General features: G+C 37.7%; 71 protein-coding genes and 47 tRNA genes (1 of these 118 running past the window's edge). 106 read left to right on the forward strand and 12 right to left on the reverse strand.

Going from position 1 to position 50,637, the window contains the following annotated elements; genetic code table 11:
* Positions 1–546, reverse strand: the 5' portion of a protein-coding gene (locus tag ACFVS2_RS26120; RefSeq protein ID WP_390239315.1) for an ATP-dependent DNA ligase. Its footprint begins 297 nt before the window's first position; 546 of the gene's 843 nt are visible here — the first part of the coding sequence; the start codon lies at positions 544–546; the stop codon falls past the left edge of the window.
* A 186-nt stretch (positions 547–732) separates the two neighbouring features.
* Here ACFVS2_RS26120 and ACFVS2_RS26125 point away from each other — a divergent pair, with 186 nt between their 5' ends.
* The 17 genes from ACFVS2_RS26125 (at position 733) to ACFVS2_RS26205 (ending at position 12,155) form a co-directional block, all read left to right on the forward strand.
* Complete coding sequence (locus ACFVS2_RS26125; RefSeq protein ID WP_390239317.1) at positions 733–1,263, forward strand: hypothetical protein; 531 nt, start codon at positions 733–735, stop codon at positions 1,261–1,263.
* Positions 1,264–1,316: 53 nt separating this feature from the next.
* On the forward strand, positions 1,317–1,814 hold the full coding sequence (locus ACFVS2_RS26130) for a hypothetical protein (protein WP_390239318.1): 498 nt from the start codon (positions 1,317–1,319) through the stop codon (positions 1,812–1,814).
* 224 nt (positions 1,815–2,038) lie between these two features.
* Complete coding sequence (locus ACFVS2_RS26135) at positions 2,039–2,305, forward strand: hypothetical protein (protein WP_390239320.1); 267 nt, start codon at positions 2,039–2,041, stop codon at positions 2,303–2,305.
* 36 nt (positions 2,306–2,341) lie between these two features.
* Positions 2,342–2,794: a hypothetical protein gene (locus ACFVS2_RS26140; RefSeq protein WP_390239323.1), complete on the forward strand. Its 453-nt coding sequence runs from the start codon at positions 2,342–2,344 to the stop codon at positions 2,792–2,794.
* 100 nt (positions 2,795–2,894) lie between these two features.
* Entirely contained in the window at positions 2,895–3,500 is a 606-nt protein-coding gene (locus tag ACFVS2_RS26145; protein ID WP_390239325.1) for a DUF5052 family protein, read from the forward strand.
* Positions 3,501–3,734: 234 nt separating this feature from the next.
* Complete coding sequence (locus tag ACFVS2_RS26150; protein WP_390239328.1) at positions 3,735–4,016, forward strand: hypothetical protein; 282 nt, start codon at positions 3,735–3,737, stop codon at positions 4,014–4,016.
* 37 nt (positions 4,017–4,053) lie between these two features.
* Entirely contained in the window at positions 4,054–6,612 is a 2,559-nt protein-coding gene (locus ACFVS2_RS26155) for a phosphoadenosine phosphosulfate reductase domain-containing protein (RefSeq protein WP_390239330.1), read from the forward strand.
* A gap of 20 nt (positions 6,613–6,632) precedes the next feature.
* Positions 6,633–6,797 carry a hypothetical protein gene (locus ACFVS2_RS26160; RefSeq protein WP_390239333.1) on the forward strand — a complete coding sequence of 55 codons (165 nt, stop codon included), beginning with the start codon at positions 6,633–6,635 and terminating at the stop codon, positions 6,795–6,797.
* Positions 6,798–6,820: 23 nt separating this feature from the next.
* The gene (locus ACFVS2_RS26165) at positions 6,821–7,234 is read left to right on the forward strand and encodes a hypothetical protein (RefSeq protein WP_390239335.1); all 414 of its coding nucleotides are present in this window, start codon (positions 6,821–6,823) and stop codon (positions 7,232–7,234) included.
* A 15-nt stretch (positions 7,235–7,249) separates the two neighbouring features.
* The gene (locus ACFVS2_RS26170; RefSeq protein WP_390239338.1) at positions 7,250–7,507 is read left to right on the forward strand and encodes a hypothetical protein; all 258 of its coding nucleotides are present in this window, start codon (positions 7,250–7,252) and stop codon (positions 7,505–7,507) included.
* A gap of 54 nt (positions 7,508–7,561) precedes the next feature.
* Positions 7,562–7,711, forward strand: coding sequence for a hypothetical protein (locus ACFVS2_RS26175; RefSeq protein WP_390239341.1), 150 nt, complete (start codon positions 7,562–7,564; stop codon positions 7,709–7,711).
* Positions 7,712–7,836: 125 nt separating this feature from the next.
* Positions 7,837–8,415 carry an AbrB/MazE/SpoVT family DNA-binding domain-containing protein gene (locus ACFVS2_RS26180; RefSeq protein WP_390239343.1) on the forward strand — a complete coding sequence of 193 codons (579 nt, stop codon included), beginning with the start codon at positions 7,837–7,839 and terminating at the stop codon, positions 8,413–8,415.
* Positions 8,416–8,772: 357 nt separating this feature from the next.
* Positions 8,773–9,315 carry a hypothetical protein gene (locus tag ACFVS2_RS26185; RefSeq protein ID WP_390239346.1) on the forward strand — a complete coding sequence of 181 codons (543 nt, stop codon included), beginning with the start codon at positions 8,773–8,775 and terminating at the stop codon, positions 9,313–9,315.
* A 257-nt stretch (positions 9,316–9,572) separates the two neighbouring features.
* Positions 9,573–9,797 (forward strand): hypothetical protein, encoded by a 225-nt coding sequence (locus ACFVS2_RS26190; RefSeq protein ID WP_390239348.1) that lies wholly within the window; start codon positions 9,573–9,575, stop codon positions 9,795–9,797.
* Positions 9,798–9,991: 194 nt separating this feature from the next.
* The gene (locus ACFVS2_RS26195; RefSeq protein WP_390239350.1) at positions 9,992–11,302 is read left to right on the forward strand and encodes a WGR domain-containing protein; all 1,311 of its coding nucleotides are present in this window, start codon (positions 9,992–9,994) and stop codon (positions 11,300–11,302) included.
* A gap of 59 nt (positions 11,303–11,361) precedes the next feature.
* Positions 11,362–11,661, forward strand: coding sequence for a hypothetical protein (locus ACFVS2_RS26200; RefSeq protein ID WP_390239352.1), 300 nt, complete (start codon positions 11,362–11,364; stop codon positions 11,659–11,661).
* A gap of 26 nt (positions 11,662–11,687) precedes the next feature.
* A complete protein-coding gene (locus ACFVS2_RS26205) occupies positions 11,688–12,155 on the forward strand; it encodes a hypothetical protein (RefSeq protein WP_390239354.1) in 468 nt (155 codons plus the stop codon).
* A gap of 314 nt (positions 12,156–12,469) precedes the next feature.
* Here ACFVS2_RS26205 and ACFVS2_RS26210 read toward each other — a convergent pair whose 3' ends face one another.
* The gene (locus ACFVS2_RS26210; protein ID WP_390239356.1) at positions 12,470–12,745 is read right to left on the reverse strand and encodes a hypothetical protein; all 276 of its coding nucleotides are present in this window, start codon (positions 12,743–12,745) and stop codon (positions 12,470–12,472) included.
* Positions 12,746–12,879: 134 nt separating this feature from the next.
* Here ACFVS2_RS26210 and ACFVS2_RS26215 point away from each other — a divergent pair, with 134 nt between their 5' ends.
* From ACFVS2_RS26215 to ACFVS2_RS26230, 4 genes are all read left to right on the forward strand, one after another.
* Positions 12,880–13,134 carry an acetyltransferase gene (locus ACFVS2_RS26215; protein WP_390239358.1) on the forward strand — a complete coding sequence of 85 codons (255 nt, stop codon included), beginning with the start codon at positions 12,880–12,882 and terminating at the stop codon, positions 13,132–13,134.
* A gap of 554 nt (positions 13,135–13,688) precedes the next feature.
* Entirely contained in the window at positions 13,689–13,949 is a 261-nt protein-coding gene (locus ACFVS2_RS26220) for a hypothetical protein (RefSeq protein WP_390239360.1), read from the forward strand.
* 28 nt (positions 13,950–13,977) lie between these two features.
* Positions 13,978–14,163, forward strand: coding sequence for a hypothetical protein (locus ACFVS2_RS26225; protein WP_390239363.1), 186 nt, complete (start codon positions 13,978–13,980; stop codon positions 14,161–14,163).
* Between the two features lie 24 nt (positions 14,164–14,187).
* Positions 14,188–14,337 carry a hypothetical protein gene (locus tag ACFVS2_RS26230; protein WP_390239366.1) on the forward strand — a complete coding sequence of 50 codons (150 nt, stop codon included), beginning with the start codon at positions 14,188–14,190 and terminating at the stop codon, positions 14,335–14,337.
* Positions 14,338–15,004: 667 nt separating this feature from the next.
* Here ACFVS2_RS26230 and ACFVS2_RS26235 read toward each other — a convergent pair.
* Positions 15,005–15,922, reverse strand: coding sequence for a hypothetical protein (locus ACFVS2_RS26235; RefSeq protein WP_390239368.1), 918 nt, complete (start codon positions 15,920–15,922; stop codon positions 15,005–15,007).
* A gap of 691 nt (positions 15,923–16,613) precedes the next feature.
* On the opposite strand from ACFVS2_RS26235, the gene ACFVS2_RS26240 reads away from it, so the two are divergent.
* From ACFVS2_RS26240 to ACFVS2_RS26325, 18 genes are all read left to right on the forward strand, one after another.
* Entirely contained in the window at positions 16,614–17,153 is a 540-nt protein-coding gene (locus tag ACFVS2_RS26240) for a hypothetical protein (RefSeq protein WP_390239371.1), read from the forward strand.
* 488 nt (positions 17,154–17,641) lie between these two features.
* The gene (locus tag ACFVS2_RS26245; protein WP_390239373.1) at positions 17,642–17,881 is read left to right on the forward strand and encodes a hypothetical protein; all 240 of its coding nucleotides are present in this window, start codon (positions 17,642–17,644) and stop codon (positions 17,879–17,881) included.
* Between the two features lie 156 nt (positions 17,882–18,037).
* Positions 18,038–18,331, forward strand: a complete 294-nt coding sequence (locus ACFVS2_RS26250; RefSeq protein ID WP_390239376.1) for a hypothetical protein — start codon at positions 18,038–18,040, stop codon at positions 18,329–18,331.
* A 77-nt stretch (positions 18,332–18,408) separates the two neighbouring features.
* Positions 18,409–18,502 (forward strand) — tRNA-Ser (locus ACFVS2_RS26255).
* 5 nt (positions 18,503–18,507) lie between these two features.
* Positions 18,508–18,581, forward strand: a tRNA-Cys gene (locus ACFVS2_RS26260).
* A 142-nt stretch (positions 18,582–18,723) separates the two neighbouring features.
* A tRNA-Leu gene (locus tag ACFVS2_RS26265) sits at positions 18,724–18,809 on the forward strand.
* 5 nt (positions 18,810–18,814) lie between these two features.
* A tRNA-Pro gene (locus tag ACFVS2_RS26270) sits at positions 18,815–18,893 on the forward strand.
* Between the two features lie 9 nt (positions 18,894–18,902).
* A tRNA-Tyr gene (locus tag ACFVS2_RS26275) sits at positions 18,903–18,988 on the forward strand.
* 8 nt (positions 18,989–18,996) lie between these two features.
* Positions 18,997–19,070: transfer RNA gene (locus tag ACFVS2_RS26280), tRNA-Gln, on the forward strand.
* Between the two features lie 5 nt (positions 19,071–19,075).
* Positions 19,076–19,154 (forward strand) — tRNA-Ile (locus ACFVS2_RS26285).
* 6 nt (positions 19,155–19,160) lie between these two features.
* A tRNA-Pro gene (locus ACFVS2_RS26290) sits at positions 19,161–19,238 on the forward strand.
* A gap of 4 nt (positions 19,239–19,242) precedes the next feature.
* A tRNA-Ala gene (locus ACFVS2_RS26295) sits at positions 19,243–19,319 on the forward strand.
* Positions 19,320–19,324: 5 nt separating this feature from the next.
* Positions 19,325–19,399 (forward strand) — tRNA-Asn (locus ACFVS2_RS26300).
* A 4-nt stretch (positions 19,400–19,403) separates the two neighbouring features.
* Positions 19,404–19,477: transfer RNA gene (locus ACFVS2_RS26305), tRNA-Trp, on the forward strand.
* A gap of 5 nt (positions 19,478–19,482) precedes the next feature.
* Positions 19,483–19,558 (forward strand) — tRNA-Asp (locus ACFVS2_RS26310).
* Between the two features lie 8 nt (positions 19,559–19,566).
* A tRNA-Tyr gene (locus ACFVS2_RS26315) sits at positions 19,567–19,653 on the forward strand.
* A 72-nt stretch (positions 19,654–19,725) separates the two neighbouring features.
* Positions 19,726–19,813 (forward strand) — tRNA-Glu (locus tag ACFVS2_RS26320).
* A 36-nt stretch (positions 19,814–19,849) separates the two neighbouring features.
* Positions 19,850–19,926 (forward strand) — tRNA-Glu (locus tag ACFVS2_RS26325).
* Positions 19,927–19,928: 2 nt separating this feature from the next.
* On the opposite strand, the gene ACFVS2_RS26330 is transcribed toward ACFVS2_RS26325, so the two are convergent.
* The gene (locus ACFVS2_RS26330) at positions 19,929–20,213 is read right to left on the reverse strand and encodes a hypothetical protein (RefSeq protein WP_390239378.1); all 285 of its coding nucleotides are present in this window, start codon (positions 20,211–20,213) and stop codon (positions 19,929–19,931) included.
* A 71-nt stretch (positions 20,214–20,284) separates the two neighbouring features.
* Between ACFVS2_RS26330 and ACFVS2_RS26335 the strand changes: the two genes are divergently transcribed.
* The 17 genes from ACFVS2_RS26335 (at position 20,285) to ACFVS2_RS26415 (ending at position 22,624) form a co-directional block, all read left to right on the forward strand.
* Positions 20,285–20,369 (forward strand) — tRNA-Leu (locus ACFVS2_RS26335).
* 4 nt (positions 20,370–20,373) lie between these two features.
* A tRNA-Leu gene (locus tag ACFVS2_RS26340) sits at positions 20,374–20,456 on the forward strand.
* A gap of 6 nt (positions 20,457–20,462) precedes the next feature.
* A tRNA-Lys gene (locus ACFVS2_RS26345) sits at positions 20,463–20,538 on the forward strand.
* A 6-nt stretch (positions 20,539–20,544) separates the two neighbouring features.
* A tRNA-Thr gene (locus ACFVS2_RS26350) sits at positions 20,545–20,619 on the forward strand.
* 71 nt (positions 20,620–20,690) lie between these two features.
* A tRNA-Lys gene (locus tag ACFVS2_RS26355) sits at positions 20,691–20,765 on the forward strand.
* Between the two features lie 5 nt (positions 20,766–20,770).
* Positions 20,771–20,846: transfer RNA gene (locus ACFVS2_RS26360), tRNA-Met, on the forward strand.
* Between the two features lie 4 nt (positions 20,847–20,850).
* Positions 20,851–20,926 (forward strand) — tRNA-Asn (locus ACFVS2_RS26365).
* A 4-nt stretch (positions 20,927–20,930) separates the two neighbouring features.
* Positions 20,931–21,001: transfer RNA gene (locus tag ACFVS2_RS26370), tRNA-Gly, on the forward strand.
* 41 nt (positions 21,002–21,042) lie between these two features.
* A complete protein-coding gene (locus ACFVS2_RS26375; RefSeq protein WP_390239380.1) occupies positions 21,043–21,390 on the forward strand; it encodes a toprim domain-containing protein in 348 nt (115 codons plus the stop codon).
* Positions 21,381–21,454 (forward strand) — tRNA-Tyr (locus ACFVS2_RS26380). Before ACFVS2_RS26375 ends, ACFVS2_RS26380 begins: the two co-directional genes overlap by 10 nt.
* 157 nt (positions 21,455–21,611) lie before the next feature.
* Positions 21,612–21,688: transfer RNA gene (locus ACFVS2_RS26385), tRNA-Val, on the forward strand.
* Between the two features lie 3 nt (positions 21,689–21,691).
* Positions 21,692–21,765 (forward strand) — tRNA-Gly (locus tag ACFVS2_RS26390).
* 3 nt (positions 21,766–21,768) lie between these two features.
* Positions 21,769–21,902 (forward strand) — tRNA-OTHER (locus tag ACFVS2_RS26395).
* Positions 21,903–21,908: 6 nt separating this feature from the next.
* Positions 21,909–21,985, forward strand: a tRNA-Arg gene (locus tag ACFVS2_RS26400).
* A gap of 103 nt (positions 21,986–22,088) precedes the next feature.
* Positions 22,089–22,400 carry a ribonuclease H family protein gene (locus ACFVS2_RS26405; protein ID WP_390239382.1) on the forward strand — a complete coding sequence of 104 codons (312 nt, stop codon included), beginning with the start codon at positions 22,089–22,091 and terminating at the stop codon, positions 22,398–22,400.
* A gap of 26 nt (positions 22,401–22,426) precedes the next feature.
* A complete protein-coding gene (locus ACFVS2_RS26410; protein WP_390239385.1) occupies positions 22,427–22,525 on the forward strand; it encodes a reverse transcriptase-like protein in 99 nt (32 codons plus the stop codon).
* Positions 22,526–22,548: 23 nt separating this feature from the next.
* Positions 22,549–22,624, forward strand: a tRNA-Phe gene (locus tag ACFVS2_RS26415).
* A 3-nt stretch (positions 22,625–22,627) separates the two neighbouring features.
* Here the strand turns inward: ACFVS2_RS26415 and ACFVS2_RS26420 are convergent.
* Positions 22,628–23,623 carry a helix-turn-helix domain-containing protein gene (locus ACFVS2_RS26420; protein WP_390239388.1) on the reverse strand — a complete coding sequence of 332 codons (996 nt, stop codon included), beginning with the start codon at positions 23,621–23,623 and terminating at the stop codon, positions 22,628–22,630.
* A 116-nt stretch (positions 23,624–23,739) separates the two neighbouring features.
* Between ACFVS2_RS26420 and ACFVS2_RS26425 the strand changes: the two genes are divergently transcribed.
* The 23 genes from ACFVS2_RS26425 to ACFVS2_RS26535 all read left to right on the forward strand — a co-directional run bounded on the left by ACFVS2_RS26425 (position 23,740) and on the right by ACFVS2_RS26535 (position 27,836).
* Positions 23,740–23,815, forward strand: a tRNA-Arg gene (locus tag ACFVS2_RS26425).
* A 6-nt stretch (positions 23,816–23,821) separates the two neighbouring features.
* A tRNA-Pro gene (locus ACFVS2_RS26430) sits at positions 23,822–23,898 on the forward strand.
* 5 nt (positions 23,899–23,903) lie between these two features.
* A tRNA-Leu gene (locus tag ACFVS2_RS26435) sits at positions 23,904–23,987 on the forward strand.
* 4 nt (positions 23,988–23,991) lie between these two features.
* Positions 23,992–24,068: transfer RNA gene (locus tag ACFVS2_RS26440), tRNA-Ile, on the forward strand.
* A 4-nt stretch (positions 24,069–24,072) separates the two neighbouring features.
* A tRNA-Thr gene (locus ACFVS2_RS26445) sits at positions 24,073–24,148 on the forward strand.
* Between the two features lie 384 nt (positions 24,149–24,532).
* A tRNA-Met gene (locus ACFVS2_RS26450) sits at positions 24,533–24,609 on the forward strand.
* Between the two features lie 5 nt (positions 24,610–24,614).
* Positions 24,615–24,691: transfer RNA gene (locus ACFVS2_RS26455), tRNA-Ala, on the forward strand.
* Between the two features lie 60 nt (positions 24,692–24,751).
* A tRNA-Pro gene (locus ACFVS2_RS26460) sits at positions 24,752–24,828 on the forward strand.
* 3 nt (positions 24,829–24,831) lie between these two features.
* Positions 24,832–24,919, forward strand: a tRNA-Ser gene (locus ACFVS2_RS26465).
* A gap of 35 nt (positions 24,920–24,954) precedes the next feature.
* Positions 24,955–25,041 (forward strand) — tRNA-Ser (locus ACFVS2_RS26470).
* A 29-nt stretch (positions 25,042–25,070) separates the two neighbouring features.
* Entirely contained in the window at positions 25,071–25,580 is a 510-nt protein-coding gene (locus ACFVS2_RS26475) for an AP2/ERF family transcription factor (RefSeq protein ID WP_390239390.1), read from the forward strand.
* 159 nt (positions 25,581–25,739) lie between these two features.
* Positions 25,740–25,949 (forward strand): hypothetical protein, encoded by a 210-nt coding sequence (locus tag ACFVS2_RS26480; protein ID WP_390239392.1) that lies wholly within the window; start codon positions 25,740–25,742, stop codon positions 25,947–25,949.
* Positions 25,950–25,994: 45 nt separating this feature from the next.
* Positions 25,995–26,070: transfer RNA gene (locus ACFVS2_RS26485), tRNA-Met, on the forward strand.
* A gap of 5 nt (positions 26,071–26,075) precedes the next feature.
* Positions 26,076–26,149 (forward strand) — tRNA-Gly (locus ACFVS2_RS26490).
* A 53-nt stretch (positions 26,150–26,202) separates the two neighbouring features.
* Positions 26,203–26,430 carry a hypothetical protein gene (locus ACFVS2_RS26495; RefSeq protein ID WP_390239395.1) on the forward strand — a complete coding sequence of 76 codons (228 nt, stop codon included), beginning with the start codon at positions 26,203–26,205 and terminating at the stop codon, positions 26,428–26,430.
* 112 nt (positions 26,431–26,542) lie between these two features.
* Positions 26,543–26,617 (forward strand) — tRNA-Asn (locus tag ACFVS2_RS26500).
* Between the two features lie 9 nt (positions 26,618–26,626).
* Positions 26,627–26,704: transfer RNA gene (locus ACFVS2_RS26505), tRNA-Met, on the forward strand.
* Between the two features lie 5 nt (positions 26,705–26,709).
* Positions 26,710–26,783: transfer RNA gene (locus tag ACFVS2_RS26510), tRNA-Gly, on the forward strand.
* 3 nt (positions 26,784–26,786) lie between these two features.
* Positions 26,787–26,862 (forward strand) — tRNA-Phe (locus ACFVS2_RS26515).
* A 6-nt stretch (positions 26,863–26,868) separates the two neighbouring features.
* A tRNA-Thr gene (locus ACFVS2_RS26520) sits at positions 26,869–26,945 on the forward strand.
* A gap of 99 nt (positions 26,946–27,044) precedes the next feature.
* Positions 27,045–27,117 (forward strand) — tRNA-His (locus ACFVS2_RS26525).
* A gap of 175 nt (positions 27,118–27,292) precedes the next feature.
* Positions 27,293–27,472: a hypothetical protein gene (locus ACFVS2_RS26530; protein WP_390239397.1), complete on the forward strand. Its 180-nt coding sequence runs from the start codon at positions 27,293–27,295 to the stop codon at positions 27,470–27,472.
* 19 nt (positions 27,473–27,491) lie between these two features.
* Positions 27,492–27,836, forward strand: a complete 345-nt coding sequence (locus tag ACFVS2_RS26535) for a hypothetical protein (RefSeq protein ID WP_390239400.1) — start codon at positions 27,492–27,494, stop codon at positions 27,834–27,836.
* Positions 27,837–28,030: 194 nt separating this feature from the next.
* Here ACFVS2_RS26535 and ACFVS2_RS26540 read toward each other — a convergent pair whose 3' ends face one another.
* Positions 28,031–28,495 carry a hypothetical protein gene (locus ACFVS2_RS26540; protein WP_390239402.1) on the reverse strand — a complete coding sequence of 155 codons (465 nt, stop codon included), beginning with the start codon at positions 28,493–28,495 and terminating at the stop codon, positions 28,031–28,033.
* Positions 28,496–28,510: 15 nt separating this feature from the next.
* Positions 28,511–28,930 (reverse strand): hypothetical protein, encoded by a 420-nt coding sequence (locus tag ACFVS2_RS26545; protein WP_390239404.1) that lies wholly within the window; start codon positions 28,928–28,930, stop codon positions 28,511–28,513.
* A gap of 534 nt (positions 28,931–29,464) precedes the next feature.
* Between ACFVS2_RS26545 and ACFVS2_RS26550 the strand changes: the two genes are divergently transcribed.
* The 8 genes from ACFVS2_RS26550 to ACFVS2_RS26585 all read left to right on the forward strand — a co-directional run bounded on the left by ACFVS2_RS26550 (position 29,465) and on the right by ACFVS2_RS26585 (position 34,470).
* Entirely contained in the window at positions 29,465–30,004 is a 540-nt protein-coding gene (locus ACFVS2_RS26550; RefSeq protein ID WP_390239406.1) for a hypothetical protein, read from the forward strand.
* 257 nt (positions 30,005–30,261) lie between these two features.
* Positions 30,262–30,714 carry a hypothetical protein gene (locus tag ACFVS2_RS26555; RefSeq protein WP_390239408.1) on the forward strand — a complete coding sequence of 151 codons (453 nt, stop codon included), beginning with the start codon at positions 30,262–30,264 and terminating at the stop codon, positions 30,712–30,714.
* Between the two features lie 212 nt (positions 30,715–30,926).
* Complete coding sequence (locus tag ACFVS2_RS26560; RefSeq protein WP_390239409.1) at positions 30,927–31,772, forward strand: DUF4121 family protein; 846 nt, start codon at positions 30,927–30,929, stop codon at positions 31,770–31,772.
* 134 nt (positions 31,773–31,906) lie between these two features.
* Positions 31,907–32,434 carry a hypothetical protein gene (locus ACFVS2_RS26565; RefSeq protein ID WP_390239410.1) on the forward strand — a complete coding sequence of 176 codons (528 nt, stop codon included), beginning with the start codon at positions 31,907–31,909 and terminating at the stop codon, positions 32,432–32,434.
* Entirely contained in the window at positions 32,422–32,673 is a 252-nt protein-coding gene (locus ACFVS2_RS26570) for a hypothetical protein (protein WP_390239411.1), read from the forward strand. Before ACFVS2_RS26565 ends, ACFVS2_RS26570 begins: the two co-directional genes overlap by 13 nt.
* 384 nt (positions 32,674–33,057) lie before the next feature.
* Positions 33,058–33,363 (forward strand): hypothetical protein, encoded by a 306-nt coding sequence (locus ACFVS2_RS26575; RefSeq protein ID WP_390239412.1) that lies wholly within the window; start codon positions 33,058–33,060, stop codon positions 33,361–33,363.
* 95 nt (positions 33,364–33,458) lie between these two features.
* Positions 33,459–33,938 (forward strand): hypothetical protein, encoded by a 480-nt coding sequence (locus tag ACFVS2_RS26580; RefSeq protein WP_390239413.1) that lies wholly within the window; start codon positions 33,459–33,461, stop codon positions 33,936–33,938.
* Between the two features lie 115 nt (positions 33,939–34,053).
* Positions 34,054–34,470, forward strand: a complete 417-nt coding sequence (locus tag ACFVS2_RS26585) for a hypothetical protein (protein ID WP_390239414.1) — start codon at positions 34,054–34,056, stop codon at positions 34,468–34,470.
* A gap of 260 nt (positions 34,471–34,730) precedes the next feature.
* On the opposite strand, the gene ACFVS2_RS26590 is transcribed toward ACFVS2_RS26585, so the two are convergent.
* Entirely contained in the window at positions 34,731–35,492 is a 762-nt protein-coding gene (locus ACFVS2_RS26590) for an SDR family NAD(P)-dependent oxidoreductase (protein WP_390239415.1), read from the reverse strand.
* Between the two features lie 237 nt (positions 35,493–35,729).
* On the opposite strand from ACFVS2_RS26590, the gene ACFVS2_RS26595 reads away from it, so the two are divergent.
* The 7 genes from ACFVS2_RS26595 (at position 35,730) to ACFVS2_RS26625 (ending at position 41,269) form a co-directional block, all read left to right on the forward strand.
* The gene (locus tag ACFVS2_RS26595) at positions 35,730–36,719 is read left to right on the forward strand and encodes an AAA family ATPase (RefSeq protein ID WP_390239416.1); all 990 of its coding nucleotides are present in this window, start codon (positions 35,730–35,732) and stop codon (positions 36,717–36,719) included.
* A gap of 260 nt (positions 36,720–36,979) precedes the next feature.
* Positions 36,980–37,297: a hypothetical protein gene (locus tag ACFVS2_RS26600; RefSeq protein ID WP_390239417.1), complete on the forward strand. Its 318-nt coding sequence runs from the start codon at positions 36,980–36,982 to the stop codon at positions 37,295–37,297.
* Positions 37,298–37,484: 187 nt separating this feature from the next.
* Positions 37,485–38,225 carry a SprT-like domain-containing protein gene (locus ACFVS2_RS26605; protein ID WP_390239418.1) on the forward strand — a complete coding sequence of 247 codons (741 nt, stop codon included), beginning with the start codon at positions 37,485–37,487 and terminating at the stop codon, positions 38,223–38,225.
* Between the two features lie 134 nt (positions 38,226–38,359).
* Positions 38,360–38,599 carry a hypothetical protein gene (locus ACFVS2_RS26610; protein WP_390239419.1) on the forward strand — a complete coding sequence of 80 codons (240 nt, stop codon included), beginning with the start codon at positions 38,360–38,362 and terminating at the stop codon, positions 38,597–38,599.
* A gap of 852 nt (positions 38,600–39,451) precedes the next feature.
* Positions 39,452–39,742 carry a hypothetical protein gene (locus ACFVS2_RS26615; RefSeq protein WP_390239420.1) on the forward strand — a complete coding sequence of 97 codons (291 nt, stop codon included), beginning with the start codon at positions 39,452–39,454 and terminating at the stop codon, positions 39,740–39,742.
* Positions 39,743–39,962: 220 nt separating this feature from the next.
* The gene (locus tag ACFVS2_RS26620) at positions 39,963–40,466 is read left to right on the forward strand and encodes a hypothetical protein (protein WP_390239421.1); all 504 of its coding nucleotides are present in this window, start codon (positions 39,963–39,965) and stop codon (positions 40,464–40,466) included.
* 89 nt (positions 40,467–40,555) lie between these two features.
* A complete protein-coding gene (locus tag ACFVS2_RS26625; protein ID WP_390239422.1) occupies positions 40,556–41,269 on the forward strand; it encodes a hypothetical protein in 714 nt (237 codons plus the stop codon).
* A gap of 87 nt (positions 41,270–41,356) precedes the next feature.
* Here ACFVS2_RS26625 and ACFVS2_RS26630 read toward each other — a convergent pair whose 3' ends face one another.
* The 3 genes from ACFVS2_RS26630 to ACFVS2_RS26640 all read right to left on the reverse strand — a co-directional run bounded on the left by ACFVS2_RS26630 (position 41,357) and on the right by ACFVS2_RS26640 (position 43,248).
* The gene (locus ACFVS2_RS26630; protein WP_390239423.1) at positions 41,357–41,563 is read right to left on the reverse strand and encodes a Spo0E family sporulation regulatory protein-aspartic acid phosphatase; all 207 of its coding nucleotides are present in this window, start codon (positions 41,561–41,563) and stop codon (positions 41,357–41,359) included.
* Between the two features lie 232 nt (positions 41,564–41,795).
* Positions 41,796–41,936: a hypothetical protein gene (locus tag ACFVS2_RS26635; RefSeq protein ID WP_390239424.1), complete on the reverse strand. Its 141-nt coding sequence runs from the start codon at positions 41,934–41,936 to the stop codon at positions 41,796–41,798.
* A 28-nt stretch (positions 41,937–41,964) separates the two neighbouring features.
* A complete protein-coding gene (locus tag ACFVS2_RS26640; RefSeq protein WP_390239425.1) occupies positions 41,965–43,248 on the reverse strand; it encodes a helix-turn-helix domain-containing protein in 1,284 nt (427 codons plus the stop codon).
* Between the two features lie 206 nt (positions 43,249–43,454).
* On the opposite strand from ACFVS2_RS26640, the gene ACFVS2_RS26645 reads away from it, so the two are divergent.
* From ACFVS2_RS26645 to ACFVS2_RS26670, 6 genes are all read left to right on the forward strand, one after another.
* Positions 43,455–44,198 carry a DUF1385 domain-containing protein gene (locus ACFVS2_RS26645; RefSeq protein WP_390239426.1) on the forward strand — a complete coding sequence of 248 codons (744 nt, stop codon included), beginning with the start codon at positions 43,455–43,457 and terminating at the stop codon, positions 44,196–44,198.
* A 729-nt stretch (positions 44,199–44,927) separates the two neighbouring features.
* Positions 44,928–45,353, forward strand: a complete 426-nt coding sequence (locus ACFVS2_RS26650) for a hypothetical protein (RefSeq protein ID WP_390239427.1) — start codon at positions 44,928–44,930, stop codon at positions 45,351–45,353.
* Positions 45,354–45,372: 19 nt separating this feature from the next.
* Positions 45,373–45,588 carry a hypothetical protein gene (locus tag ACFVS2_RS26655; RefSeq protein WP_390239428.1) on the forward strand — a complete coding sequence of 72 codons (216 nt, stop codon included), beginning with the start codon at positions 45,373–45,375 and terminating at the stop codon, positions 45,586–45,588.
* Between the two features lie 107 nt (positions 45,589–45,695).
* Entirely contained in the window at positions 45,696–45,929 is a 234-nt protein-coding gene (locus tag ACFVS2_RS26660; protein ID WP_390239429.1) for a hypothetical protein, read from the forward strand.
* 525 nt (positions 45,930–46,454) lie between these two features.
* Positions 46,455–46,754: a hypothetical protein gene (locus ACFVS2_RS26665; protein WP_390239430.1), complete on the forward strand. Its 300-nt coding sequence runs from the start codon at positions 46,455–46,457 to the stop codon at positions 46,752–46,754.
* Between the two features lie 170 nt (positions 46,755–46,924).
* Positions 46,925–47,368 (forward strand): LPD11 domain-containing protein, encoded by a 444-nt coding sequence (locus tag ACFVS2_RS26670; protein ID WP_390239431.1) that lies wholly within the window; start codon positions 46,925–46,927, stop codon positions 47,366–47,368.
* A gap of 164 nt (positions 47,369–47,532) precedes the next feature.
* On the opposite strand, the gene ACFVS2_RS26675 is transcribed toward ACFVS2_RS26670, so the two are convergent.
* The gene (locus tag ACFVS2_RS26675; protein ID WP_390239432.1) at positions 47,533–47,757 is read right to left on the reverse strand and encodes a helix-turn-helix domain-containing protein; all 225 of its coding nucleotides are present in this window, start codon (positions 47,755–47,757) and stop codon (positions 47,533–47,535) included.
* 744 nt (positions 47,758–48,501) lie between these two features.
* Between ACFVS2_RS26675 and ACFVS2_RS26680 the strand changes: the two genes are divergently transcribed.
* The 6 genes from ACFVS2_RS26680 (at position 48,502) to ACFVS2_RS26710 (ending at position 50,529) form a co-directional block, all read left to right on the forward strand.
* The gene (locus tag ACFVS2_RS26680) at positions 48,502–48,732 is read left to right on the forward strand and encodes a hypothetical protein (protein ID WP_390239433.1); all 231 of its coding nucleotides are present in this window, start codon (positions 48,502–48,504) and stop codon (positions 48,730–48,732) included.
* Between the two features lie 181 nt (positions 48,733–48,913).
* Complete coding sequence (locus ACFVS2_RS26690; protein WP_390239434.1) at positions 48,914–49,114, forward strand: hypothetical protein; 201 nt, start codon at positions 48,914–48,916, stop codon at positions 49,112–49,114.
* A 226-nt stretch (positions 49,115–49,340) separates the two neighbouring features.
* Positions 49,341–49,607 (forward strand): hypothetical protein, encoded by a 267-nt coding sequence (locus ACFVS2_RS26695; RefSeq protein WP_390239435.1) that lies wholly within the window; start codon positions 49,341–49,343, stop codon positions 49,605–49,607.
* 41 nt (positions 49,608–49,648) lie between these two features.
* On the forward strand, positions 49,649–49,810 hold the full coding sequence (locus ACFVS2_RS26700) for a hypothetical protein (protein ID WP_390239436.1): 162 nt from the start codon (positions 49,649–49,651) through the stop codon (positions 49,808–49,810).
* A gap of 56 nt (positions 49,811–49,866) precedes the next feature.
* Complete coding sequence (locus tag ACFVS2_RS26705; protein WP_390239437.1) at positions 49,867–50,160, forward strand: hypothetical protein; 294 nt, start codon at positions 49,867–49,869, stop codon at positions 50,158–50,160.
* Positions 50,161–50,193: 33 nt separating this feature from the next.
* Positions 50,194–50,529 carry a hypothetical protein gene (locus ACFVS2_RS26710; protein WP_390239438.1) on the forward strand — a complete coding sequence of 112 codons (336 nt, stop codon included), beginning with the start codon at positions 50,194–50,196 and terminating at the stop codon, positions 50,527–50,529.
* The last annotated feature ends 108 nt before the right edge of the window (positions 50,530–50,637 follow it).

Here is a 50,637-nt window from a genome sequence, read left to right on the forward strand (position 1 = left end):
CGTATCAAACAGATAAGGACTGTTAAGACGCTTTGAACAAATCCCCTCTAAACCTAACTCCTTGACACGTTCAAATAGTTGCTCTCCGTTTGATGAGAATGGGCAGATAGATATAGCGTTAGATGCTTCTACAATGGAGTCAAGCAAACTTAGGCGCTCAGATAAAGGCATCTTGCTTATGTCCTGATTGTTGAAATAAATGACGTCAAATGCTACAAAATGAGCGGGAAGATAATTGGCTAATTGTTTAATGTGCATGGGCTTGGTTGTCTGGAAACGTTTCATAACAGACTCCCAGCATGGTTTTATTCCATCCATGACAACCAATTCGCCATCCAGAATACAATTTTCAACCTGAATAGTAGGAACAATTTCAGGAAATTGATTGGTGCATTCATTCTGATGACGAGTGAACAGTCTTATCTTACCTTGATTATAATGAAGGATACAACGAAAACCATCAAATTTTAACTGATGAATATAGTCACCTATAGCTGGAAAATCGGATTTGTGAAGTAACATTGGGTAGATAGGGTGATTTAACATGAAAAACACTCCTTTGATCATAAATAATACCACTAATTTTAGAGAGTTTGATTGTAAAAATATTGGATATTTTTCTGTAGGTTAATAGATGATGACTGTAGGTAACGCTACTAAAATGTGCTCATCGAGGAAATAGATTGGTGTAAAGTTAGCCAATGTAAGACCAAGGTTTAAGGAGGAAAAGTGATGGATAAATATAGAGATTCCACTGAAAACAATGGAAATCTAAAAAATCATGATGAATTATTGCACGCCGCTTACGATAAATACGACCCTTTTTACGAAAAGTGTAAACAAGAAGGGATTCTGATCGGTTGGTATGTTAGATCCATGTGGTTAAAAACTCTTCCTGGATATGAAAGAGCTGCGGTACAGTTGGCTAATTTGAATCGCCAAATGGAAAATGGGGGATTAGGTGGCTGGTATCAAGATGGACAAATCTATGTACAAGATATCGATGACTTAATAGAGTTAGCGAAAATCGGTGTAGATCAAAAAATAGATGGGTTCGATTTCTTCCTTTGTTGGTTAACAGATGTGAAAGTGAACTATTTGCCAGCCATTAATCATTACATTTCGAATCTATATAAAGAAGAGAAAGTAGAACTTTTTAACGAGGAACCTCTGAATGAGGAATACTTCGCGTGGAGTAATCGTCTGAATCAATTCGAGAGATTACTAATCCATTTACAGAAAGTAGAGTTGAAAATCTATTAATTTCTTAGTACAGACCAATAAGATTAATTGAAAAAGGCAGGTAGGAGAGAGATATGAAACTGGCAAGCAAAAGTGATTTTGGAAGTGTTCACCATGAACACTTCCACGAATGCAAATTTCCTTGGCCTGACGATTGTTCCGTGCAATGTGGGGACACAGGCATCGTGTTTTCCTCTGAGGGAAACTATCAAACAGCGTTTTTCGAGGCTTTTCCTAAGTCTCCTGAAATGTTTATACGTGGGGAAGGAAGTACTGTTGAAATTGCAGAGGAAGATGCGTGGAACAAATTCCAACGCATGATAAATTGCAAGAACCATGAGTTTGAACGTAGAGGATATAAAAACGGTTCAGGCATTTGTAAGTATTGCGAAATTTTCTTGAATGATGTCTTTGAACCTACTGAACATTGTGAAGTTTGTAAGCAGCCGACCTATTGGACATCCGACAAAAATGGTGTTTATTACTGCAAGGAGCATGCAGATCAAATACCAGAAGAAAATAAGCGTCCGAAACAGAAGACAATTTTAGATTATTTGATTAATCAGGATTGAAGCTTCAGGCTTTTGCTTGATGTGCATATTATCCGACATGTTAATCCAGTTACCAACCCAACTTTATCATCGAGCAAGAAGAAATTTGACACATAGAAATGATTGCGTCAAGGACTGAATTTGAAAACTTGTACATTTTTTTTGTAAAGCAACCTTCGCTTGAATAACATATAAGGTCTTTAAGGAAACAGGAAACTTATTGTTTATTTGGAGGAGGTTTTTATATGCAATCAGGAGAGCAATTTTTTGTAACTTGGGTGGAAAGTGATAAAGCTGAAATCATCGAGGACATGCTTGATGAATGTGATGTTCCCATTGAAATGCTTCCCACGCCAGAAAACATTCGAAATCAAGTTGCGTATGTGATGGTGTGCAAGGATGCTTTTCGGATTGTAACAGATCGAGACGCAGCCATCGCTTTAGGGACGCTTTCTTTCCCAGAGGAAACACGTTGTTTTAACGAAGTAGGTACTTTGGTTTGGGAGAAGTAAAGAACGAGAAATCCAAATAGTAGGGAGATTGACCGTATGTCAGTAGAAGCACATCGTTGTAACGTAAAGGAATGCAAGGGGTTTGTCCTTTTTGAAAATGCAGACTTTGATTTTACTAACAAGCCTTTAGATGAAAAGATAGGCTGTTATGTATTTGCGAAGCCTACATGTAGTGAATGTGGTAAGGAATATTTGGTCGTGCCCCATTACGTCGTGATTGATGTGAAAGACAACGATGTAGGAAGCTTCGATCAACTGGAATCAGCATGTATGACGGATTGGGAAAGACGGGAAAGAGAGCGTAAATTTGAGTCAGAGACTGATCCGCATACAAGAATTCAAATGTTCCTAATACAACGTGGATATACGTATACAGTTGCCGAAGTTACTTCGGAATATCTAAAGTACCAAAAAGAAAAGTGTTATTTAAGTCATTCTATGAAGGAGTGTATCAGCAACTTAGAGAGTGAAATTAAGTCTTTACTCTAATTTTGATTGTTGTTTCTAAAAATGTTTCGATTAAATGTAGAGGCATGAAAAGTTCAATACCTTCCATTCAATTATTGGTAACGAAAAGGAGCTATCACACATGAAAACATTTACTTCTATTCTTGTATCCATTGCACTCTTGGCATCTTTAAGTGCTTGCAATTTTTTAAGTAATGAATTTGGAAACATTAAAAGTGCGTTCAATGGGCGGGAAGCGGTTGTACAAACGTATGATGAAGAAAGTAACATCGTAGATCGTATTGAAGGAAAATCGATTGATATTGGTTCCGAAGATGAGTTTGCAACAAAAGATAAAGAAGGTAATGTAACGAAGAAATCAGGTGTTATCAGTTATACCGTTGGTGGAAAAAGTGCTGTACACGTAGGCAGTTCTCTGATTATGCGTGAAAAAGGGATTGTTGATGTTTTTGATGAGTATACAAAGACAGTTGATATTCATAACCAGGATCGTTCGGTTCCGTTTATTAATCAAATGGTAAACTCTGTGAAAAACCTTACAACTGGTCAAAAATTCCTCGTTTTGATTCGTTCTCAATCAGGAAAACCACTGGCTACGTTTGCGGGGAATGACATTTCGTATTTCGCAACAGATGTGGATAAGAGCACGATGTTCCTTATTGATGGAAAGGCATTGTTTATCTACCGCTGTGACTTCTCCGTGTATGACCTGTCATTGCTGAAATAATTACTTTTGATACCGTCGTGTGAAGGGGGACTTGTTTTGAACAGGTTCCCTTTTTCTTTTGAGTCAATACTCCATCTAAACTCGACTTGATCAGATATCATCTCGTGGGCTATTAAATCCACAAAATGAAACATAAAATACAGGGTTTAGAAGAAAAAAGGTAACATCTGTTTATTTCAGAAAGGATTCATTTTTTCGAGTGGAATCTTAATCAATTTGAAGGAGTGTATTTTCATGATTCTAACCAAGGGGAAAGCAAGGAGTATCTTGTTTTTTGTAGGGATTAGTTGGCAGTTATTTATTGCGGTTAATCATAAAGTAAATATAACCCAAGTCTTAGGATTCAATGAAGAGGTTTATGAGATTGCTGTGATAGCGATTGCTTGTATTCTTTGCCTCGTCGTATACTTGGCGACTTGTAAATGGTCGAAAAGGTTTCAATCTCCATTTACTGATTTTGGCTACACATTCTTGCTTGGATCTTTGATTGGAATGATTGCAGGATCTGTACTTTGATTAAGTTAAAAACGAAGCGGCTAAGGGAGATGTTTAAATGACGATTGCAATGGAAAAACCTGAACTTGATTTTATTGAACCAATTATCGAACAGTTGGTAGAAGCCTATTTGGATACATCGAATAAATTTCCATGGTTTATTGGTTTTAGTAACGGAAAAGACTCTTCCACACTTGGTTATTGTGTATGGAAAGCTGTAGAGAGAATTCCTACTAATCTTCGTGAGCGAAAAGTCTACTTTGCTACTTCGGATACTCTTTTGGAACATCCGCATATGAGAGAGTTAATGGAGTTCAGTTACCAAAACATGAATGAAGTTGCAAAGGAAACGGGATTGCCAATCGAGGCATTCTTGGTAAAACCCAAAATGACAGCAGTAATGAAGATGATCGCTCATGGCAACCCACTTCCAACGCCAAAATCAAGTTTAAATCGGTGGTGTACCGATTTATTGAAACTTCGACCAATGGAAGAATTACAAGATAAGATCATTAAAGAACACGGATCTCTTATTCTTATGGTTGGCGTTCGTTCGGATGAATCGAAAAAACGTGCTTCCAGTATCAAGAGACACTCTATTATGGGTGAATTCATCTTTCCAAAAATAGGAGCAAAAGAAACATCAGGCGGTTTTTATGAGAGATATATGAGCCATCCCATTGTAGATCTGAATGATGAAGAGGTCTGGAGGAGCATCACATACGCTCGAATTTTACCATGGAAAACAAAGGCTACTACTATACGTAAAATGTATGAGGGAGCTGGTGAGTGTCCGATTCAAGTGGACAAACAATCCAGTAAACCATGCGGAGGTTCCTCTCGCAACGGTTGCATGATTTGCATGATGACCACCGCTCAAGATGATAAAATGCTACAAGCCTTTATGGATAAAGGTGAAGAATGGGCTGTACACATGAATCGCTTGAGAAGGTTCATCCGCGAGTCTCTCTTTGATGCGCGTTTCCGTAGACCAATCAATTCCTGGCGTAAGAAGAAGTTAGATTGGGCAAATCCATTCATTCATAACTACGCTCAGAAAGTTATCGAATGGAAGGAAGCTAAGGGTAGAAAAGCAAGCAGAGAAGCGTTTGAAAACACATTTTTATCGGAACAAGGAGAATTTGAAAAGATGAGTGAGGGTTTGTGTCACGATTCGAAACCTGTGTATCCGAATTTGTCGTTAGCAGGATACACATTACAAGCGCGAATTCTTCTATTGAAAGCCTTTTTGTATACACAAGAAGTATCAGGCGTAAAACTTGTCTCTGAAGAAGAACTTTCATATGTAAAGAAAGTATGGACAGAAGAATGTGGTTGGATAGAGAATGAGCAGGATCTTATGCCTGAATTTCCTGATTACCGAGGGAGTTTAGTCTTAAATCCTGATTACACTGTCAATGTTGAAGACACTACCATTCCGAACCTGACACTCTACGGTGCAATTGTGGATGATAAAACAGGATATGGAATGATTATCCCGCCGATTGAAAACAAAAAGCTTACACCCCCTCCTCGCAAGCGTAGCAAGATGACAAAAGCAGAAGAATTAGCAATGATGACAATACCCACTCCTAAAACGATTAATCTAAACCCTGACATAAAAGAACGTCAAGAGGCGTTCTACATTATGACCGATTGGGGTTATGATGAAGCAACAATTGTCGCTCAATTGGAGCAAGCAGCGTTGAAAACGGGGATACATCTGCCGTATTACTGGCTGCCAGCATGGAACGTTGAGAAGCGATTTGATTGGAGTCAGTTAGAAGATAGGGATTATGTCGTTTATTGGAATACCGTTGTTTTTATCGTTTGTGATCCAGATATTCATACAAGAGAAGAAGCTTTAAAACTTGTCGATTGGTATATGGAACAAGCGGTAGAGACGCAAGTTCTCAAAGAAGCAAATTGGGATGACTACTATGTAAAAACATATGGTCACTATCCACCAATGATAGCGAAACGAGAAATGTTGAAAAACGGTGAAGATCCCGAAATGATTCCATCTGCGTTAAAGCTTTATGCTCATGTTTCTGACAAGGAATTGATGACAGCAAGAGTGATGAGATACTACGGAGGAAATCCGTTACTTGTAAGCGAGTATCTCTCGGGAGAACTTTGGGAAACCGTGAGTGAACTGCTCGTTCATGAAATGAAACCACATGAAGCGAAATTGTTTCTCTTGAATCGTGCTTATTTGCCTCATGTACTACCAAAGCATGTAAAGGAATATGCGGAAATCGGGGATAACAATTTGGAGAAGGCAAATACACTTCGCTACCGAGATGGCTTAACGGGAAGAGATTTTTGGTATAATTTCCACCTTGCGTATTTGGTGAAGGGGATGTCCCCAGAGGAAGTGGCACTATTCCTGGTTAAACACGATTATGACCTTACGAGCATTCCAAAAGTAGTTCAACGCTTAGTTTGTCTTGATTTAAGTTTGCTTTCACTTGCTCAATCGTTAAAAACATTGGGGATGCCAATCGAGCAAATAGAAACTGCACTTGGACGAATAAAAAATCGTGTTGAACCAAAAGAAGAAGATCTTAAAGAAGAATCTCGCTATATACAATTGGAACTGGAGGTTGGGGCTTAATTTTGAATGGGAGGGATACGATGAGAGCCATTGAAGGAAAGGTGTTTGTAACAGATGTAGATGGTTCTGATATTGGAGATGTGGATGCTGGAGCGGGTCAAGATTCGCTCTGCAATACCCTTGCGTTGGAAGAATACAAAGGAACATGGGTGCGCGTGACAATTGAAGTTATAGAGAAACCCTAACATCGAAAAGAGGCGATCTGTTCTTGGGAATGAATGTAACTGGACATGTTTGCACGAAAGGTAAGTTTTGGGTTGATTATAATCTTGACCATGTTAGTTGGTGGGCAGACGACCTGTGGTTAGAGCTATTAAAAACATATGGCACAATTCTGAGTCAAGAAGAACAGGTAGAAATTGAAGTAGTGAGAGACGACGACGTTCTTCAATGTTTGGTCGATATCGTTTTCAACCAAACACAATTACACCAGATAGAAGAAGATATCCAAAATGTTGTAAATTCTTTCGCAACTTCAAAACCTGATTATTCGTATAAATACTCAAACGAAACAGATATGGAATGCATAAGCCGCTGGACATCCATTTTGAGATCCTTGCATATGTTCGATGCTAAAATTGATTGGAAAAACGAATACCTTGCGATTTATACATCTTATTAAAGGAGTTGTACATTAATGAATCATGTATGTTGCCCAGGGTGCAATGGAACAAATCTCAGAATATTAGTCGTAGAAATTTGGCAAAGAGATCGTTCATTCCTTGTACAAAATGGTAACCTCTTTGAAGAAAAGAAAGAAGAAGCTTATTTCAAGGAGGAATCCTACGATAGCAGAAGTCTTCAATGTCTGGATTGTCAACAGGAATTCCCCACTTCTCACTTGAATGAAGTTGAGACTCTTATTGATGATCAATATGAAACCGAAAATGAATAATACGTAAGTTGTAAGTCAATACACGATAGATGAGATAACAAGGAGGATAAAGTGATGAAAACAGGGATATGTGATTATAAAAATTGTGAAGAAGTAGCATCTACAACAGGTTTTGTTCTTGCAAGAAATCCAGAAGGAGGAAAAGATATACCTACTCCTGTTCAGGCATGCGAGAAACACAAAAAGAAAGCTGGATTTTTTTGAAGACAAATAATTGAAGAGAAGGGGCATCCAATAGTGGAGAGCCTCTTTTCTATTTAGAAAGCTTGTCCTCATTTTCCCAATATGTGATAATGATGCCAATAGATAATGTGAATTGGAGGAAAAAGATGAATAGTACGGGTATTACTCGTTTACTTGATCCGCTCGGTCGAATAGTTCTTCCTGCCGAGTTAAGAAGAACTATGAATATCCGCGAGCGTGATTCGCTGGCTTTCTATGTAGACGAGGAAAAAAAGCAAATCATTTTAAAAAAGTATAATGGAGACGCTTGCATTTTTTGTGGTAAAGTTAAAGAGAATATTACATATTTTAAGAATAAGTTAATTTGCTTCGATTGCATTAAAGATATGCCCCAAGAATTACAGCAAGAAAAAGACGGTTTCATAACAAATGAACTTAAAATGGATATAAGAGAAAATGAAGAAAAGAACGTAATATTTCCAATATCTATGTCTCTTGAAACCTCTGAAATTAAACGTAGAAAAAATCGCAAAGGTGAAGAGAGTTTGATGCGACTTGTTGACGTTCTCCGAAGAAATCCATCTTTAAAACAGGTTCAAATGGCGAAGTTGGTAGGCGTGAGCACTCCTTATGTGAATATCATGATTAAAGAGTTAAAAGCAAGAGGGGTATGGCAATCCATTCAAGCAGCATCGGGAGATTCAGAAAATAATGAGAAAGGCTAACCCACGAAGAGGTTAGCCTTTTGTTTTTCTATACTTCGTATTCCGTTTGAGCGTATCTTCTTTATGGGTATCTTTGTATTTTGTCCATTATAAATTTTTGTTGTATTGTGTGATATAACTCCTTCTCTCTTCTTTGGTGCTTCATGATTAAATATAAGTGATTTCAAGAAAATGTAGAGGAAGGTGAAGTTGATTAGGAAAGTCTCTTAGATAAGGACGAAGAGAATGGCTTTGATTTCAAGGTTCCCTTATGAAAGGGAATCTTTTTTGCAATGATATCGAACAAGGTTCGACGTGTTTGTCCATGATAGAAAGCAAATCGTCTACTACAATAAGCAGATAAAGGAGGTGTCATTCTTGAAATTCATTCAAAGGCTTGATAAAAGTGTCTTTTTTATATTCACTATCGTATGGTTAATGCTTATTTCAGGTATTGTTAATTTGATCGATACCCCGTTTAACGCTTGGTCAGGAACGCTAATGGGTGTTTTATCGATCCTTTTCTCGATTGGTTCTGCTGTATTTTTCCGAAGGCAGGTCATTCTTAATCGAACTCATATCAACTTTGGAATGAAGAAGTATCGATGGGAAGAAATTCAACGCATTTCCTATGAGCAATTTGTAAGAACCCACGAAGGAGGAGTAAGCGCGGATCAATACCTGGTATTTGAAATGAAACATCGCCAAAAAAGACTCGCCTTGAATGGTTTGGAGGATTCTGTTGTTTCCCTTTTGTTAGGAATAAGAAGCTTTTATCCAACTGTCCAGCTCTGCGATGATCTTCAAAAAGTAACATGTAGCAATCATCTACATTTACAAGAACTTGCGAAGATAGCGAAACTTAAAGCAGAGCAAGAACTTGAGGCATTTTATAACGAAAAAAATAAGGCTTCCCAATAATGGGGAGCTTAAAGGTTTATATTAGAAAAAGAAGGGAGGTTATACCCCTTCTTTGCTTTTTTAGTTTATTGCATATTATCCGACATGTTATTCCTTATATATTCACATGCATTCAAATAGGAAACAAAAAGTTTAGCCGATTCCTCACTTCGAAATCAATGATTCATCGATAATTTATTCCTGAAAATCTACAATAAAACATCTTTACAAATCAGGATATCCATTGGTGATAATCATTGATCAGGAGGGAAATGAGGATGCTGGTAAATGTGGTTGGAATGGATGGTGTGTCTGTCGCAAATATCATGATAGGACTCTTAGGTGATCATCTCATAGGCGGTTCGATTGAATTAGATGAACGTGATGGGAGAGGAGGAAAGCGTACTTTCGTTATCAATCAGATCGAAGTAGACACAAAGACAATTCACGTTTCTCCATTAACCGTCTATAAAGCATATCCAACAAGGAATACAGTCGTGTGAACAAAAAGCCAGGATGTGCAAAGGTAATTTATACATCAGACGAAACAAAAAACCAAAATTAAGATGGACTCCGATAGGGAGTCTTTTTTATTTGCCGTCTCACTTGCATATAACATAAAGATTTCTATTCAAACAGGCTGTTTTCTGTAAACAACCTTATCAGATTACATTTTATTTCAAAGGAGAGATGTTTTATGGCAAGTGCAGTAGCGGCAGATTTGTATCCTTTTACGGTGACGAAAGTTCATGAAAAAATGCTTCTGAACAGTGCAAGCATTGGGAAGAACGCTAATAAGTTTTATGTCATTGAATTGCAAGAGGGGACAGGAGGACCAACAGCATACCGAATTTATACAGAGAATGGTCGAATCGGGGCGAAAACGCCTCAAAGACGGGCAAGATGGTATTCTTCTTATCTTTCGGCGATCAACGAGTACAACAGCATCATTAATGATAAAAAGAACGGCTCCAGTCGGTATAAAGAGGTTGAAGTTGATCAAGCTCAGGCTTCATCTCCTGTTCAACTGACGGTCAAGTCGACTACAAAGAAGGAAGACTTGTCCCAAGTGAAGGATAAAGTGCTTCGTTTAATCGGGAAACTCTATCAAAGTGCAACAAGTTACTTGATCAAATCCATTGACACACCACTTGGAAAACTCTCTGCAAATCAAGTGGCGAAAGGTTTGCAAGTGTTGAATCGAATTGAAAGTTTACTCGATAGAGGAGTAACGAGTGGTTGGGACATTGAGAATCTTTCTGATGAATTTTACTCTGAAATTCCTGTTACTTTTGGAAGTAGAGTAGATGCCCGTAAGTTTTTGATTGATGATTATGTAAAGCTCAATGATCGAAAAGATCTTCTCGGTGTCATGAGTTCCGTTGTCCAAGCACAAAATACCTTGGAGAAAAACTTGGAAGAGAAATATGCATCACTCAATATTCAACTAAAGGCATTATCTTCCCGCTCCAAAGAGTATAAGCGCCTCTCTGATTATGTTCAGAATAGTAGAGGACATAATCATCACTTCGGATTTGAAATTAAGGAAATTTTCGAAGTAGTAAACATGGTCAATCACGATCAGTTCAATCCATACAAGGTTGAAACCATGGAGCTGTTCCACGGATCTCGAAATGAAAACATCTTGAGCATCATGCAGAGTGGTTTGAAAATCAAGCCGAAATCAGCCGTGCATACCGGATCGATGTTTGGAGCTGGTGTATATTTGGCAGATTCTTCCAGTAAAAGCGCTCAATATTGCTGGGGGTGGGGAAGTAACAGCGGTGTAGCCTCGGAGGAAAACTATCTATTTGTATGTGAAGCGGCAACGGGGAAAATAAAAGAATACACCTCTGCTCAACCACATTTAGTGTCAGCACCACGTCCGTACAATTCCGTCAAAGGGGCAAAAAGCCCTGGTGGATTGGTTCACAACGAATACATTGTCTATCGTGATAATCAGGTAAAAATCAAATACATTATCGAGTTTAAGAAAACAAATCGATAAATGAGTTAGCAAAGGGTGGTTTATTGCCACCCTTCTTACTTCACAAAGGAGGAAAACATGTGAGTTTTTACGATGATCATTATGCGGATATGGTTATGGAAGAAACAGCATCAAAGGAGGCTTTTGAAATTGGACTTAACGAGAATGAACCGCAAGCTATAATTGACGCGATAATGAGCATGTTTCAAACGAAAACTCATTTTAAGGGGGATGCTGAAAAGGCTCAAGCAATACTAAAGACGATTGCTCGAACAGGGCGGGTTTCAGATAAACAAAAGCGTTTTTTATTTGTTTTTCTTCTTAAAAATGATAAAGCATTTGGGGACAGACACGATTTACTTGTTCAAAAATGTAGATAAGAGAATCAAAAAATAGGATGGCAAAGATGCCATTCTTTTTATTGACTATTGGCAATTTGGGACTTAATATTGACTGTACAAGTGATAGGTTGACAACCAATACGAATATGTTGGGAGGAAGAAGCCGGGGCATAAAGTTGCTCCAGCTTCGATACATCATGAATGAATCGATACTAAGCCGTAAAAACATCAAACAAAGTATTGTTGAAGGATTTCTTGATTTAATTAGAAAGATTCCAGATGATAATGATAGGAAGTCCATCATGAAGTTGGTGAATTATTTAAATGGTTTGCTCCGTATCAAAGAGGTTACGCCACCAGTTAGTGAAATCATGAGTTTGATTAAAGACCAGAAACCAAATTTGTACTATGCAACAAAAATGAACATACATCGCAATAGTCATCTTACTATGCTGTTTGGGATTGAAATGAATCCAGAGATTGCAACAGAACGTCTCCAGGCTTTCTCTAAAGAGGTAAATTTGCAGAGATAAGCATAATCAACATACTACAAGGTGGCATTCGAATTTGAATACTACTGTTTACATAATTGTTACGGTGTAACGAGTGTTACGGATGAATCGAACCTGGATAATCACTACTTATTTTGAAAGAGGGAATTTAGATGAACCTACTGGATGCAACTGTTGGAAAGGTTTTAAGTGATCCAAGATCAATCAGTATGGACTCTTGGGAAGTTAACGTTGAATAAGATTGCTGGGGCGTTGTGAGTAAAGGTACTCACACAACTAAATCAGAGGAGGAAGCAAACGCAAGAAAAGTGGGTTATGAGCTTTTTACTTAATGCTCATTTAGTTAATTGATGAATAAACCACTTCATTGCTACGTCATTGTAAGTTATTTTCGTTTCTTGGATGTATCTACTCAATTCAATTGATTTTTCGGAAATAACGTTACTCCTTGTTTCTAAATCATCCAATTTCTTTTCGATGGTTTCTAATGGATTCATTACTTCCAGGAGCATTCGAAGCAATAAATCTTTTTCATAGCCAGATAGTGTACGTACAAAAGAGCACACGGATTTATTGTATAACTGCCCATGAAATTCAGTGACTTCTTGCATGGCAACTATCCTTTCGAAATTAATGTCAATTCTATTATTGACAGAATGGAGGTTGTCTACACGAAGAAGAGCAAGATCATTGGATATGACAGATTAACTTTTTAATTCTAAATATATTTGGGAGGGATTTGGTTGTGATTAAGGCAATTCTTACAAGCAATATTTCACACCGTGTAATTGAATCATCGTATACACCTCGGCAATTATTAGACTTCTTTGACGAAGAAGAACTTGTTCAAAAAATGACTAAGTGCTATTGCCAACCAATAGGTGAAACCAATGTTATCGAATGCAATTGTGATGAAGAGTGGGAGGATTATACGTTAAAACTTGAAGAGATGTGTTATCACAATAGTCAGGAAGTGAAGATGGGTGAAAAGTCTACTTGATAGGGCTATTCAAAACGGTTTCGGATGTTGGTATTGCGGAGGCAAGGACGGTGACGCCCAGATAACCGTGAGGTTCTATATGATGTACCACATTATAGAAAAAGCCAGTCGTAGCATGGTTTTACCACATGTTTTGGTAATTTAATTATTCTTTTCATTATGTGAAATGGGGTTGGTTTATGAGTGTTTTTATGTTGGTGTTTCAGGCTTATTGTGCTGGTTATGTTAGTTTTGCTATTATTCATTTTTCTATTACTGGATATCGATTGTTTGCTTTGATTTTTGCCGCGATTGCTCTCTTTCTGATAGTTTCGGTTGTTTCTCATTTGTATTAATTCAATGCTCATTATCAAAGGAGCGATATCTATTATGACTGTAATTTTTCCTCTTTTGGCCCTGTTTTCGATCTTATCTTTTTATCATGGTATAGACGAATATGTAGGCATTTTTTTAATAATGTCGTCTATGTTTCTTGGCTTGCATTTTGATCTGCGTTTACGTGCGGCATTTAAAGGTTAACAAGTTGTTTACTTTGTAAAGGAGTGTGAAGATGAATGAGGTATTTCTTTGAACTTGAACATAACGAAAGCATAGAATCGGAGCGTTTTGGTTCTGGGGAGTTTGAGTGGACTAAGGGCACGCCTATTATCGAAGCCGATTCTTTTGAGCAAGCTGTTCAATTATTCTTTGAAATGTATCGAGAGCAATTAAATGAAATTCTTGATTGGGAAACAGATGGGGAAGATGCGGAAAGTGGATATGTAAGTTACTCGAATAGTGTAGATGGATGCACCTTGGGTTTCAGAGTAACTTAATGCTTATCGAGCGAAACGAGGTGATCTGATGCCGAAATTAGGATTGCTCAAAAGATTGCACCAGCTCGTATGTCCACATAAACACCAAACGAAAATTTTCATTGGGTATGGAATAAACGATGCAGAGGGCAAGGAAATTTTTGCTTATGATTGCATCTACTGCGGTCACGCATTGTTTGCTTGGGAGGATAAAAAAGACGAGGATACACAATAGTTAGGGTGATAGGGAGGCTTAACGATGAGTAAACAATTGGACGCGAATGAAATACTGATCATGCTGAACGCTCTTGATTTCGCAAAGGATGAATTAAAAACACTATACCAAGAGAAGTGGTTAAATGAACAACTAATCAGTATCAAAAACAAACTCAACAAGCAATTTGGTTAATTTCAAGAACCATAAGGGGGGCGGGCTTCGTTGTTTAGTAAATGTCGATGCGGAAATATTGTTCACCTGAAATTGAAAGACGAAAGTAAGCCACCCGAATTTGTTATATATTATCGTTGTTGGTCAACTATGCCCGAGGAAGAAAAACAAGCATTAGAAAAGCAAAAGAACTTATCACTTAATATGTAAACAAACCAGAACTGGTAAAAAATCAGTTCTGGTTTGTTTAAGTCAATGGAATTACTGTATATACTTCTTATACAATGATAATCCTTTGAACGTTAACTGAAACGCTTGAGGGGTAACAACATCGAAAGGTTTCTCTTCGTCACCACCTTCAATGAAATTGCCATGGTATGTCGTGATAAGGTTATGTTTATAGAGCAGATATGCTCCAGAAACAAAAGAGTTACCATCTCGCGAATACATCTGTTTCAATTCATGGCTGTTAGCTTCACAGATTTTGAGGAATAGAGAAGTTGCATACGTTTTTGATACCATATAAACACATCCTTATTGTGATTTGGAGCCATGTAGATGACTCTCATATCCAATATAAGTGGGTGTAGGACGTGTTTAACACGACGCTGTACGTATGTTAATTACGATCTAAAAGAGAAAACCACTCTAAACTGAGAGTGGTTTTATTTGTTTATGAAGTTGCAAACTAAACGATATCCCAAGATCCACTTTGAACCCAATCGTCGATAATTGCCGCTGTTAATTCCGCCTTGCTCGAATCAAGAAGGAACAAGCGACACTGACGAATGTATGAATCAGTGATTGTAGGAACAAAAGACTGTGAAACGATGATGCCTCCCGTTAGCATCGAGCAGAGGAGTTTGAACAAGTCATCAATGTTGTGAGAAGACCCATGTAAGGAAAATTGAATGGAGTAGTGAGAAGGGTGCATCGGATGGCGCTCTTCTTTCACTTGGACATTTGATACAGCAGAACAAGTTGATAAAGAGCTTTTAATCAGATCCATGGTTGCTTTTCTTCTAATTTCTGGTGTTGTTGCAGGGATGATTCTCGATTGAATAAGACGGTTAATAACAGATAAACTGTGGTTACACTTGCTAACAACTTGGGCTTCGACTTCACTTACGTCTGAGGGAATAAAAAATTGCCGTTCTGAAAATCGTTTTAATACATTTTCGAGATCGGCGATTCCACGTTTATTTTTCAAAAATATCGTTAGGAACTTATGAAAACGGGGGACGTTTGTTCCGGTTTTTTTGTCTCTATTAATTGCCTGAACTTCATAATCAAATGAAATCGTTTGTGTTTTCTTCCTCATTTCCGACCAAATAAATGATAGTAACTCATCAAGTAAATGATAAGCTTCATATAACACACCAATTGTAATATAGGGAACTGGCATGTGCTTTGAGAAGGGATTTCCTTCATTCTCTCCTTCACATGAGCTTTGCGTGAGGAAATAGCGCATACCATTTACAATATCAACTACCATTTGAATACCAGGATCAATTTTCACTTTTTGTGGAAGTGTTTTCAAAAATACCTCTTTGTCATGAGCTGTGACAACCAGCGAGTTTTTGGGGTAGAAGTTGTCATTTATCATCTCGGTATCCTCTCCGAATCATTCTATGTATGCTTATTGTAGCACTTTTGTTCGATAGGTAAAATTGATCAAAAGCTGCAAAGTATTGAATTCTGTTGTTCCCGTATAGATGACACTACGTAAAATCGTCAGCAAAACATTTTCCCATTCGGAAAGATTGTGTCTATCTCGTTCTGTAAAAAGGCAGCCTTTCCGATATGAGACTCTGAGGATTGGAAAGTCGACGATCTTTTTTTGAGTGTCCGGAAAAACTGTGTAATGACCTGGATATAGAACAACTCATCCCGCATCAATCTATTGTTCGATTTGGTGCAAGTAAAAATGTGTGGATTTGTTTGTGAAGATGGGCTGGTTCTCTGGAGACAGGAAGAAGAGGGATGGAGAATTAGGACGCTTTACAAAAAGAAAAAAGGCTTGCCATTAAGACAAACCATTTAAAGAGATTAGCACTTTATTTAGCATTAATGATAGGCAGGATTCGCGGTCTTGCCTATCTGAAACACATTATATTGAAGTATAGAATGAATTGTCAAGCCATCATTTCCACTTTAATAGGCATGAGCACAGTCAAGGTTATTTTGATAAACTAACACTCAGACATTATATTGAATATAGTCAACGTCATGGTATAATTTGATTAAAAAGCACGTAAAAGAAATAACAACAAACTTATATAAAAGGAGAGTTGGAAATGTCAGCTTATTACTGCGTAGAAAAGGACAGCACTTTGCATAGCGACTTAGAAATTACTATGAGCGTAAAGGGAAATTTCTTGAAAGAAATGAATGAGGAAATCAGTGAAGCTATTAAAATTAAGAATGCGCTTCAAAAAATTGCTTATATTGCTTCCAGTCAAAACTCTGATTTGCTAATCGAAGAGGCTTATAAGAATGAAATACCGGACAAATATTTAAAAAAGAGTACACAGGAAAGTGAAGGAAAGACCTATTATGCATTTAAACAAAACTCGCCTTATCAAAAAGCCTTCACCAAATTCATCAAAGATCATAATTTAGGCTATATCATTAAAAGACAGAGCCTTTTCTATGTATGTCGTATTCTTCACAATTTCAATGGTTCGATAAGTGTAGAAATTTTTAATGGTACTTTCTATATTGAATCCTCTAAAAAGGAAGCAGCTGAAGGAATCAAAGAAATTACAGAAAGCGAATTCTTCAAGGTAAAAATGATGATTGCAGAACAGAACGAAGTCGAACAACAAGCTTCATAAATAAACAAAGCCGACTCTATTTGGAGCGGCTTTGTTTATTGTATAGGATAGAAGGTTAACACTCGGAATTTAGTGATAACAATTAGATTTGAGCATAAGTCATCTATAATCCTCACCCGTTGTTGTTATTTACACAACGTAATGTTCTTAAAAGTAATGACCAATTTCAAATGTAGCGCATACATTGGAGATATCGATACTGACTTTTTTCATGCATTTATCCCTCGGAAAAATATTGTCTGACTCTCTGAAATTCTTCTGAAAATTGGGATGTTAAACACTGGAAAAAACCAGCAACCATGCGGGTTTGAGGGGTGCGACAAAATTTTACCAAAAAGGGTGTTGACTATATTCAATGGTGGTGATATTATTAGTTCATCGAATAACAAAACTAACCTCGAACACAGGTTAAGACAATTCGATGGAATAATATCAAAACAACCTGTATAACATGAATCATAAAATACAAAAAAGCGGAGGTGAAAGACATGTTAAACAAGATCAAGGGACATAATGAATTGAATGAAACAGCAGCAGTGGATAGCAATCGTCCTCTTGGCTCAACATGCCTAAAGCCAGAAGCTTTTATTGATAGCAAACATGAGGAAAGAAGTATCTATACAAAGCAAACGCAATTTCCGGGGTGGTATCGCCCAAAAGGATTGGGTTTTTTAAGGGAAAGTATATCTATAGGATCATTGTATTCAAAAATCGTTTCGGTTTTTTGAATATCAATGGCATAGGAGTACCTTCCAACGTAACCATAGGGCTACGCTTAAAACACCCAATCGGAGAAATCTTATCGGGTGTTTTTTGTTGTAGCCTTTTCGGTTTCCAATAAACACCAATCATGAAGACAAAACTAATAAATGGAGGTGAAAGACATGATGAGAAAGATGAATATCGGTGGCAATCGCCAGTTTAATAAATTTGATATTCAGCCAGTGGGCAGATTTAGCTCGCTTATTCAAACATGCCTTTTACCGAAAACCAACCACGAGATTAGTAAGCATGATGATAACAATCTGTATTCAGCAACAGAAGAAGTGGCGTTTTGGGGAGGATTGCACCCAAAACAACAGGGTCGTCTTATCGAAAAAATACCTATATACTCGTTTTTCTTGGAGTGGTGTACCCATTTACAAGAGAGTCGTGATATAAGTGCATTTTCAGTGTAGCGTGTAAGCTACTGATAAGACACCCATCGTAAAGATCGGGTGTTTTTTTGTACCCAATTTCAGAAAATAAACAACGTGGATAGGTACTCAAGTGGTTATAAGAGGATCCCCTGCTAAGGGATTAGGCGATGTAATAGTCGTGCAAGGGTTCGAATCCCTTTCTATCCGCCAGATGTGGGCAAGTAGCCAAGTGGCAAGGCTGTAGACTGCAAATCTACGAGCGAGGGTTCGATTCCCTCCTTGTCTTCCAATCAAAATAAAGGAGGTATGCAATTCTGGAACCTGGTGAGGAACACACTCAACTAAATATCGCCTGTTCGACAATGGGTTAAGTCACCAAGCTTTCACCTTGGAGTAACGAGTTCGAGTCTCGTACAGGCGATCAATAGGATGTGGATATGGTGGAATGGCAGACACGTCAGAATGAGATTCTGATATCCGAAAGGTTGTGGGGGTTCAAGTCCCTCTATCCACACCAATTAACGGGATGTAGCTCAGTTTGGCTTAGAGCACTCGCTTTGGGAGCGAGGGGTCGCAGGTTCGAGTCCTGTCATCCCGACCAAAAATAGATGGGAGTATAGAGCGTAATGGTAGCGTCCTCGGCTGTAAACCGAGTACCTTCGGGTCTTGGAGGTTCAAGTCCTTCTGCTCCCACCATGTACTATCGGGGATTCGTTTAGTGGTAGGACATAGCACTTTGACTGCTATTGCGTAGGTTCGATTCCTGCATCCCCTGCCAAATATGTTGATGTAGCTCAGTCTGGTTTAGAGCATTCGGCTGATAACCGAAAGGTCGATGGTTCGAATCCATCCATCAACACCACATTATCTGGATGTAGTTCAGCTTGGTTAGAACGCTTGCCTTGGGAGCAAGAGGTCGTAGGTTCGAATCCTACCATCCAGACCATCATGGGGTCGTAGCTCCAATTGGTAGAGCAACTGTTTTGCACGCAGAGGGTTGAGGGTTCAAGTCCCTCCGATTCCACCAAATATTGACGTATAGCTCAGAGGTAGAGCAACCCGCTGTTAACGGGAAGGTCGTAGGTTCGACACCTACTACGTCAGCCATTGTAGGGCAATAGTTCAACGGTAGAACAGCGGCTTCCAACCCCGCTGGTGTGGGTTCAATTCCTACTTGCCCTGCCAAATCTGGTTCTTTAGTTCAATCGGGAGAACGCTCCGTTGTCAGCGGAGAGGTAACGGGATCGAAACCCGTAGGAACCGCCACATATTATGGGCAGATATGCAAGATGGATAAAGCAGGCTGACTGTAAATCAGTCCCCGAAAGGGTTCGGGAGTTCGAATCTCTCTCTGCCCACCATACCAAAAAAAGAAAGGATGTGTTCTCAATGCGAGAGAGCGATGAAGTGCGTGAGGAAACGGAAGTGAATATGGCGTGGTAGACAAACGGTAAAGTCCCCTGACTTTCAATCAGGAGTTCATTATGGGCATTGCGGGTTCAAGTCCCGTCCACGTCACCAACTTTATTATTCAAGCGAGTAGTAGGAAAGTGATGTGGCTCTGTTGACAAATTGGCTAAGTCACCAGACTTTCAATCTGGTCAGTTCGGGTTCGAGTCCCGTCAGAGTCACCAAATTATTCAGCAAACATAATCGACAATATTTCCTCAGAGGTATACTCGGTTCCATGAATATAACGCTCAATAACTTTTGCCAGGATAGCTTTTCCGTTAATACGGCTTTGCTTGGCATCAAGAATGTTTAGGACGATTCGATCCATTTCCTTTTGAATCTCCTCATGGATAGCTTTAACAAAGGCAGTGTTTGTTGGGTAATCAGGCATCCCTTTTGGAAAGCCGTTAGAAATATCATGTTTAGACCACTTTTCAAGCATAATTTTTGCTTTACTGTATTCGATCACTGTATCACCAAATTCATGAGTTTTAATTCTATGCTATTACGTGGAGAACAAGATTTCAACATAATATTTATGCGGGTATGGTTGGAATGGCAGACACGGGGAGCTTAAAATTCTCTACCGAAAGGTGTACAGGTTCAAGTCCTGTTACCCGCACCATTAGGCGGATGTGGTGGAATTGGCAGACACGGTAGATTCAAAACCTACTGCTTCGGCGTGAGGGTTCGACTCCCTTCTTCCGCACCAAACAATGGGCGTTTAGCTTAGCTGGTAGAGCAATCGACTTTTAATCGAGAGGTCGTAGGTTCAAATCCTACAACGCCCACCATCATATGCTGGCTTAGTTCAGAGGAAGAACGCTTGCCTTGTAAGCAAGATGTCGGGGGTTCGATTCCCTCAGCCAGCACCATATTAACAAAACTATGAAAGGATGTGACTTGGAATGAAGAGTGACAAGGGAAGTAAATCAGATAAATAAATGTCCTCGTGGCTCAATGGTAGAGCAAGGAGCTTTTAACTCCGAGGTTACAGGTTCAAGTCCTGTCGGGGACACCAATTATTGCGGAGTAGAGCAGTGGTTAGCTTGCTTGGCTCATACCCAAGAGATCAAGGGTTCGAATCCCTTCTCCGCAACCAATATTGTCTCGTAGCTCAGTGGTAGTAGCAACCGCCTGTTAAGCGGAATGTCGTAGGTTCGATCCCTACCGAGACAGCCAGTGTGCGGGTGTAATTTAACGGTAGAATATCAGCTTGCCATGCTGAAGGCAGGGGTTCGATTCCCCTTATCCGCTTCCATTAACTTAACTAACGAAAGGAATGATTTTGATGACTTATGGGATTTGTTATTGAGGGATTTAATGATGAAAAGAAAGTGAAAGAAGTAATGCCAAATGCTCATTGCGTTGTAACAAAAGGAACCAGAATGAATGGCCGAGTAAAAATGGATCTTAAAAAAGCTTTGACAACATGTGAGGAGTTGTTCTTGTTGACTGATCCTGATGAAGCGGGAGATAAATTAGCAGAAATGGTCTTACGTCAGTATCCTTCGTTACAACGTGTAGTTTTAGATAGAAACGCTTGTTTATGCTACCGAAATCAAAAAGTGAAAGTAGGGGTTGAGCATTGTGAAACAAGTTATTTGAAACGTGTATTAAGCGAATATGTAACTACGGGGGTATAGCGCGTAATGGTAGCGTCCCTGACTGTAACTCAGGTGTCTTCGGATCTTGGTTCTGCCCCCACCATAAATCAAAATTGAAAGAAGAGGTGAACAAAATGAAAAGTGACAAGTCTGACAAACGAGACAAAACCTAAAGAAGTCATGGTGTAATGGTTAGCACAGTAGTCTTTTAAACTATCAGCCAGGGTTCGAATCCCTGCGACCCCACCATTTAAAAATATGCTCGTTTAGCTCAGTAGAGGAGAGCGTTCGGTTTACACCCGAAAGGTCACTGGTTCGAATCCAGTAGCGAGTACCATATGCGGTCTTGGTATATAGGTTGTGCCGCAGGCTTCCAACCTGCTAAAACGGGTTCGAGTCCCGTAGACCGCTCCACATGCAGGAATCGTCTAATGGTTTAGGACACCCCCCTCCAGGGGCGTGAGATGTGGGTAGCTCCCACAGGATAGATCGCTACTATCCACGACACGATATTCAATGAGATTGAGGTTCGAATCCTCATTCCTGCTCCAAATTATGTCCTCGTAGCTCAGATGGATAGAGCAACCGCCTTCTAAGCGGTAAGTCGTAGGTTCGAGTCCTACCGAGGATGCCATATCAATGCTGTGACAGGCGTGTATTTCCCTTCATCAGGCAAAATACGTGGGTTCAAGTCCCGCCACTGCAACCTATTAAGAAACAAAGGAGGATAAAAGGTTGTGACTACTACTTTCAAAGTCTACACAGATGCTTCATCCAGATACAAAGCAGTGATGGCAAAAGGAGAAAAGAAAGGCAAAAGAGTTCATCCTTCCTCCATCGGTGCAGTCATCAAAGATGGTTGTGAAATCATCGGTTCGATCTCTAAAAAAGTTGGTTATCAAGACTCAAACTACGCGGAATTCTTGGCAATGTACACAGCTTGTCGATACCTGATCGATCATGACATCAAGAAAGTAGATTTCTATGCAGATTGTATTAACTTGGTTCTCATGGTCAATCAAGGTGTGATTAGCGAATTCCTAAGCTGAGAAAGCTATCATATGCCATTTTGGAAATGCTACAACAATTTGAAAGCTACACAATTACCTGGATTCCACGAAGTAGCAATAAAGAAGCACACAACATGGCTTCGAAAGCCTTTAAGGTCAGCTAAGTTATCTTGGCTGACTGACATATCGGATCGTAGCTCAGATGGTAGAGCGGTGGAGTGAAGTCCCACAGGTCGGCGGATCGAAACCGCCCGATCCGACCATGATTATCCATTCAAATCTCGATAGAATTGTCCTTTTGAGATGAAAGAAGTTGATTTCTTTAAGCATTCTCGATAGCCGTTTGATTTGAAAAATCTTTTGATGGCCTTATTGTTAGGTAACTGAACGACAATAATTTTAGTATCACACTCCAAACAGCTATGCAACGAATGTAACATGGATTCAATTATGTCAGATTCAATGATCATTTCAGGAAAATATAGATAGTTGACGTAGAGATAATGTTCTTTTTGTTCGGTTTTTATATCGACGTTACAATTTAAATTTCTTTTCTTGAAATCCGCAAAAGATTTACAAGGTGAAATGAATTGTAATCGAACATAGCTCAAATGGATTCGCCACAATTTGATGAAACGACTTTGTTGTCGAGTAATCACATTGATATCTAATAGGACTTCAGGAATCGTGAGTATGGTTTTAATCACGTTTATCCAATTGATTCCATATCGACTTCTACCATTTTCGTAATTCTGGTAGGTTTTTAACAAACAACCAATGGCATCAGCGACTTCTTTTTGGGATAAACCTTGTTTCTTCCGAATGTGAGAAATCCGATGACACAAGATATTTTTACTATTTACAAGCATGTTCTTGTAGGAAACAAAACATTCAGGAGGAAAATCTGTCATGAGTTTATAGGATTCTTGTAGTTCATAATCCATCTCGATTTGTTTTTCAAGTTGAATTCGTTTCGTTTGTAAGATGGTTATTTCGGATTCGACGCCAATATCAATCATTTTTTCTTCTTGAATGATATCGATATCCTGTTTACCTTCTGGCGTAGGTTTGATTGTTATTTGTTTCTCTAATCGTTTGCTCATCCAATCCAACAAACCTTGTTGCTGTTGTTCGCTTGGGAATTTTATACCCTGTTCCCATTCGATGAGCATTGTTCGAGAAATATTCAATTGAGCAGACATTTGTTTTTGGTTCCAGTTCATCTTATTCCGAAATGAAACGAGTTCTTTTCCAAAATGCAAGAGAACACATCCTTTGATTCATAACGTTCCGTAGCCATTATAACAAAGAAAGGTGTCATAGGTATCGAACGACAACAAATCCAATTATGCATATCGTACTAAAGAGTATCACGTATACTCCATTAGCTCAGTGGAAAGAGCGCTTGGCTACGAACCAAGAGGTCGGGAGTTCAAATCTCTCATGGAGTGCCATTATTTCTGGATTTAGCTCAGTTTGGTAGAGTACCTGTTTTGGATACAGGGAGTCGTTGGTTCGAATCCAACAGTCCAGACCAAATATGCCTGTATGGTGGAATGGCAGACACGATTGACTTAGGATCAGTTGTCGAAAGGCGTGGGGGTTCAAGTCCCTCTACAGGCACCAATTTGCTGTTATAGCTCAGTTGGTTAGAGCACTCGGCTGATAACCGAGAGGTCAATGGTTCAAGTCCATTTAACAGCACCAAAATGCTGGATTAGCTTAGGAGGAAGAGCACCCCCTTGGTATGGGGAAGGTCAGCGGTTCAAATCCGTTATTCAGCACCAAATATATTGATGTAGCTCAGTTTGAAAGAGGAGTAATGCAACTAAAAATCCCGATGAAGTTCACAAAGGAACGACATAAGGCGTATAGAGAGCAATGCTGAAGAATGTCTAATGAAATTCTGTGCAATAAAAGCCGATATCAAGTCGCCAAAGCTATAAACACCGTGAGCCGAGGAAGGGTCGGACAGGTCGGTAATAAAGACAGCGTAGTAATGAGTCATGATAATGCATGGTCATCTAAACAAGAGATGCCCAGTACGTTGTAAAAAGATTCGGAGGAGTATGGTTGTGTGAAAGTTGAGTATTAGGCAGAGCGCCCGTAAAGCTTGGCGGCTATTTGGAACGGGAGGTCGTTGGTTCAAGTCCAACCATCAATGCCATTATTGCGGAGTAGTAGCAGAGGTTAGCTCGCTTGGCTCATAACCAAGAGGTCGTGGGTTCGAATCCCACCTCCGCAACCATATGTGGGGTCGTAGCTCTAATTGGCAGAGCGTCTGTTTTGCAATCAGAAGGTTGAGGGTTCAAATCCCTCCGATTCCACCAAGTTTGATATAGAGTCATTGTTTTGTAGTTTCAAATCCTATAAGATCCACCACAAATTATCTGGATATAGCTCAGTTTGGTAGAGCACTTGGCTTGGGACCAAGGGGTCGTAGGTTCGAATCCTACTATTCAGACCATATGGAGAGTTGGCAGAGAGGCTTAATGCATCAGTTTCGAAAACTGACGGGTGTAACAGCTCCAAGGGTTCAAATCCCTTACTCTCCTCCACTATAATTCGTATAATGGATTTTTTTATTAGATATGGAAGGCTACCGAAATGGTTATAACGGCGTTGCTTTGAAAGCTTCTGTGATGTAAAAGTCCTGGGGGTTCGAATCCCCCGCCTTCCTTAAAATCAAAATATACGAAGGAGTATTTAATGAGCACATATACAGAATACAACAAGATTAAGTCGAATCAGCTTGGAATGTCCTTTGGCAAAGCAAATCAAATATTACGCAAAAAACTAATGTTTAGCTTGATTCAAAAATGTACCCTCGACATATGTTTCCGTTGTAATAAAAAAATTGAGACTGTCGATGAATTGAGCCTTGATCATAAGGAAGAGTGGTTACATTCAACTGATCCAGTAGAATTGTTTTTCAATTTGGACAACGTTGTATTCAGTCATTTGAAATTTAATATAAGCTCAAACAATAGGAACATTCCCAAAATCAGAAGAACACTAAAAGGATCAAATGGCTATAAGGGAGTTTATTTTCACAAAAACAGGAAAAAGCCGTATCAGGGAAGGATCGCCTACAATGGGAGATGTTTATCATGTGGATATTTTGACAATCCCAAGGAAGCCGCAAAAGCTTATGATGCAAAAGCCATTGAATTATATGGAGAAAGAGCTGTAACTAACGCAATGTTAGGACTTATTTGACTGTATAAGGTTTGAAAAAGATTCGATAATCTTATTGTTTGACTGTCTAAAAATAACGAAAGAGGTGATACCCTTGAACGAAATAGCAGAAGACGCATGGTGCAGAGGTGTCACCGTAATGATACACCTCACAATTTAACAATGAGAGGTGGAATATATATGTTTTATGTGCAATGCAAATTGGTAAGTGGAAATTCGTTTGATACGATATGGATTCCCGAAAAGCTTGCAAAGGTGGGTAAGTCGATCATCGTAAAAGAAACGGGGCGAGAGTGGTTTGTCAAAGAAACGTATGGTAAAGCCCATGAAAGTAAAGTTCTTGAAATGCGAGATTTGCACAAACACCACAGAAAAGGTACGGACATTTAAGTTACGGTGGTTGGAGAATTACTACCTTCAACCACATGGCTTTCTGGATACTTAGCTCAGGTGGGAGAGCGTTCGGCTCATAACCGATTGGTCACAGGTTCGATCCCTGTAGGATCCACCAATTATGCGGATATAGTTTAATGGTAGAACGCCAGCTTGCCATGCTCGTAGTGCGGGTTCGATTCTCGCTATCCGCTCCATCAAATAATTTATAAGTGTAACGCCTCTTACTATTAAAGTAGGAGGGGATAACATGGATAAACGTCAGGCACCATTGCGAAACATACTTTTTCAGAAATACTTCGACAACATCAACAACAAATACCAGGCAATCGGAATGTTTGATTTTTTGGAGTGTGGTCACATGTTGCGTGAAGCACACGATTTTTACGGAGCATATCATCCGATTAGAAGAAGATGCTGGAAATGTGCAAAAGGTTATCCAAATGAACACGAGTGTTCAATAGAGAGTAAAAGTTGATGAGGAGGGAGTTTTCTCCCCTTCTACTATTGCGGGTGGTAGGACTGGATGTTCTAACTTGGCTCATACCCAAGTAAACAGGGTTCGATTCCCTGGCACCGCAACCAATTATTCCGCAGTAGCTCAGAGGTAGAGCAACCCACTGTTAATGGGAAGGTCACAGGTTCGATCCCTGTCTGCGGAGCCAAATCATCGTCGCGGGGTGGTAGTAGTCTGGTAGCTCAGCGGGTTCATTACCCGAAGGTCGTGGGTTCAAATCCCACCTCCGCAACCAAATGTGCGGGTATAGTTTAATGGTAGAACGCAAGCTTGCCAAGTTCGTAGTACGGGTTCGACTCCCGTTCCCCGCTCCATATGGACAGATAGCTCAGCAGGTAGAGCATCGGACTGAAAATCCGAGTGTCGGCGGTTCAATTCCGCCTCTGTCGACCATTATTTGCCGTTATAGCTCAATTAGGTAGAGCAATCGCATCGTAAGCGAAAGGTTGGGGGTTCGATTCCTCTTAACGGCTCCAAAAATATATGATGGTGGTAGCTCAAATGGTTAAGAGCGTTGGATTGTGGCTCCAAAGGTTGCGGGTTCAAGTCCCGTCCATCACCCCAAACTGAATATGGTGGCATTGGTGAAGAGGTTAACACGATGCACTGTGAATGCATTATACGAGGGTTCGAGTCCCTCATGTCACCCTGAGAAATATGATATGAAATGTCGATTCAAAGATCGGCATTTTTTGCTTGTATGGTGATAAAATGCTTTGTAAATTTTATAAATCATAGATCGAAACCATATGATAATTAGACTTACTATTTATATACAAGGCTTTCTATGTTAAAAGAAAACGACAAGCAGGAGGAGATTCATGTGGAGCAACTCAGTGACAATGCAGCTAATTGGCGCGAGGTGTGGAGGAAACGTATCATGATCACATGTGGTTCTGAAAAAAGAATGGAAAAATGGATAGAAAAACATCAAAGAGAGTTTAAACAACCTCTTTTACTTGATCGGCATCCGAAAGATGGTTTCGTTGTTTTCCACAACTAAAGGAAAGGATGAATTCATAATGAAACCCTGGATAAAAACGGATAGCATTCAATGGGTGAGAGAGATTACAGAAGATAAGTATTGTGTTCTTGATGGAGTAAAGTTCAAAGACCACTATTATTTAAAAGAAGTGGATGTCGATTTATCGTTCTTCTCAGAGAGAGAGATCGAAGATGAGATTAAAGGATTTTATGACTCCTTTGAAAGTATTAAGGACATATATGGTGAGGCTTGGAAACAAATCGTTGCAGAAATTATAGCGGAAAATAGAGCGCTGGAAGATGATGATCTCACGTTTGATTCTCTACAGCAACTCAATGATTATGTCGTGGTGGAGTTTGGAATCGATGAAGAGAATGATTAAATTTGTGTGGATTGTCATGCATCAATGTAAAGGTGAGTCTGAAAAATAGCTGATCATTAGATCGGCTATTTTCTTATGTTGTTGCAATGTAAACCATGTTCTTGCATATTATCCGATATAGAACATATGCTTGTAGATTTAGTCAATAAAGAGGCACCCGAAAGGGTGCCTTACACTATGATATGTCGTAGTGATTATTCTTTTTCGTAATCCCATTTTCCATTCTTTTCATTATATTTTAGTTTGAAGATCAGCGCCTCACCGTCTTCTCTGTTAAACGAGAAGGAGCCTTCTTTTAACTCCTCATCCAGAAGAATAACCGGGATGGTATCCCCCACTTTTGCGTGCTTCTGCATGATCTCGTCCTGTACTTCAATAAATGCATCCTTCGCGCCTACAGAACGCTCGGTTTCTATTTTGTTCATCATTGGCGATCTTTTGGTGAAGTCGGTATAAATCCACTCTTTTCCCTTTTCGTCAGTCAAAGTTTGCATAGGTGCCACTTCGTCGGACTTCGCTTCGATCCCCAATGCGCTAAGGGTTTTCATTTGATTTCCTTGTTCGAGCTGCTCTACGTCTTCACTTGCGTATAGGCTGCTACCTGCGAAAATAGCGCCAGCTAAAACAACACCCGAAATTATTAGGTTGCGTTTTTTCATAACCTCAAATACCCCCTACCATTTTGGATACACGTCTTCAGACGTTTCTGTGACCTTATCCCCTATCTTGTTGTAGGCATAATGGGACGATGTGATTCTGGCTTTGCTTAATGCTGCAACATTAGCATCATAACCAACATTTGCATAATCTGTGCCATTTTCGTAGTCTTGATGCTTTAAAGAGCCGTTGATATAAAAGTATGAGTAAACCCTTACTTTAGCGAGGTCGCTTCCTTCTCCTTCAGTGTAAGCCCACAAATAAGCAGATTTGCTGGTCACATCATGAATGTTGGATGCATACAGGGCAACCTCGTAGTCGTCACCGCTGCCTAATGGAGCGATGCTACTCTCGTCCGTAGCCATTGCTATTGATGTGGATAAAGCGAGGACACCTAATACAGTTGAAAGAACAGCAGTTTTAAGAATCCGTTTCATACTAACCCCCATAAGTTGATTTCCTAATACATACCAATTTTATTAAATTTAGCAAAAAATCCATATAGGTATAATATACCATTTATTAGCTTTTTCATAGATTTACTCCAAATTTTTACTGTATAAAATCAATAAAAAAAGCACCCTTTCGGGTGCGAAATAAACTATTTATGTACTTGATGAAGAGACACATTATCGATTTGAGTATGGGGAGTACGATCACTCCCAGAAACTTGCAAACGATGGGATAGGCTGGCATGAGTTAGCGGGTGGAAAATGGAATATAGAACATTAGACAGACAGAACAAGAGCGAGTCTCCACTTAGGGGGCTTTTTTCATAACTACAGATGCATTTCACGTTAAACCAGGCGAAGTAAGAATAACTGATATGAACAAAAAAGCTGGTCTTCGGATCGGCTTTTTATATTTCTGTACCTCAATGAATATTATTTAGAAGATAACAGTAATCAGGTGAATCATTGTTTCTTGTTTCGAATAGCAAGGAGAACATTTTAATCGGGGAGGAATTTTAGATGAATCCATTTCTTCAAACAGGTGATGTAGTAGAAATTCAAAAAGGAATGAGTGTATCTGTATCCATTCCGCAGAAATTCGTTTATTCCAATAAAAGAGGTTCAAGCGAAAATGTAAACCATGTAATCAAGATTGGGACAATTTTTGATAATTCTGTTGATGTAGAAGAGGTTAAAAAACAAATAATCAAAGGAATCCAAGAAAAATTTGATTTCCGAGTTGGAATACAGGTTAAAAGCGAAGAAGCTGAAACATTTGTATCATCGATTCTTGAGAAATACAAAGAGGAACGGTTTGATTCAAGTATCTTTCTTGGCGAATACGTTGTGGTGCATACAGAGCTTAGTGGGGGAGGCTTTGGGCATGGTATTCATGATGAGTACCCTGATGGTCATGAGGTAAGATGTAAAAAAATGAAAGACGGTCTTTACGATCCAAATGGTATTGAAATAACTTTTTATCAATCTGGATTCTTTTTGAATAAGATTACGCCTGAACAAATACAACCTATTAGAAAAATGATACAAACTTTTCTATAAAGGTGTAAAGTTAATTCATTTTTGAAACTAAGTTTGGAGGAAGTCCACGGAAAGCAATAAGTTAAGGGTTTAACGGTTTGAGAGATTCTATTGAAGGATGGTAACGCAAGGGGAAATTTCTCTCTGAGTGTTGCTCATCCTTTTTTACATGACATAATACTGGGGCGCATTCTCTTAAACCGATTAGAGGAGCAAGTTATTGTTCAGAAATTTTGTGGTATAATTTGCTTAATTATATTTATTAAGGGGTGGACAAAATGAGAAATTATCAAGATGACTTTATTGATGGGGAATACGTTTCTCCTCTTATTATTACAGAAGATTACATACTATTTGGAGAACATAGAGGAAGTGTACATATAGAAAGTGGAGAGTTTGTTTTGAGTGGAACTCTAAATGGAAGCTTGAATGTCCAAGGTGGCGCAAGTGCAAGGATTCTTGGGAAACAGAGGGGGAGCGTTTCTATACATTCACAAGCATTAGTTATTGTAGAAGGGAGTATTGAAGGTAGTACATCTTTGCAACCAGATGGAACGCTAATCGTCGAAACAAATGCAAAATTAGCGGGTTCGTTAAATAATTTTGGGAGAGTAATTTTGAAAGGTGTTTTTGGCGGAACATCTACAGGTCGTGGAGAAATCATCGTGGAAGACTCAGGATATATTAAGCAACCAATAATAAAAGATGGAGTATCCTATTATAATTGGTGATATTGTCGAAATCAGATAAATTATAGAAATAATAAGATGGGATTATCTACACTCATTAGATAAAAGCAGGGATTCTACAGGATCTCTGTTTTTTGTTTGGATTTACCGAAAATAAAATTCTATGATTTTCAATTTGTATGTTGCATATAATGAAAAATCTTTTATCGATTTGGAGTCGGAGAATCGACAACTTTTTAAGGAGAGATTTCGATATGAACAAGTACACAATTGAAAGTCTCAAGGCTTTAAACCCGCTTTATGACAATGAGCACGGTATTACACAAGCTGATGTTGATAATGTGAATCAAATGGTTGAACTGATTGAAAATAGTAGAAACAATAAACCTCAAATTGGCGACATTGTAGAGTACACATCTAAGTACGGCGATTACTATGGTCGCGCTCACATTGAAACCATTCAAGATGATTTGTATATTTGTGAGCAACCGTACATACCGTTTGTCGGCAAGTGCGAAAACAAGGACACGATTTACACTTCTACAAGCGGAGGAGCATGGACGCATATTCCCAATAATTTGCAATATGTAGGTGCAAAAGAAAAATCATTTGTAGTGTGGGGACATTCGGTTGGGAATGGCTCAGTGTTGTTTCATGCAACAATTAACGTATGGACATATACAGAAGGAAGTCATGAATTCACTACGAAAACACATGATAAGTTCTATGTTTCAATCTTAAAGGAAGCTGATGAATATGGCTATGGATTCCTAATTAGAAAAGAAGGCGTCAGTCATACAGCGTTTCAAACAAAAGGAGAATATCAAGCCTGGTTAAAAACGTATCGTGGTGTTGAGAAAGAAGGATCTTCGAATAATAACAAGATTGCGTGGACAATCAAGCAGGAATCAAGGTGTGTCCCATTAGAAGAGTATAAGCAAATCCAAAACGCAATCATTGACAGCGAGCTATGCAACGGCACCATTCAAGAGTGCAAGAGAATTTATGAGGAGACGTCTGTCGTGACCTATCTGCCCTATCAAAACGATAGGATTCAGTTGAAAGGTGCAAAAAGGTACATGAAGGCGTATGAAAGTTAGACAATGGGAAACCATTGTCTAACTTTTTACTTTCCATTCGAGAAGTTTTTCCCTGTATAAAAAAGGAAGATCACCAATAGACAAGCAAATCGTGGTATAATAAAAATAGGATATGATAAGGAAGATAATCTTTCATGATACTTGATACCACTACAAATCAAATTGTTACATGCTTTTTTCGTAAAGTTGAACGAGCAGAAATCAAATCGAATCGTTACCACCCAAAAGGTGGATGGGATTTTGACTGGTTGAAACCTATTACTCATTCGTTCGATGTTTTTGGTATTGTTACAGAAGAGTATCCAGGTGAGGTTCAAGGGCTAATAGCGTTAAAGCCTAATTATGACGAAGATTACAGGTGTGTGGATGTTGAACTCATTGAGTCTGCACCACGCAACAAAAAAGAAATCAAAGGGATTCCAAATCCTGATAGAAAATATATAGGCGTTGGCAAATGCTTGGTTGCTTTTGCCTGTGAGTATAGTTTTGGAAAAGGTTTAGAAGGGTTTATCGAATTGACTTCGAAAACGTCTAAGTTTGATTTTTACGGAAGTTTAGGGGCAGTTCCTACTTTTAGTCAAAATATGATGATCGATGATAAGACAGCTATTCAGTTAACGAAAAAATACTTCAAAGGAGGGGTGCAGTGGTGGAAAGGATAATCGACGTTATAACACCTACCAATAGAGGCTATAATGTTAAGAAGGTTGGTGAGAAAATGTTAATACATGAAATTAAACAGTTCGATGATCAAATCCCTGATGGTGTTTATGCTATCCCACGCTCTCCTGGAGAACCACGGGTAAAAGTCCGTAAACTTGCCGATTTTTGCAAGATTAATGGCATTACACCCGCAGATTTAAGCAAAGAAGAGATGGAGCAGTTTCTTGAAAGAAAGTAATAATAGAATAAAAAGGTTGTAGAAGTTGGACTATGGAAAAAACCATAGTCTTTCTTTTTTGTAATAAAAAAGTTCCTTTACCGCATAAGAAAGCAATGAAATGTGTTTCATTGAATTGTTCGTCTTTTTCTAAGCGGCACATAAATCCTAAAAGTCTAACCCCCGTATTTTTTTTCATATCGATATTAACTCATTTATATCTTATTAACATTGAGAGAACAATCTCGATAAATGTTCGTGATTAAATCCGTATGATGATTGCAAATGAAGAAAATGCAACAACTATGAATATAGGTTTTCAAGATAGGAGTTCGTGTAGAAGGTTTATTTATGAAACCTATGCCTAAACTGATAAGAAACAGGCATAAGGAGTGTTTAAACTGTATGTGGACAAAAGAAGAAATAATGATCAGTTTGCAAAATAATGAAATTCCAAAATGGAAAATCGCTGAGTATTTACCTTTAGAAAAGTCGTGGAATAGATATAAACGAGAAGAGTTCGCTGAACTTGCTGCAAAAGAAACGCAGACGAACGTAGAACTCTCACAAATGCTGCATGATGGACGAAAACAGTACAATGCAAAAAAAGAATTATGGGATTTGTATTTTAAAGATAGAAATACTGCTCCTCCGATGATAAGCAAAAATGAGTGGGTAACTCGTTTGCAAGAATATAAAAATTCACAGTAGATGTGTGTTTCGATCATAAAAAGGCGCTGTTTTCCTTAGAATAGTTTGGTAAAATCAGATCATATGGTGTCATGTTATCGAAGGGGGATCAATGAATGAGAAAAGAGAACAAAGAACTTCGCAAATTATTTTTGTATGAAACTCTCAAATTCAATAAGGATGAGTTTATTATTGGTGCCTCTCCGATAACGAATGAGTTATATCGTGAAACACTAAAAACCTATATACATGAGTTATACATATCAACTGTTCTTGCGGGTGAATCACTCATTGAAAAACTCATTCGTGATCAAATCGAAGGGACAGGAAAAATTCATTACTATGAACTGCTCGATCAAGCGGAAAAGAAAGAACTTATCAACTCTATTGAAAAAGAGCAATTAAAAAATATCCATGAAAAAGTTCGAAATCTATATATACATGATTCCATCCAGGGAAATGAATTGAATGACCAGAAATATCGAAAAGAAATGGCGGAAGAACTACTAACAATCATTCGATCAATCTATAAGACAATACATTCGAATATTTCCACGATGATGAATCCCGTATTGAAGAATGTAGTCAGAGACTAATTTGTGCGATAAGAGCGGACTCAGCACCCGTTCTTTTTTTTGAGTAAAAATGCATATAATAATTGATTTTAAAAAACAGGGGATTCAATAGAATCGAATAAGGGAGAGTGGAAACATGAAAACAAAAGCAGTTAAAATCAAACCAGAACATGAACTTATCAACGATTTGTATGAAGTTGGAAAAAGTAAAAGTTTAGGGTATTTACCGAAAAGGACGATTACAGATGAGGTTTTCTGCAATCTTACAATTTCCACAGTTTTGGATTATGCAAAGGAGAACAAGATTTCATATCTTGAATTAAAGTTTCCAGAGGAGTGCGATATCTATAGTGGTGCGATCTTCTTCTACCATGAAAGCATGTTGTTAGATATCCTACGGAAGAATAAAGATTGCTTGGAAAAAGCGGGTGTGCCACATGATAATTGTTTGGAGTACATTCGATACATATCAAAGCACACTGTCTACCATGAACAGTATCCAAAAGCTTATCGTGTGATTGGTCTTACGTTTAATGATCCAAGATTTCGCTGATTACTATTTCAATAAATTAGTGTAAATAAAATGGGCAACTCGGATGTAACTGTTGAACGAAATTTCATTACGCGAAAGTAGAAAATGAAGTGAAAGGTGGAAAAACGACCAGTTAAGAGGGATACAATAGTTTAACGGAAGGGCAAAGATTCCACTTTATTAAACATTATAACCATAGTGGAGTTAAGATTCATAATTGGAAAATATGCGATAATACAGAAGAGGCATGTGATTTCACATGCCTTTCCTGTATCAACAAATTATTTCGAAATGGTGAAACCATCATCAAGTTTAACAGTTGTTCCATTAATGGCGTAAGCATCATCAGAAACCAAGAACGCAACAGCACTGCCAATGTGTGCGGCAGGTATCAGTGTTTTACGCAAATGAGCATTGGCAATAAATTGCTTGTAAGCATCGTTACCACCGTGAAGATCCCCCAATAAGTCTGTATCCACTCCTCCAGGCTGAATCGCTACTACACGTATTCCATAAGGTGCAAGTTCTAATGCTGCTGATTTTGTCATCATGAGTACAGCGGCTTTGGTAGCAGCATAAGCCATTACATTCCGCCCCGCAAACTCACCTAATACCGATGATGTATTCAAAATGACTCCTTGAATACCAAGTTCTTTCATTTTTTTGGATGCTGCGAGAATACCATGCATCACGCCATACTGATTCACATTCACCGTCGGATAATAATCCTCTACAGGATCAATCTCTAAAAGTGGCTTAGTCAAAATCATTCCAGCGTTATTAATCATGATATCAATTCGTCCAAAACTCTCTACAGTGAAATCAACGGCTCTTTCCACTTGTTTATAGTCAGATACGTCTGTCTGAACAAACAAGACTTCATAACCTTTATCACGTAAGCTTTTCGTATAACTGTTTCCGTGTCGTTCATTTCGACTGGCGACCACTACTTTTCCACCTTCTCGGCAAATTCCTTCCACGATTGTTTGCCCGATACCTGTGGCACCTCCAGTTACTAAAGCTACTTTGTTTTTCAATTTCATGTTGTCATAACCCTCCTGTAAGTAATTTATTTTATAAATTCATGGTAGATATGGAGGGAAGGAGTTATGCCACCTATAGACAAATACGTTGTTTATACAAATGTTGCATATAGTCAATAACAAATGTATAATTTGTACTACAAATGAATCATAAACTTAATGATTACAGTGTAAGCAGAAAGAGTGAAGAATTGACTTACACAAAATGGTACTTGTGATAAATGGAGGGATAAGGAAATGGGTACACCAAATATCGTCCCTGAATTAAAGCGGCTCTTGGATGCGGCATACAAAAGAGAGGACGACAAACTTATTGAGGCATTAGAAAAGATCGCTGTGAAATTTGAAAAAGTGAAAGAACCAGGGATAGCAGAAAAAATTCGACTTGAATCAGTTCGAAATCAGCAAAAAAGACGGATGGGACAGCTCGTTCGAATGCCAAGCAATAAAGGAATGGATATGGCTTCCATCTACACTCCTATTGAATGTCAGCAAAAAGCTAAAAGATTGATACTTAACGATATGAACAAACGAGTTGTGAACGAGCTGATCGAAATCATCAGGGTAAAAGAAGAATTTGAGCAACATGAGGTTCCACTGCCTAACAAGGTAGTAATGCTCGGACCCCCTGGAACTGGGAAGACACTAACAGCTTATTACATTGCGTACATGCTTGATTTACCATTAGTGACTGTGAGGCTTGAGTCAATCATAGACAGTCACATGGGAGAAACAGCATCAAATTTGCGAAAGATATTTGATTACTCCAAACAGATGCCATGCGTTTTATTCCTGGATGAATTTGATGCGATTGCCCGTGATCGGGGCACTGCAAACGACATGAAAGAGCTTGCGAGAGTAGTCAATACTTTGCTGCAATGCTTGGACGACTTCGATTCCGAAAGTATCGTTATAGCAGCAACGAATCTTGGCGAGCAAATTGACAAAGCGGTATGGCGTAGATTTGATACGCGGATGACTTATGCTATGCCGAGTGTGGAAGAGAGAAGCCAACACCTGCATTTGCTCTTAGGCGACAATCTGGATGAAGCTGTTGTGATTCAGGATGTAGCTCAAGTCTTCTCTGATTGTAGCTACGCGGACATTGAACAGGTCATTTTCAAAGCAAAACGGAAGGCAATTATGCAAAAGGTAGAACTGACGACAAAGCAAATTCAGTTGGCGTTTGATGAATACAAAGCAATTAACGAAATGGAAAGTTTGTAATAATAAGAAAAATCATTGAAATCGATAATCATGAATTGAACGACCTGTTGTTTCATAACAAGAAAAGATAGTTGAAATGATTGGACGAGAACGCGGATGGGTGGTTGAGTTATTTGTTGATAGCTTTAGGGAGTACGTTTTCGGACAAAACAGCACTGAAGTCTTGGCGAATATCGATGGATTGCCACGGAACGAGCAGTGTTTGATTATACAAGCTGATTTAACAATTGGAAAAAGGGAACGGATGAAGGGAGAAATCAATGGAAAGAATTATTCATTTCCTAACACAAGATGAACGCTCAAAATTTGACAAGATGCGTGAACCAGACGGAAAACCATTCTACGTTTCACTCGCGGATATACAAGGCTATGAAGCTTCGATTGCAGCATTTAGGGAACCGAATGAGATAACCAGAGTTTTTGTTAAATTAAACGCTAAAGAAGGCTTCAAGTATAAATGGCATCATAATCAAGAGTATATTGTAATGAATTCTCAAGACAGCGAAGTAATTCTTGGGGAGCACCTTTTTGTATTACCGAATGGTTCCCGTCTTATACTTGAATTGAAATACGACTAACTGTTCTCCCGAATAGAAAATAAGAAATTGACTCGGATAATAAGTTCCGAGTCTTTGGCATCTTTCATGAAATGTGACATAATACCTCATAATGAATTCTGTAATTATTTCATAGTTGTATACATAATAAGATTGTTGAACTCATCTGATAAAATAGAAATATAACCTGTTTCTGGAGGACTCTTCAATGCGTGAAGCGACATTAGAATGGCTTGAACAACAGGCATTTGCCTTAGTCAAAAAACATTGGCAGAGGGATGATATCCCTCGAATCGTCATAGATTCAGATCGAGAACATGATTGGACAAATACTCTTGCAGTCTATTGGAATGATACAAGAACAATTGAATTCAAAAGCACCGTCAATACAAGAAGAACACTGAGACAAATCAAGAAAACACTTTTACACGAATTATGTCATTGGTATTTACACATCACTGATCAGAATTTTCGTGATTACGATGAGCGCTTTGCCAAAGAACTAATTCGCGTTGGTGCAGGCTCAACACATAATCCTGACGTTCATGCTGTTAAGGCTTTTCAGAAGGCAAAAAAGAGAAAACAATCGGAAACCTTCGAAATTATCGAACGAAATGCAAGTGAGATTCTTGTATCAAGATTACGACATCACAGAAAAAATCAAGATGATTTTAAAAGGGATCTGAAAGATACTTTAATTCGCATGCACAATGAACGTGAAGATGACGAAACGATATATCCGGGGGATGTTGCAACCCAAATGGTCAATTGGCTCGGTTATAAATTAGAACCTTTAGCGACATGTGCTATCGACATTAGTAAAGATAGTGGTTTCGGATCTGGGGAAATTGGTGACAGAGAAGATATTGCATACCTTCTCAATCAATTAGGCATGGATTGGGATGAAATTGAACAGAGCTTGCGTGATGAACAAACTGAATCGGAATAAGACGCAAATTAAAGCAACTGTTTGTTGTGGGTAACAATCTCAATTGTATTGTTTATTGTCAATGTAATGTGTTATGATGTTGTCAACATATTCGACTGAAAAGAATACTTGAAAAGGTGGGAGGAGTATCATGGATGGAAAAGCTCTGTGGAAATTGTTCGTTGGAGCAAGAATTATCTTTGACTGAGAGGATCGAACTTGCTAAATCTCGATTGCCAAATGTTACTTACATATGCCCAAGGTGCAATCAAAAACATTCGTTACAATGGAAGTTTGGTTCAATAAATAAAGAATCATCTTTGATGGGAACACCTGTGCAGAAATCAATGAAAAAGGGTAAAACGCAAGATTTAGAACAATTATCCTTGTTCTAAAAAGCACGGATCAATAACTGAAAATTTTTGTATTGAGATTAAAGGATCGTCTCCTGGATGTATATTCGGAACCAGGAATGGTTGATGGTGGAACAAGTAGGAACAAACAATGGAAAGCTGTTTCAATAACTTTAATAAAAGAAGGAGGAATCAATGATGAAAAATGTATGTCTTTCGTGCGGTCATTCAATGAGTAATGATAGCGATGAATTAATTTGCCTATTTAAGAAAGACCTCCATAAACTCGTTGAAGAAGACAGTACATGTGAGGATCATAGTGCTACTTTGGGAATTGAATTGCAGTAATTTGATGAGAAAATTAAACAAATTTGCATCTTACAGTCAAGGAGCTGATCATAATGATCAGCTATTTTTTTGAATAAGGATCTTTCAACCTCTGTGAAATTTTTAATGATAAATTTAAGGATTCGTGTTATACGATCTTTTAAATTGCATATGATCTATTACACTACAAGGAATCAATCAATAGTGATCGTTATCCATGTATTGAAAAAGTTTGATTGAGAAAGAGAGGTGTTCATTCGATGAAAAGCCCATTTGATAATTTCCATATTGGTGACCCAGTAGACAACTTTCACATCGGTTAATCGTTAGTAAAGATAAATCTACCATAAAAAGGAGGGATTTATCGATGATTAAAGCTGTTATGAATGATGTAGATCACTGAACTTACATTTTATGTATAAGCCAAACAGAGTAAAGAAGAAGAGATATTTCGCTTCTTCTTTTTTTCGTTCTTTTGAAATACATAAAATTATATTTGTATATAATAAAGCATTCATTAAAAACAAGGTACTTTGAAAGTAATTAAAAAAGGGGAGAATAAGTGATATGGACTTATTACAATATACTTACATTGATATGATTGGTATTAGAATTATTGTGAGTTTGACGGATGAGAATGATAAGCTGATACCAATGGAAGACTTTTCTGTAAAAGATAACGATGGATATCCGTATTTAACATTGAGTGACATAGCAGACCAGCTTACCATGCATTTCGGTGAAAAATTACAGTGCATTGATGTATGGGAAGAGCTTGGCTTAAATGGCGTAATTTATCGATACACCACGTTTGAGAAACTCTGGAGAGAACACGGAAAAACTAAAGGACATGCGTGAACAGCGTACAGAAAATAAAGGATCCATTAAGTCTTTATATTTATAAAGTGGATCAGGATGGAGATTTATGAAAGTGCTTGATTATAGACCAGTATAGCTTATGATAAAAATAGGAATTATTACTCGACATGCTAACACGAAAAATGAGATACTATAATAGTAGACCATTACGTAGGAATCCAGCATTTAGCCTAATAACAAAATTAAAGGAGACTTGCGAATGTTTAATGTCTTTGACAATGTGAACCCCAAATTGGAAAAAATAATAAGAATGCTATATGATTCATGCTTGGTTCAACAGACTACTGATCATCGGGATAGAAGGGACTCTAATTCCTTATTAATTTGTATGGCGATCGCTTACCCAAATCTTGATGTAGAAATGCCACCTCCTAATTCGGATAGCAAATTTTTAGCAGAATATGAACCTACAGCGGAGCTGATGGCAAACACAGAGGATATTTTGAATTACTTGAATGATGTTTCCTTTTCCTCAGTAATGAAGCGTTCCATGAATTGTTTTCTTATCGTATTACTTGCCAAAGAGTATAAAGATAGGGGAATAAGTGTTACTGACTATATGAATAGGATACATACATTCTTTTCAAAAAAGGATAGTTCTGATTATAAGAAGTTTGTGAGATTAACGATAGGCTGGGGAAAGCCCAATAAAATGCAAGCCAGATATAAAATACTCAAAGATGCATTGGAGGAACTGTCGTAATAGACAGTTCTTTTTCTATAAGAAAAAAATGATGCATTGCAATCATTTATAGTCATAAAATGAGTAAGTATAAATAGAGGAGGGAAACGATGAATTTTCATGAAGCGATGTTGGAATTGTTCATTCAGGTATTTAAAGCTTATGTGGAACGTAAAAATGAGAAAGTCATGGTTCCAGAAAATCCGCAACGGTTGGTAAGAGGAACGATTGTTTCAAATTCAAGCGTATTTGAGAATCAAATCGGGTTATTGTTGCATGCACAACTACATGACGATTATCGCATCTTGGTCGATTATCCTATCATTTTTCCAGGACAAAACAATCGAATTACACCAGATATTCTGATTCTAAGAGACAACACAGTTCAAATGATTCTTGAATTGAAAATCGATTTAGGCTATGAAAAAGTAGGATGGAACAGTTTACGTGAAGCTCGTCTTAATAAGCTTCAGCTTAATAAAAATGAGACAGGGTACAAACCATTCAATGAACTTACCATGCAAAAGGAAGACAAGAAGCTGATTGTTGTTCCTGATCGGATTGAATACGCGACTGTGATCTTCTGTCATAAGAATGGTGCAAGTTTAATCGACGCGGTTGTTAAAAACTGCAAAGAGTCAAGGTTCGAGGATAGAAGTGATTATCCATATTTCATATTGTTGCAAGATCGGAATATTCATCCAAACGATTTCACCTCTTTAATAGAGGCGGAAGCATATATCCGCTCACTTCAGGATTCAGCAGACATCTCTGATTGGCGTATATTCGAGTCATACTTGCGGAATCGTTTGCAATTTCGATAATCCAGAGATTACACAAGTTACATAAGATTAATTATGTTAACCAAAGCGTTAATTAGAACAGATTATGATACTCTTACTATTATATTTTTATGGTCGTGTTAAATATTGATATTGAATAATGTACTTATCTAATTCCTGACTTAATTTGATTACTGATTCATCAGCCAATCCATTTGCACTTGCTAACTTTTGAAGTTCTATTCGCAACTCTTCAATTTTAATATGAAGCTCCTTCTTGTCATAGGAGGTAGGTACGTTTTCTGGGGTAGATTGATTTTTCTTTTTGTTATTCATCTTTACTCCATTTACTTTCTTAAAATTTTTTATGAGTTAGGTATCTTTATTTGAAGAAACTTTCATGTTTAACTTTCTTCCTGAATGGATTGTACATCATGTTTATCGGTCTGATATGAAAGGGCTTACCTTTAAACGTTCGCCTATATTCATCAATTAACGACAAGTTTCAACACTATGAATGAAATAAAAAAAGGACGCTTTTAGAAGCGTCCTTTGCTTTGCAAAATTATTACCATCCTGGATCAAAAACATTTTGCTTTTGAATAGGGGGAGAGATCTTTGAAAACATTGCTGATTCGGAATCTGCAAAATTGATAGGGGTAAAGATAATAGCCAATAAAATGATGATTTCCCATAAACGTTTCTTCAATTAAAATTACCTCCATTCTAAGTAGTAACTACTTAAGTTCATTATACAATTTTTGTAATTTCCTTAAAACCAGAACATTCATTTCCTTATTGTTATTAATATAAGCATCTACAATAAGTTCTAAGCATTCATGGGATTGTGAATGAGCATCAACTTTCCCATACTCTAACGCACTCTTCAGATAACAATCTACTGCGTCATCAAAATGACCTTGGTTTAAGATAAAGTCGCCCTTTAGCTTGTAAAAGGAAGCTAATTCGGTTTTTTGGTATGGCGTGATAAAGTTGAGATGCTCTATTTTTGATTCATTCTTCAACAATTCTTGAATTGATTGACTATCATTTTTCTTTAAATATAGTTCAAACAATCGGTTAATAACATGAATCGTTGGCGTTTCAGATTTTACACATGCTTCTAATTGTATAATTGCTGCTTCAATATGTCCTTTTGTTCCATCAAGAACAGCTTCCATGATCGTTGCGTTATCATGTATGTGCGGAAACGGAAATTCCCTGTAAATTTCAAGGTATTTTTCTACATCGTCATAACGCTGCAAATAAAAGTAAGCATTACAGAGTGCTCCAACTGAATCAGCTTTTGTCCTACTTTGTGTCTCGTCCGCAGCTATTACTTGTTCGCAAAGATCAACACACTCGTCATAGTATCTTAAATTGAAGGCATGTACTCCAAGTTTGAATAATAACACTAAACGTTCTTCAATGGAAAGGAAATTGACATATTGTAATCCATACTTTCCATATTGATATGTACTACTTAACCTCGAAAAATCATCCCTTTCTATTAAATATTTTTGCAACATACCTTTTGCTAAGTAGATCATTACACCATGTTCCCTGGAATACTTAACGATATTATCATATAAGACTAACTTTGCTTGTCTCAATTCTACCTCTTCAGCAAAATGAAACAGTTTTTCAAGTAATGAATACGTATCCTTTTGCGGTGATTCTAACATTTTTAGTGAAATTTTTGATACCAGTTCCATATCAGCAAACGCAACTGCTTCGTGTAAAAGTTCTAACAAAGCATCTGCTCTATGCTCTAAATCTACATAGTATTCAAGAATTTCACGATACGGGATCTCTAAAACTTGAGCAATTGATTTGATTGTTTTAAATTCTGGTCGCTTTGTATCTCCGTTTTCAATTCTTGATAAACATCCCTTCGTGATACCAGCACAATTCGATAACTCTGTTAATGATAGATTTAACTTTTCTCTACACTTTTTTATAAGTTCACCCAGAGTTGAATACGTTAGAAACTTATCTTTGGTTTTCAATGGATCATTCACCAACCTCACCTATCATTTACACCGAATCTGATATTACCACAAATTCCTTATTCTGTAAAACCAATTAAAATTCAAATTATTAATGGTTTTAAGTAATAGTTGTTGTTGATCCGCTTTTGTTGATGTTGGAGAGGATAGAGCTGAGGGATATTGGCATTTAATTTATATCGTGATAACATGATTTTAACTTAACTATTTCTTTAGAAATGGAGGTTGTCACGATTCTTACAGATGTAAGCGGCGGAAGAGCAAACTGGAATGGAGTTACTTTCTTTAGTGCAAGTCGTGTTTCAGAAGCAACCTTGAAAGACAATAAGGTCTATGTCGAATGTAAAGAAAGACATATCAATAAAACCAAAACAATCGAAACGCTACAAAACATTCCACTTCTTAGAGGCATCGCAATTATGGGAGAATCCGTTTTTATAAAGAAAAAATTAGTGTTTTTATTCTTGCTAATTGTTTTCCTTAACATATCTTCGTGGGTATTTTCACCTCAAGGGAATGTTTCAATCTCTTATCAACTCCTTTTGGCAGGAATGGCCATCATATTGGTCATAGGATTATTCATTATACGTTTTAGTAAATTGTCCAGATTTCATGGTGCCGAACATATGGCTTTTAACGCCTACAAGCAAGGCTTAGAGCTAACAATCGAAAATGTCAGACAAATGAATAGGGTTTCTGATAATTGTGGTACTAATCTCTTTACCATCATAATCACGATTCTTTGCTTCATGGTAATCTTTGCTCCAATCCCCCCAATAATTAGCATACTTGTATCTGTAGCAATTGCTTATGAGCTATTCCTACTCAAAAGTACCAATCCAATCGCAAGACCATTCTATGCCATCGGGAGAATCACCCAAAAATACATCGTAACAGCCAAACCCAATGATAAACAAATCGAGACTGCAATACTTGCACTACAAAAGCTCAAAACTCAATAATTGGTCTATACAATCAAAGGAGCGAAAGTATCGCTCCTTTTTGATTCATGTTGCTCATGGAATCAGGGACTCCCTGAGATTTTGCGTTATAAGAAAACGAGTGAAATCTAAGATAATCGTATTAAACAGGAAAATAGGATCTGAATCATCAGAACGTAATGTGCCTGGATTTACATGATCTATCAAGATCATAACCGAAATTTAAAACAAGGATAATTGGAGGTTTCCGATGACAACAGTCTTTGCTACAGAAGCGTTTCCCGGTAGAGAAATCAAAAGTGTCTTTTTAGCTGGTTCTACCCCTCGAAGCAAAAATGTACGCTCTTGGAGAGATAAGAAGTAAAGATGTTTCATTTCGCATGAATGTTAATCCAGGAAAATACAAAGGAGTGAAGCAATCTATATGGAATATGTAGAGATTGAGTCAGTTTCCTTTTAAGAGTAGGTAGAATGATATTAACTACCAATTTGCAAATAATATATGGGTATTTAAAATAGGAAGAGAAGATATGCAATAAGTAAGTCATTTATCAAGGTGGAGAAGAGTATTAATTCAAAGTTGAGATGTATAACGACTTCAAGTAAGCGTAACAGTATTTCAAGATTGCCTTTAGCCTTTATGGTACGCTATATAACGAAAGCTAATTTTAATTCAGGAAGTACGTATAACTTTCTTTATATCGAAAGAAAGTTATACGTACTGGAAGAGAAAAATCGGAGGGAAAAACTATGGACACCAATCCTATTTATGAATATGAGCAAAAGGTTAAAACAATTGTCGATAACCCATACTTTTCTAATCAACAAAAATGCGAGCAATTACAAGCTCTACTTAGCGATGTAGCCCACCGCTTTAACGTTCCCTTGGTATACGGTGAGACTTTTGTTGAAAACAATAAAGAGGTAATGAGCCTATTCCATTCAATTAGGGAGCTTTTTGCAAAATTTAAAGTGGAAAAGATTAAAGCAAAGAAAATTGTCGTTGAGATTGAAACTGGAAGATATACCTTTTCCCTTGGTGAAATTGATGGAGGCAATACAGAACTGGTTTCAATACTGCGTAATTTAGCTGATGATATTGAGAATGGAGAGCAACCATCCATATTGAAAGACAGCGAAGGTGAAATTGTTGGGAAAGTAACATACGAAAACTAATAATCAAGGGAGAAATATAATGAATCTGGTTGGAAACTTGATTTTTTGTGATAACGAGAACGAAATCCAAATTTTACAGGTTGCTGCTAACCATCTCGCTGAAATAATTGACAATGACCCGAAGATTGCACAGAATATAGCGATTGAATTAAAGATAAGTGTAGATGAAGTGTTTCAATTGGTTGAAGAGGCAACAACTGTCTTACCACTTAAAAAGGACGAAAATGATATCTAAGTGGGTTTCAAATGAATGAAGTTGAAAAACGAACTGTATCCATAATCACTCTGCATTATAACAATTTGATAAAGAGATTCCTTCAAGTAAAAGGAGCTGTTGTGTATATGAGTACCTACGAGGAGATCTACACTCAACAAGGCTTGACAATGATGATTGAGAATCTCGAAAACAAAGTAAAAAATCTGGAACAAGAACGTAATGATGTCGGATTAACCTGGACAGAGGTAAGGATAAAACAGCATCATAGATCAGTGAACGAAGAGATTGCAGAGATACAAGATGACATAAAAGAGTTAAAAGCTGCTTTGCAAATCAGAATTCAATTGAATTTGCGATAAGATATTCTCAAAAACCAGCAGTTCGAAAAGGCGCCTTTATAGGCGTTTTTTATTTATATCCACACTAAGAAGTTTTCTCATGAAATCAAAACCGATAGTTGTCAATAAACGTAATCTAACGTTTGTAAAAACATATAATCTATTACGTTCAAGAAAAAAGGAGGAGTCTTTATAGACTTATTCTCATAGGGAAAAGCCATTCCAAAGTACAAATCTAAAAGTTGATAGTCAACTACAGTCCAGCAATGATTGAACTTGGATAAATTGTTTATGTTTAACCATTGGACAATTATTGCTGTCATAAATGGGTTAGCAGGCAATTATTACAGAGAGTATTAATAATAACAATAGTGATGAGATTCGTCGATTTTCGGCTACCATTCGTAGGTGGAGAAACTTTCAAATCTATGAAGGTGATCTAAGAAGTATTGATGTTAATCGTATCGCTTATAAAGTGAGAGTCAAGATAGGATCAATTGATAATAAATATGTGCGATAAATTAAAGTAAGGAGCGAGTAATAGAAATGGAAATGCGGGTATTAAAAACAAAAATTACGAAGATCTTAAAAGAAGGGAGTTTTCCAAAGGTTGTCATTATAAAAAGTTCCAAGGTGAAAGGCTATCACACAATATATCGTTCAGGTTTTCAATACACTGGTAATGAAATTCGATGGTATTCGCCAAGAGGCGGGAGCACAGAAGAGGATAATAAAAAAGTAAAAGAAATGTATACTTACCTAACTCAAATGGGGTTTAAAGAGTTCATCAAATTGGACTATGTAGGGACAGCGAATATCTCTGTTATCAATTTAACATTGAATTAACATTAATCACCATTCCAACAGTTTCTTACTGTTGATCTGACCTATGAAGTAACCCGAGAAATCACTTTGAAAGAAAGGGTATTCAGATTATTGAGTTGAACGGGAGTCTAATTGACTTGTATCTCATTAGGGATACCTACCCCTAAAACAAATGAATGGAGCTGGTAAGAATGGAAGCAACGGCAAACGTAAGAACGATGGAATACATGGGTGTAGACCACTGGGACAGACCTGTCTATAAGTGCATCGAAACGGATTCGCTATGGAAGGACATAGAGCTTGGTAAGTGCGACACGCCCGCATTGTATAGCTGTGGGAACGACTTCGATGGCGATCCGTGCTCCCCAATCAAGAGTGACTTAGTTGTCGTGTTCAAGACGAAGTACGCAGAGAACCCGCACAGATTTAACTACATGATGCTGGGCAGGTTAAGAAGCGACTGTGACTACTACCTTGGGTATGGAAACAGGAACAAAAGCCGTCTGTGCGGGGGAAGCGTAAAGGAGCATATCGAGTGGATGAAGGAGATTCACAATTCCTTCCCTGAAGGACAGAAGCCGGAAAATTTGACGTACGAAGGCATCCTTGACTACGAAAAACGAATGACCGAGTGAGCGCACGAAGGATGTTTTTCGTTTCCGGTAAATAACAGGGACTGCAATTTAGAACGAGAGAAAAATTGACTATGATCCAAATCTGATCTTCGATTTTCCTTTTGTTATCGATGGTTATTTGGAGTTCAACACGATAATCCGAATTACCGAAAGAAAAAGCGCATCTAATTGGGTGCGCTTTTTTCTTTCCGTTTATCTGGTTTATGTTCAATGATATCTTCTATACGACAGTCTAAGTAATTACATAGCGTGTCCAACACGTCAAGGGATACAGGTTCATCTTTCTCGAATTTGGCAACAGTTGCTCCTGAAAAGAGATCGCGTAACTCACCTTTCTTTATCCCCTTATTGATCATTAAAATTAACAGTGGTTTATAAGTAAACGCCAAGAGATTGCACCTCCTTTTGTTAGTATTCTTGATTGTCTGTTCGAAATCAAGTATTTTTGAATATTAGATAGAATTATGTTACATCGCATTTTCTTAGATGATATACTCTTGGGCAATGAAAAAGAGCGCCTATTATGGCGCTCTCTAATGACATCTGCCGTGATTGTTTTCCGATTTCTCAATTCTGTAGTACTTCTGGTTGGTTGCACCGCCAAGCATGGGCTATGGTAAATAACCGTTGAAATCGCCCAATTGATCTTTTTTGGTGTCATTTCGTGGAGTAGTATTCCTGAACGAAACGATAAATTTCGCTTTAAAAAGAAGAAGCCCATCACTCCCGTACTGACCAAAGTATCGGAGTAATAGACCTCTTCTCACGTAATCTTTCGCAAAAGTTAAAAATACTTTACAAATATCATTCTATAATTTGAGTAATAATATGTCAATACATTCTATTTGATATTCATTTATATCAACCTATTTTCCGTATAAAACAAACCTTTCGCATTGAATTCAATGAAATAATAAAAAGGTCTTATTCCATTAACTATTGGAAATAAGATTTTTTGGCATTTAATCCTTCGTCCTCACTAACAGTGCTACTAAGAGTTTGCATATGAGGATGACTCTGATTAAATTAACCAGTCAAAATAGAATAAAATGGATTTGTCTTTGTGAAAGAGTGATCTATTTTTTGTGCGTACATATAATCTATCATTCACAAGACAAAAGGAGGAGTTATTAATGGCTTACCTTAATGGGGAAAATATCAAACCAGCGAACAACGCTGAAGCAAAGAAGTTAATTGGTAAACGTGTCCAGTACTTGCGTAGCACAGACATTGATCGATCTGGAAGAGGGTATATCTTTCCACGGACGGGAACGATTGTGGAAGTTGTAAGAAGAAACATTGACATTGACGGGAATATGGTTCATTTAAGTGATATCGTAGAAATGGTTGAACTTGTCTCATAACCAGATGTTTCTTTTCTTAGTTGATTCTGCAAACTACTTGTCTAACGGAAGAATCTACAAATTTGATAGTGTGACAGGAAAAAAGGTATACCGATTCGATCTAAAATCTAACCTTTGTTTCTGGGAAATAGATAAGATTATGTATATGTTTTTATAAAAGGATATGGAGGATGATGCAAATATGTTTAGCGCTATCGTAGGAAAGGTTATTCAAAAAGATGAACACCACACTCGACTGTTTGGAACAAAGTGGAACAGTCCATTGTCGATCAGACGATTGAATCGACCATCACAATTGGGCAAACGAGGGCTTTATTTTCATGATGGATATTGCGAACTGTATGTTGGACGATGGATCATTAAGTATCGTAACAGCAAATAAGTAAGTTAAGGGAGATCCTTATTTTAAAAAGGAGATAGCGGATGGCGATATTTCTTTGGCTTATGATATTTCCAATTTTGTTTATAGCTGCTGATTATTCATGGCACCAGGAATATTTGCGAGCTTTGATTTATCTTGTATGTGCAGGCATGTTTGTGTATGCGTTATTGATTTATATTTAGCTATAAACAAATTCTAAATGTGATAATGAAGGGAGAAATGTGAAATGGACATGAATGAAATTTTCTACATGGGAATTAAGTTTGGAAATGGTGAATTTAGCAATAATGATGAGTTAACTGAGGTATATATCGACGTAGAATTTTCAGACGATAGTATGAAAGAGTTTGACGGAAATGTCCTCCAAATTAGACATTTTGATCAGCACATCATTATTTGGGATAACAAAGGTAATAAGCTTTTTGAAGAAGCAATAATCGATATCCCGTTTTTTAGAGAGGAACTATTAAAGAAAATAGTTGTTGTTGAGTAGATTGATAATCCGAACAAGGTTTTTAGAAAAGAGGGAACCAATTGAAGGATAGAAATTATCTGTTGACGTATCAAGATGAAAAACGTGGATATGGAACTTTTGCATGGTTTGAAACGGAAGATGAGATGACTGAGTACATTGAAAACAATAGGGTACATGTAATTGAAGCTCTAAAAATTAAAGATGCTGAGATAATTCGCTAAACAAAGTAGTTATTCTTTAGTTTACAACTGATCATGTTGAAAAGAGGATCAATAGGATGGCAAGAATAGCAAAACAGAAGAAAGATGTGTTCTTAAATAATGCCAAAAAAGCTTTAGAAACGGCAGTAACTGAAAAAATTTTTCTTAGGGTTGCGGGAAACTATTACTTTGATTTTGAACATACAAAAATAATAGAATGCGATCCTTTATATTTAGCTATTGATTATGGCGTTCTTTTTTACAGAGCATGGACTGCAAGATTAAATCGAAGCTTAGATGAAGTTATGAATGGACAGAAATCCATAGAAGATGCATGTAATAGTCTTGCGTTTTATTTGGATTCACATTAACAATCTGCTCAAAAAGTAAAAGAAGGTGAGGAAATGGAGATACCCAAATGGGTCGAGGAACATTGGGAACAACAAGATAATCCTGACTGCTTGCAGGAAGATTTCGAAAATGGTAAGCATGAAGATGATCTTTACCAAAATTATGTCGTTGATGGTTCAGACATCGATGCTGATTATCTTAATTCAAACGCACTAAACGAGTTGTTTGGTAGCTTTTCTGTATTTGGACCAGAGTTAATGGATATCCTCGATAAGTATGGTGAGGAATATCTTAGTAAACGAAATATTGCGGTTGAGCAGCTTAAACTGTACTATGCTGTACTTTTTGAGCGAGAGATGGATCGATTGCGAAGCGTTCAGATTAACTAATTGCTCATTATATTGCTTGAGTCTATTACAGTATTTCTCCTTGGTGTAACAAGCTTTAGATGGAATGTATAACTTTACATGATGCATTGACTTGGAGCCTCTATGGTC

The sequence above is a fragment of the Brevibacillus sp. NPDC058079 genome, from assembly GCF_042885155.1.
Taxonomy (GTDB): Bacteria; Bacillota; Bacilli; order Brevibacillales; family Brevibacillaceae; genus Brevibacillus.

What these genes read in the sequence shown, in the direction of transcription:
- ACFVS2_RS26125 (WP_390239317.1), top strand. Translation starts at nt 733, where the DNA reads ATGGATAAATATAGAGATTCCACTGAAAACAATGGAAATCTAAAAAAT.
- ACFVS2_RS26130 (WP_390239318.1), top strand. Translation starts at nt 1,317, where the DNA reads ATGAAACTGGCAAGCAAAAGTGATTTTGGAAGTGTTCACCATGAACAC.
- ACFVS2_RS26135 (WP_390239320.1), top strand. Translation starts at nt 2,039, where the DNA reads ATGCAATCAGGAGAGCAATTTTTTGTAACTTGGGTGGAAAGTGATAAA.
- ACFVS2_RS26140 (WP_390239323.1), top strand. Translation starts at nt 2,342, where the DNA reads ATGTCAGTAGAAGCACATCGTTGTAACGTAAAGGAATGCAAGGGGTTT.
- ACFVS2_RS26145 (WP_390239325.1), top strand. Translation starts at nt 2,895, where the DNA reads ATGAAAACATTTACTTCTATTCTTGTATCCATTGCACTCTTGGCATCT.
- ACFVS2_RS26150 (WP_390239328.1), top strand. Translation starts at nt 3,735, where the DNA reads ATGATTCTAACCAAGGGGAAAGCAAGGAGTATCTTGTTTTTTGTAGGG.
- ACFVS2_RS26155 (WP_390239330.1), top strand. Translation starts at nt 4,054, where the DNA reads ATGACGATTGCAATGGAAAAACCTGAACTTGATTTTATTGAACCAATT.
- ACFVS2_RS26160 (WP_390239333.1), top strand. Translation starts at nt 6,633, where the DNA reads ATGAGAGCCATTGAAGGAAAGGTGTTTGTAACAGATGTAGATGGTTCT.
- ACFVS2_RS26170 (WP_390239338.1), top strand. Translation starts at nt 7,250, where the DNA reads ATGAATCATGTATGTTGCCCAGGGTGCAATGGAACAAATCTCAGAATA.
- ACFVS2_RS26175 (WP_390239341.1), top strand. Translation starts at nt 7,562, where the DNA reads ATGAAAACAGGGATATGTGATTATAAAAATTGTGAAGAAGTAGCATCT.
- ACFVS2_RS26180 (WP_390239343.1), top strand. Translation starts at nt 7,837, where the DNA reads ATGAATAGTACGGGTATTACTCGTTTACTTGATCCGCTCGGTCGAATA.
- ACFVS2_RS26190 (WP_390239348.1), top strand. Translation starts at nt 9,573, where the DNA reads ATGCTGGTAAATGTGGTTGGAATGGATGGTGTGTCTGTCGCAAATATC.
- ACFVS2_RS26195 (WP_390239350.1), top strand. Translation starts at nt 9,992, where the DNA reads ATGGCAAGTGCAGTAGCGGCAGATTTGTATCCTTTTACGGTGACGAAA.
- ACFVS2_RS26205 (WP_390239354.1), top strand. Translation starts at nt 11,688, where the DNA reads ATGCCATTCTTTTTATTGACTATTGGCAATTTGGGACTTAATATTGAC.
- ACFVS2_RS26210 (WP_390239356.1), bottom strand. Translation starts at nt 12,745, where the DNA reads ATGCAAGAAGTCACTGAATTTCATGGGCAGTTATACAATAAATCCGTG.
- ACFVS2_RS26220 (WP_390239360.1), top strand. Translation starts at nt 13,689, where the DNA reads ATGAGGTATTTCTTTGAACTTGAACATAACGAAAGCATAGAATCGGAG.
- ACFVS2_RS26225 (WP_390239363.1), top strand. Translation starts at nt 13,978, where the DNA reads ATGCCGAAATTAGGATTGCTCAAAAGATTGCACCAGCTCGTATGTCCA.
- ACFVS2_RS26230 (WP_390239366.1), top strand. Translation starts at nt 14,188, where the DNA reads ATGAGTAAACAATTGGACGCGAATGAAATACTGATCATGCTGAACGCT.
- ACFVS2_RS26235 (WP_390239368.1), bottom strand. Translation starts at nt 15,922, where the DNA reads ATGATAAATGACAACTTCTACCCCAAAAACTCGCTGGTTGTCACAGCT.
- ACFVS2_RS26240 (WP_390239371.1), top strand. Translation starts at nt 16,614, where the DNA reads ATGTCAGCTTATTACTGCGTAGAAAAGGACAGCACTTTGCATAGCGAC.
- ACFVS2_RS26245 (WP_390239373.1), top strand. Translation starts at nt 17,642, where the DNA reads ATGTTAAACAAGATCAAGGGACATAATGAATTGAATGAAACAGCAGCA.
- ACFVS2_RS26250 (WP_390239376.1), top strand. Translation starts at nt 18,038, where the DNA reads ATGATGAGAAAGATGAATATCGGTGGCAATCGCCAGTTTAATAAATTT.
- ACFVS2_RS26375 (WP_390239380.1), top strand. Translation starts at nt 21,043, where the DNA reads ATGGGATTTGTTATTGAGGGATTTAATGATGAAAAGAAAGTGAAAGAA.
- ACFVS2_RS26410 (WP_390239385.1), top strand. Translation starts at nt 22,427, where the DNA reads ATGCTACAACAATTTGAAAGCTACACAATTACCTGGATTCCACGAAGT.
- ACFVS2_RS26475 (WP_390239390.1), top strand. Translation starts at nt 25,071, where the DNA reads ATGAGCACATATACAGAATACAACAAGATTAAGTCGAATCAGCTTGGA.
- ACFVS2_RS26480 (WP_390239392.1), top strand. Translation starts at nt 25,740, where the DNA reads ATGTTTTATGTGCAATGCAAATTGGTAAGTGGAAATTCGTTTGATACG.
- ACFVS2_RS26495 (WP_390239395.1), top strand. Translation starts at nt 26,203, where the DNA reads ATGGATAAACGTCAGGCACCATTGCGAAACATACTTTTTCAGAAATAC.
- ACFVS2_RS26535 (WP_390239400.1), top strand. Translation starts at nt 27,492, where the DNA reads ATGAAACCCTGGATAAAAACGGATAGCATTCAATGGGTGAGAGAGATT.
- ACFVS2_RS26540 (WP_390239402.1), bottom strand. Translation starts at nt 28,495, where the DNA reads ATGAAAAAACGCAACCTAATAATTTCGGGTGTTGTTTTAGCTGGCGCT.
- ACFVS2_RS26545 (WP_390239404.1), bottom strand. Translation starts at nt 28,930, where the DNA reads ATGAAACGGATTCTTAAAACTGCTGTTCTTTCAACTGTATTAGGTGTC.
- ACFVS2_RS26550 (WP_390239406.1), top strand. Translation starts at nt 29,465, where the DNA reads ATGAATCCATTTCTTCAAACAGGTGATGTAGTAGAAATTCAAAAAGGA.
- ACFVS2_RS26555 (WP_390239408.1), top strand. Translation starts at nt 30,262, where the DNA reads ATGAGAAATTATCAAGATGACTTTATTGATGGGGAATACGTTTCTCCT.
- ACFVS2_RS26560 (WP_390239409.1), top strand. Translation starts at nt 30,927, where the DNA reads ATGAACAAGTACACAATTGAAAGTCTCAAGGCTTTAAACCCGCTTTAT.
- ACFVS2_RS26565 (WP_390239410.1), top strand. Translation starts at nt 31,907, where the DNA reads ATGATACTTGATACCACTACAAATCAAATTGTTACATGCTTTTTTCGT.
- ACFVS2_RS26575 (WP_390239412.1), top strand. Translation starts at nt 33,058, where the DNA reads ATGTGGACAAAAGAAGAAATAATGATCAGTTTGCAAAATAATGAAATT.
- ACFVS2_RS26580 (WP_390239413.1), top strand. Translation starts at nt 33,459, where the DNA reads ATGAGAAAAGAGAACAAAGAACTTCGCAAATTATTTTTGTATGAAACT.
- ACFVS2_RS26585 (WP_390239414.1), top strand. Translation starts at nt 34,054, where the DNA reads ATGAAAACAAAAGCAGTTAAAATCAAACCAGAACATGAACTTATCAAC.
- ACFVS2_RS26590 (WP_390239415.1), bottom strand. Translation starts at nt 35,492, where the DNA reads ATGAAATTGAAAAACAAAGTAGCTTTAGTAACTGGAGGTGCCACAGGT.
- ACFVS2_RS26595 (WP_390239416.1), top strand. Translation starts at nt 35,730, where the DNA reads ATGGGTACACCAAATATCGTCCCTGAATTAAAGCGGCTCTTGGATGCG.
- ACFVS2_RS26600 (WP_390239417.1), top strand. Translation starts at nt 36,980, where the DNA reads ATGGAAAGAATTATTCATTTCCTAACACAAGATGAACGCTCAAAATTT.
- ACFVS2_RS26605 (WP_390239418.1), top strand. Translation starts at nt 37,485, where the DNA reads ATGCGTGAAGCGACATTAGAATGGCTTGAACAACAGGCATTTGCCTTA.
- ACFVS2_RS26610 (WP_390239419.1), top strand. Translation starts at nt 38,360, where the DNA reads ATGGAAAAGCTCTGTGGAAATTGTTCGTTGGAGCAAGAATTATCTTTG.
- ACFVS2_RS26615 (WP_390239420.1), top strand. Translation starts at nt 39,452, where the DNA reads ATGGACTTATTACAATATACTTACATTGATATGATTGGTATTAGAATT.
- ACFVS2_RS26620 (WP_390239421.1), top strand. Translation starts at nt 39,963, where the DNA reads ATGTTTAATGTCTTTGACAATGTGAACCCCAAATTGGAAAAAATAATA.
- ACFVS2_RS26625 (WP_390239422.1), top strand. Translation starts at nt 40,556, where the DNA reads ATGAATTTTCATGAAGCGATGTTGGAATTGTTCATTCAGGTATTTAAA.
- ACFVS2_RS26630 (WP_390239423.1), bottom strand. Translation starts at nt 41,563, where the DNA reads ATGAATAACAAAAAGAAAAATCAATCTACCCCAGAAAACGTACCTACC.
- ACFVS2_RS26645 (WP_390239426.1), top strand. Translation starts at nt 43,455, where the DNA reads ATGGAGGTTGTCACGATTCTTACAGATGTAAGCGGCGGAAGAGCAAAC.
- ACFVS2_RS26650 (WP_390239427.1), top strand. Translation starts at nt 44,928, where the DNA reads ATGGACACCAATCCTATTTATGAATATGAGCAAAAGGTTAAAACAATT.
- ACFVS2_RS26655 (WP_390239428.1), top strand. Translation starts at nt 45,373, where the DNA reads ATGAATCTGGTTGGAAACTTGATTTTTTGTGATAACGAGAACGAAATC.
- ACFVS2_RS26660 (WP_390239429.1), top strand. Translation starts at nt 45,696, where the DNA reads ATGAGTACCTACGAGGAGATCTACACTCAACAAGGCTTGACAATGATG.
- ACFVS2_RS26665 (WP_390239430.1), top strand. Translation starts at nt 46,455, where the DNA reads ATGGAAATGCGGGTATTAAAAACAAAAATTACGAAGATCTTAAAAGAA.
- ACFVS2_RS26670 (WP_390239431.1), top strand. Translation starts at nt 46,925, where the DNA reads ATGGAAGCAACGGCAAACGTAAGAACGATGGAATACATGGGTGTAGAC.
- ACFVS2_RS26680 (WP_390239433.1), top strand. Translation starts at nt 48,502, where the DNA reads ATGGCTTACCTTAATGGGGAAAATATCAAACCAGCGAACAACGCTGAA.
- ACFVS2_RS26690 (WP_390239434.1), top strand. Translation starts at nt 48,914, where the DNA reads ATGTTTAGCGCTATCGTAGGAAAGGTTATTCAAAAAGATGAACACCAC.
- ACFVS2_RS26695 (WP_390239435.1), top strand. Translation starts at nt 49,341, where the DNA reads ATGGACATGAATGAAATTTTCTACATGGGAATTAAGTTTGGAAATGGT.
- ACFVS2_RS26705 (WP_390239437.1), top strand. Translation starts at nt 49,867, where the DNA reads ATGGCAAGAATAGCAAAACAGAAGAAAGATGTGTTCTTAAATAATGCC.
- ACFVS2_RS26710 (WP_390239438.1), top strand. Translation starts at nt 50,194, where the DNA reads ATGGAGATACCCAAATGGGTCGAGGAACATTGGGAACAACAAGATAAT.